Source organism: Vibrio sp. B172a, from assembly GCF_030248355.1.
GTDB lineage: Bacteria > Pseudomonadota > Gammaproteobacteria > Enterobacterales > Vibrionaceae > Vibrio > Vibrio owensii.
This window is the reverse complement of record NZ_JAHGAC010000002.1, coordinates 1-57671: the sequence shown is the minus strand read 5'-3', so window position 1 is coordinate 57671 and position 57671 is coordinate 1. Positions and strand designations below refer to the sequence as shown.

Below are 57671 nucleotides of genomic sequence, written 5' to 3'. Positions count from 1 at the left end.
TGAATCGGACCTACTGAACGTTGAAAAAGAAAGGAGCGCCAAAAGCATTGGCAGAAGAAAGAGACAACGTATCGAGTGACCATGCACTCGCAGATCCAGATTGGAGGAAGAACGGATAGTTCGACATCTTATTTTTACCTTATACAAGCAATTGAACGTAGCTGGTCCGGTCCGTGGGGTCATTCACTGCTAGAGAGTTCGTAACTCATCTCGCTCCATGTGACGGCTTGTATGGGTAAGGGTCCTGAACAACGAACCCTAATTCCCGCTTAAACGGGTCGCAAGTATAGCCATCAAAACGAGAGTTTCATCACATTTATTTACGCAAACGTTCAAGCGTTCATAATTTGAGCAAAGATGCCTTTTTATGGTCATACTTGTAGGGAAAATAGGGGTATTAGGAGGGAAAGATAGGATGAAATGGCTAAAAATGAACAATAAATGTTCAGTTGAACACCAAAGACCAAAAATGAGCAATTTTGCTCTCGCCAATCTATGGATTTTGGATATACAATTTGGAACGCTTCATTCCGAAGCCTCTGTGTATTCAGAGCATCATGATGCCGAGATGGTGAAATTGGTAGACACGCTAGCATGAGGTGCTAGTGCCTTTGGTGTGAGGGTTCGAGTCCCTCTCTCGGCACCATTCCTTTCTTTACAAAGAAATTTAGAGTGTAATGCAAAGTTCTAAGCAGGCAAAACAATCCGCGGACGCTAATCAATTACTTAGCGAACTTGCGGTGCACGCTTTATTACACCTGCACTTCAAAATCCATGCGTCATCGCGAATTATCCCCTTAAAAGAACGTAACGACTTGCTCCAGAAGTGGTTAAAACCGAAACTAAAAAGCAATCGCTACAAACTGATTAAAAAGCCATTAAAGTCTCTGACTCAACAGGCAAAAGGGGAAAATGGCAATTTAGAAGCCTTACTCGAACGTTGTGTAGGTGCCGATAAACCAGGAAACCCACAGCCTCACCTCGACAGTTACCTACTGTTGATCAATGAAGTTGAGAAAAAACTGGGTACGACTGTACTACTTTCTCGTCCGGAAGATGTGGATCTTTCCCACGACCAACATGGTTGCTTGTTGTGTGTGTTGTCAGAGAACTTAAACCAACACTTCGACGACAATAACGCCTTAATCGCACCAATTTCGATGCTTTTCCGCGGGCCAATGAGCCAACGTTCGTTGTTCCTAGGTAGTATTTATGCGAATAACACCTTCAATTACGAAGTGTTGTATCAAGACGAGCAATTTGTGCGAATCACGCTAGAGCTAGCGTAATCGCAAACGGCAAAGATGAAAAAGGCTGCGAACACCGCAGCCTTTTGCTTTTCTAGAAACCCATCTTATTCAATATTATGAAAACGTGCAGTGAAGTGACGAAGCACTGGCGGCTCGTAATCAAAGGTTAACCCCTTCAACTCATGCGCTCGGTCCTTCAACTCAATGATTGCATCGGCGATGTAGTCCATATGGTCGTTGGTGTACACACGACGCGGAATGGTCAAACGCATCAACTCTAGCTCAGAAGCTTTCTGTTCACCTGTTTCCGGATCTCGACCAAGTAACAGCGAACCAATCTCTACCGCTCGAATTCCCGCCTCTAAGTACAAAGCATTACACAACACTTGTGCAGGGAATTGCTCTGGTGGGATATGAGGCAAAATCTTAGCCGCATCAACAAAGACGGCATGACCACCCGTTGGGTATTGGATTGGAATGCCTCCTTCGCGCAGACGCTCACCCAAGTACTGAACTTGGCTAATGCGGTAGTGAAGGTAATCTTCATCAGCGCCTTCATACAGACCACGAGCCAAAGCTTCCATATCACGGCCAGCCATACCACCGTAAGTGACAAAACCTTCCATCGGAACGCATCGTGTTTGTACCGCTTGGAACAACTCTTGGTGATCGCGAATACAGCACATACCACCAATGTTCACCATTGGGTCTTTCTTTGCAGACATGGTGAGCATATCGCCGTACTGGTACATCTCACGGATGATTTCCAGAATCGACTTGTTCTCGTAACCCGCTTCACGCTGCTTGATAAAGTAAGCGTTTTCGCAGTAGCGAGCTGAATCGATCACCACAGGGATGTCGTACTTGGTTGCGATTTCGTACACGCTGCGCATGTTTTCCATCGACACAGGCTGACCACCAGAACTGTTACACGTGACCGTGGTGATGATCGCACAGATGTTATGAGAACCATGTTCTTCAATCGTTGCCACCAGCTTATTGAGGTCAAAGTTCCCCTTCCAGTCGTATGGCGTGGTGGTGTCAAACGCTTCTTCCGTCACTACGTTTATCGCTTTACCGCCATTGAGTTCAATGTGGCCCGCTGTAGTATCGAAATGGTAGTTAGAGATGAACACTGGAGTCTCACCTCCACGAACCTGACGCATACGCTCAATCAAGGCTGGGAACAAGATTTGCTCGGCACCACGGCCTTGGTGCGCTGGCACAGTAAGCTTGTAGCCAAAGAAATGCTCTACTGCATCACACAAGTTGTAGTAGTTGCGACTCCCCGCGTAGGACTCATCACCCATCATGATGCCTGCCCACTGATTGTCACTCATAGCACCAGTGCCAGAGTCGGTCAGCAAGTCGATGTAAACATCATCACTGCGAAGAAGAAATGGGTTAAAACCTGCTTGTTTAAGGGCAATCTCTCTGTCAGCCAATGTTGTCATTTTGATTGGCTCAACCATTTTAATGCGGAACGGTTCTGGGATACGTTTCATTATTAATTTCCTTATACGCATTGCTTTGCGCGAATAAGCGCAATCTGCTTCAATTTCTTGATTTTTATTAGAAAAATAGAAAGGTTCAATGCGGGCGCATTGAGGAAATTAACGAAGAGAGATTTTACTGAGAAGGGACAAACCGTAATCGAGGTTATACCAGAACGACAGCACTAAACGGCTATCAAGAATATCCTTAATTCTCGTCATTCTCGTCCTCCTGATCTAAATAAAGTAAAGGTCAGTGACACTGCGCCGCTGACCTTTTCACTATAGAGCAAGATTTAAACAATTTTCAGTGAACCCGCCCTCACTTTTCATACCAATAAACTATAAAATTCCAAGTTTTTAAGGACTTATTAGCAACCCGTTGCAGGTAGAAACCTCAATATAATTAGGGCTACTTATTGCAAATCACCCTGCGGCACGGCGCTTGACTCTACGTTTGATATTCTGCTCTTTCACCATGTAATCAAACAACGGCGCAAACAAGTTAGCGAACAAAATGGCAAGCATAATGCCCTCAGGGTAAGCAGGGTTGAGCACTCGGATAAATATCGTCATCACACCAATTAAAATCCCGTAAGCCCACTTGCCACCATTGGTGAAGGCAGCCGATACGGGGTCTGTCGCCATAAAGAAAGTACCAAACGCGACACCACCAATCACAAAGTGCCAATAGAAAGGCATAGAGAACATAGGATTCGTATTCGAACCGATAGCATTAAGCAATAACGACGTCACGGCTAAGCCAACAAAGACACCCGCAACAATCCGCCACGACGCGATCTTCATAAAGATCAGCACTAGGCCTGTAAGCGCGATCAGCAGGGTCGAGACTTCTCCCATTGAACCCGGCAAATTACCGACGAAAGCGTCCATCCAAGAGATAGGCTGGCCTGTCATGTTGTTGGTCAAAGCGCTCTGACCCCCTTCGTACCATTGGCTCAGCGGTGTAGCGCCAGAGTAACCATCTGCCGCAACCCAAACAGCGCCGCCAGACATGTTTGCGGGATAAGCAAAGTACAAGAACGCGCGACCAGCCAATGCGGGGTTTAAGAAGTTACGCCCCGTACCACCGAAGATCTCTTTCGCTACCACGATACCGAAAGTAATACCTAACGCGGCTTGCCACAACGGAATGGTGGGCGGGAGAATTAACGCAAACAGAATGGAGCTAACAAAGAAACCTTCATTCACCTCATGCTTGCGGACGATAGCAAACAGCACTTCCCAAAAGCCGCCAACTACAAACACAGTCGCGTAGACAGGCAAAAAGTAGGTTGCACCGACCAGCATTTTACTCGCCCAACTCGCTTGGCTCGCCGCCTCTACTGAACCCCAAACCCAACTCAGCCCCCAAGAGGCATCAATGGCTTGTTGTGCGGCAGCTTGCTCAAGGCCGTACAGCAAAGCATCACTGGATTGCTGACCGATGTTATACATACCCCAAAACATCGCAGGGAATACGGCCAACCACACCATAATCATGATGCGCTTCAAATCGATGCTGTCTCGAACATGGGTAACGCCGTGGTTCACTTTACCCGGCGTATAAAAAAGGGTTTCAACAGCTTCGAAGAGTGGGTAGAACTTGTGGTATTGGCCTCCCGGTTCAAACTTTGGTGAGACCTTTTCAAAATAATGCTTCAGACTCATAACGTCTCCTCCTCTAAAGAGTGTTACGAGCCGCTATCAAAAGCGATCGTTTTTAGCCTGTTTAACTCCCCCATTACGTATTTATCTGTTGGCACAGAAGACCTTACTATTATGTAAACCGTGAAAGGCGTGCTTATACTCAATCAATAACAAAACAATGGAGTGGATTATGAAGTTAAGGATGATGTGGACCGCGATGATGTCGTTGGCCGCTTTTTCATTTGCAGGTAACGCATTGGCCGTAGACAAGCAAATGTCTCCTGGTTTGAAGAAGAAAATGCAAGCGATCTGCGGTTCGAAAGGCGGTGTCCCTGGAGGCTGGCAAGTGGCGAAAGTGACACCGGATGCCGAACGCTCGCTCAGCATGATTCTGCATCAAATGAATGCGACAGATAAGCTAAAGCAAATCAATGATGTCAGAACTCAAATCGTCGGCGGTACACACTATGCGATGGAGTTCGAGCTTAAAGATGGAGAAGTCTGGAACGCGATTGTCCTGCACAGTGCTCGCGGCGATTACATGATAGAAAGGCATGCCAAGAAAGGCGAGCTCTGCCCTAAAGATGGCAGCTCCTAATTCCCAGATTCAAATACAATAAAGGCGACAATGATGTCGCCTTTGTTTTATACCGTTTTCGCCTCTATCTTCTCATTCACTTTATCGCAAATGTATTCCCCAATCGGCATTGCAGATGTCGCTGCGGGTGAGGGTGCGTTGCAAACGTGTAGGCTTCTTGCGCTCTCGGCAAACAAAAAGTCATGAACCAAGGTGCCATCGGATAACACTGCTTGCGCACGAATACCCGCAGGATATGGTTTGAGATCGTCGACCTTGATGCTAGGGCAATATTTGTTGACCAACTTGAGGTAGCCCGGCTTCCACCACGAGTTCTTAAACTCATCCAGTCCGGTTTTTAGATGCTTTTGTGTCACCTTCCAGAAACCGGAGAAGCTCAGCATTTGCATGGTATCTTGCAGGCTAAAGTTAACCTTGTCGTACCCTTCTCGCTTCCAGCCTTGCACCGCGTTTGGACCGACGGTCACACTGCCGTCAATCATGCGAGTCAGGTGGACACCCAAGAAAGGCAAGTCAGGGTCTGGAATTGGATAAATAAGATGATTCACCACCTGGTCGTGTTTGCTATCTAAGCGGTAGTATTCACCACGATAAGGAATGATTTGGAAATCGGTCGGAATAGACATCATCTTAGTCATGCGATCCGCCATCAAGCCGCTGCAAGTGACCAAGAATTTGGCATTGAGCTGCATCGTTTGACCGTCTGAAATGCAGGTCAGTTGGACTTCTTCATCCTTCTCTTCGGCAGCCACAACTTTGGTCCTAAGGCTGATTTGCCCTCCGAGCTTTTTGAACTCTTCCGCCATCTGCTCAGTGACCAAACGATAATCGACAATACTGGTGGTTTTGACATAAATCGCGCCCAAGCCCGTGATGTTTGGCTCAGCGAGTTTAAGCTGAACTTCATCGAGTAGCTTTACGTCAATGCCGTTGACATGGCAGCGCTCATAGAGGGCATTCATGCGTTCGACTTCTTGCTCATTGGTCGCAACCAATAACTTGCCACAGTTCTCCACCGGAATACCGTGCTCAGCACAGAACGAAATAGTTCGCTCTACCCCGCGCTTACAAAAATCGGCTTTTAAGCTGCCCGGAGCATAGTACACCCCGGCATGAATCACGCCGCTATTGTGTCCGGTTTGGTGCTTGGCAAAACCGGACTCTTTCTCAACCAATAAAATGGATTTGTTTGGGTGACGTTGCTGCAGTTGCCATGCCGTCGACACACCAACGATACCGCCACCGACAATGATGTAGTCATAGACTGATTTCATACGACCTCTTATAAAACCGATAGTTGAGATTGTTGCAATTTGAACTTGCGACCACTGTAAATGAATACCGCGACAAATACCGCGCAGCTTGCCACACGAAGCAACATTGGGATGTCGTGCCAAACCAGCAATGTACCCACCACTACCAACAAGAGACGCGTCAGAATGTTTAGAGGACCTTCCAAGTAACCTTCAATCGCACCAATCAATGCATAGGTTCCGATGATGGCGAAGAAGCCCACGGTAATTACCGACGTTACATCCCAACTTACTAAGCCTGTGTAAGCAATCAGCAGCGGTACAAGATACAAACCTTTAGCGATTTTCCATGCCATCAAACCGGTACGCATTGGCGGTGTTTTCGCGATGGTTGCCGCAGCAAAGGCGGTCAAACACACTGGAGGCGTAACGTTGCTGTCTTGCGATAACCAGAAGATGATGAGGTGAGCAGCCAGCAATGCCAAGCCTACCGCTTCCATACCCAAACTTTGCTCTAATAGAGTTTCCATAAAGTCCGCAGGCACTAGCGCCACCATTTCTTTTGCGGTTTCCAACGCCATTGGTGCGTTAAGCAGTTCCAGCTTTTCTGGCGCCGCCAACATAAAAATGGCTTTTGCTTGTTCAGGCAGTTGACCCGACACCATCAATTCAAGCAATTGGTTTTCCGCAATTAACTTGTAAAGCGCAGGGGCAGACAGAGTACCCAATACAATATACGCCGCTGTCACAGGTAAACCCATACCTAAAACAAGAGAAGCGAGCGCAATCAGAACGATCATGATGAACAAGTCGCCATTCGCCCAACCGTCGATCATCAGTGAGAACGTGTTGCCGATACCCGTTGTGCTGATCACATTGATCACCAGACCAATACCCACCAGCAATACGGCAGTTGTCGCCATGTTTTTCGCGCCTTGCGAAAGTGCTTCGATGATCGCTTTTGGTCCCATCTTGTGATCTTTCGAGAACCAAGACGCCACCACCACTGAGATGATCGACAAGCCCGCGGCGTAAGTCGGTGTAAAACCTTGAACCAACAAAGTAACCAATACCGCCAGCGGGATAAGGTTGTGCCAACCGCTGATCAGCACTTTCAGTAGAGATTCATCGCTGGTCGTGATTTTTTGAACGCCGCTGCGTTTAGCTTCAATACGCACAAAGAACGCCACAGACAAGAAATAGATAAGAGCAGGAATGAAAGAAACTGCGATGATATCGACATAAGGAATTTGCGTGTAAGACGCCATGATGAAAGCACCCGCCCCCATCACTGGTGGCATCAACTGACCACCTGTCGACGCTGCAGCTTCAACCCCCGCCGCAAAGCGCGAAGGAAAACCTGCTTTTTGCATTAAAGGAATACTGATAACACCGGTGGAAACCGTATTTGCCACACTAGAGCCCGATACTGAGCCCATCAAACCGGAGCCAATCACCGCAATAAAACCCGGACCGCCGATGATTTTTCCAGCCGCAGCACGAGCCACATTGATGATGTAATCACCAACACCAGAGCGCACAAGAAACGCACCAAACAGAATGAACATGAATACGAAAGTCCAGCTGATGCGCGAGATAGAACCAAACATGCCCTCGGAAGAATAGAAGCTACGGTAGAGCAAGGTTTCCATGCTCAAACCCGGGAAGTGGAAAATACCTGTCGCCCACTTACCCCAAAGCACAACGTAGCTTAAACACACCACAATCAGCACTGGAATAAACCAACCCATGGTGCGTCGAATCAGCTCAATAACAATCAGGATTGCCATGATGGCGAAGACCCAATCGCTGGTCACAAACTTCACACCGCGTTCATATAGCGCATCTTCGGCATAGGGAATGTAGAGCAAACACGCGACCGCGCCCATGGCAATCAACACATCGATGCCGAGTGCAATCTTACTCTGCTTGAGAGAGATATGAGCCGGATACCAAAGCGCACAAATCACCGCAAAGCCAGCAAAGTGGGTCGCGGAAATCCATAACTCTGGTAACGTCGATAAGGTATTAAACCAAATGTGCAAAGCAGACAACACCACGCCAAACACTGTAATTGTGGTGGTTACCCACGGAAAATCAGTGCGTGTGGGCAGCTCAAACTTCTGCAATTCCTTTTCTATTGAGTCGCTCATCTCATACTCCAAGCTCTGGCGGCTTTTTCCATCTTAGAAATCGGTAGGGATAAAATGCCCCGAGCCGAAACTCGGGGCGAAGTAGGCGTTATTTCGCCATTAGGTCTGATGGGATTTCGATGCCCATTTCTTTGTAGTAACGCGCCGCGCCTGGGTGAAGAGGCACTGGCAAGCCAGCAATCGCTTTCTCAATCGCCATTGCTTTTGTTGCTTTGTGGATGCCTTGTAGGAAAGGCAGGTTCTCATAGATCGCTTTGGTTAGCTGGTAAACGTCTTCTTCCGAGATATCTTCACGAACTGCCAAGAAGTTTGGCTGTGCAATGGTAGTGATCGGCTTATCTAGACCTGGATACGTGTTCGCAGGAATTTCGTACTTCGTCCATAGGTTGTAGTTACCGTTCGCCTCTTTGATTTGCTCGTCAGTAAACGAAAGAATCGAAATGTCTTTACCCAACGCAGCAAAAGCTTGAGTAACCGCACCAACAGGTACACCTGCAGGCGTGTTCATGCCGTCAATGGTACCGTTTTGAAGTGCGCTCGCGCTGCCGCCGTAGCCCATGTAAGCAAGATTGAATTTATCAGGGTCTACCTTCAGACCTTTCATGATTTGGCGACCCGAGTTCTCAGTACCAGAGTTCTTCTTACCGATAGAGAACTTCTTGCCATCTAGGTTGTTCAGGTCAGTCACTGTGCCAGTTTTTGCTAAGTCAGAGCGAACAATAAAGTGCTCAACGTTTTGCCACAGCATAGAGACTGAACGTAGTTGTTCTTGACGACCGCTCTTCTCATAAGGACCTTCACCAGACCAAGCCCACGCACCATAAAGACCTTGTAGAATCGCGAACTGTGCTTCGTTTTCGTTCAGCAGTTTGACGTTTTCACCAGAGCCCGCAGAGCTGATAGCAGAAAGGGAGAAGTGGTGCTTTGGTGCCAATTTCACTTTGCTTAACGTCGCCAGTGCTACGCCCACAGGGTAGTAAGTACCACCTGTCGATGCCGTTGCAAGAATGTAGCTACGATCTTCTGCCGCAGCATTAGCAGCAATACCAAAAGAAGTCACAGCGACAGCCAAAGCTTTTACCAGCTTGTTCATTTTCATTATTACTCTCCGTGTAGTCGTTTCACGATTGGGGATTTACATCATGGTAAATCTTTATTAACAACAAATTCCCAAGAGCAATTGAAATGCCAACTTTTAAGTCATTGTATTTATTGACCTAAGCACAGAAAGACATCAAAAATGAGCAAAATTATGCTGATTTGGTAGCAAAGCGATGAGCAAGATCTTGCTTATTCAAGAGGAGAAGGTTGCACGCCTAGATCGCAAAAGGTTAATGAAATGTGACCAACACGAAACAAATGCCTAATTCGCTAATAAGCAATATTTTGCCGATGCAATTTTGGATTGAACTGCAACTAATAAGCGTCTTAACAATAAGAAGAAAAAGCGCATCATTCTAAACTGCTCACTTTATCAGCGGAGGTGTATAGCCTAAACGACTACAAATAGCACAAAAATACAGCAAAACAAGCCATGTTACAGAAATGAAAAGTCATTTATTCTGATTTTGAGTTTAAAAACCAGTTCGATCCACCAGTTCAGAAACAAACATTGACCGTATCAACTTATTTTCTACTTCGGGGTTGTGCCAATAGCCTCATGTTCGTTAGGGTAACTACACACCAAGGCAAACGTATTCCTTGGTGCTTTTTTGTCACTAAGGATCACTCATGTCAGCAACTGCGCAATCACAATTCGCTTTAAAACGCCCATCTGGCGTTGCTGCTGCGATCCTCCTGCTCTCTCTGGAACTGATTCAGAGCTGACAGGCTATATCTAAACTTTCTGTCAGCTTGAGAAGAAGCTGACGGGAACACCACATACTCCTCCCATTCCTTTCAGTTTCTTCCAAGCGAAACATAAGAGGAATAACAATGTTAAGCGCACGCAATATCGCCGCTTTGGGCTTCATGACTTTCGCCATGTACTTAGGCGCGGGTAACCTGATCTTCCCTCCATTTTTGGGTTACCAAGCAGGTGAAAACTTTCTGAGCGGGATGTCTGGCTTCCTCTTAACGGGCGTAGGTCTGCCTGCAATGGCACTGGTGATGGTCGCTATCGTAAACGGTTCAGACAAATTAACCGCCGCCCTACCTAAACCTTTGGCGACCAGTTTTTGGGTAATGGTATTTATCGTGATTGGTCCTGCGTTCGTGATCCCACGTGCGATTACCGTCGCTTACCAATTTAGCTTTGCACCAATGTTTGGTGATGCCGCTTTGGTACCTTTCACAATTGCTTTCTGTGTTATCACCATTTTGTTTGCGCTATACCCGGGCAAGTTAGTCGACAACCTAGGCAAGATCTTAACCCCGGCATTGATGGCTATTTTAATGATCATGTCTGTAACCGCTCTGGTTTATCCAGCCGGCGAGCTTACTACTGCAACGGGACCATATGTATCTGGCGCATTTGCTGAAGGCTTAACCCAAGGCTACATGACCATGGACGCGCTAGGTTCTATCGGTTTTGGTTGGATCATCTTCCGAGCGATTCGCAGCATGGGTGTGGATTGTCCGAAAGCCACCACAAAATACACGCTAATCGCAGCTTTGATGTACGCAGTTGCCATGGCATTTGTCTACATCTCATTGGCTTACATTGGTTCGACAAGCTCATACTTGGGTTCTGAGTTCAGTAATGGCGGCGACATTTTAACGGCATTCACCTTCAGCCACTTCGGCGCATTTGGCTCACTATTACTAGGTGCCGTGATGGTATTAGCGTGTTTGACTACTGCTATCGGCGTAACCACAGCAGGCAGTGAGTTTTACGACAACACTTTCAGCAAAGTGAACTACAAAGGCTGCGTTATCACGACCATGGTATTGGCAGGTTTGATCGCTAACGTAGGTCTAGAGCAGCTATTGGCTATCACATTACCTGCGGTTGTAGCGCTTCACCCAGTAGCGATTGCGTTGATGATCATGGCACCAGTGCGCAACAAGATGTCGCAAATCATGGTGGTCGCGACGGCGTTCACTGCTCTAACGTTTGGTTGTGTTGATGCGCTGCACATCCTAGGTTACATGCCAGAAGCCGCAAACCAATGGTTAGACAGCAACATGCCGCTGTACCACTACTTTGCAAGCTGGATTGTTCCAACCATTGCGATGGTGATTGTGGGTGTAGTCTTTACCCGCAAGGCAAACCAACAACAAGCCGAGTTGGTAAACCAAGCCTAGATTGGCAAGTACCTTAACAAATAAGTACCTCAACAAAAAACGGCTTCCTCAGAAGCCGTTTTTTCTATGTGTAATCAGAGCGATTCAAACCAAACTTCTGCATCTTTTGGTTGAGGGTTCGGCGCGGTAAATCTAACTCGACCATCACATCCGTGATTCGCCCTTGGTGTCGAAATAAGGAATCATGCAACACCTTACGTTCAAAGTTGTGGAGCTGAATCGCCAACGGAACGCCTGCTTGTGTCTCTTCGGTTGTAGAAGAGGGTCGACTGGAGAGAACTTCCATTACGGAGACGGTCTCATCCAGAGCAAAACGCATCGCGACATTCCTTAGCTCACGCACGTTCCCGGGCCAAGCGTAAGCAAGAATGGCTTTTCTATCAGCTTCACTCAGTGGGCGGCTTTCAGGGTTACTTTTCAAAGCAAAGTGTTCGAACAAGATCAACGCATCTTCTTCTCGTTCGCGTAGCGGTGGCAAATAGATCTGCGCAACATTGAGGCGATAGTACAAATCCTGACGAAACTCATCATGATCATTGAGATCTTCTTTCGCGGCGGCGATCACTCTCAAATCAACTGAGATCTGTTGATTGCCTCCAACGCGCTCAACTGTATGTTCCTGTAATGAACGTAACACTTTCACCTGCATGGACAGCGGCATACTCTCGATTTCATCAAAGAATAAAGTGCCTTTATCCGCGTATTCCAACTTACCAATGCGCTTTTTACCCGCTCCGGTAAATGCCCCTGCTTCATGCCCAAACAGCTCACTTTCAAAGAGGTTCTCAGGAATAGCTCCACAGTTGATTGGCACAAAATGATGGGTTCTACGTTGGCTTTCATTGTGCAAACTGGTCGCTACCAGCTCTTTACCACAACCAGTTTCGCCGTAAATGATCACGTTAGTATCAATGCGCGCTAACTTGGCTACTTGTTCTCTAAGCTGTTGCATCACTCGGCTTCGCCCAATCAACACCTCTTCTAAGCCGCTAACACTAGATAGGTACTCTTGGCGATCTTGAGTAGACGTTTGTGCGCGATAGCTTTCTACCGCTTCGGTCACTCGTTGGGATAAGCGCTCCGGTTGGAAAGGTTTCTCGATAAAATCGAACGCACCGTTTTGTAATGCGCCTACCGCCATATCAACGTCACCATGCCCGGTGATCAAGATAACTGGTGTTGGAATATGATTGGCAATCAGGCTTTCTAGTATCGACAAACCATCGGTGTCTGGCAGGCGAACATCACTGACAATCGCATCAAATTCTTGGCTAAGAATGGCCGCTCTGCCCTCTTCGCCTAAACTGAATGCGGTCACATCAAACCCAGCCAGTTGCAGCCATTGGCTGGTAGCCTGACGAACAATGTCATCGTCTTCGATAAGTGCAATTTTAGGGATGTCGTCAAAAGCCATGAGTTACTGCCTGCTTTATGGGGGGGAAAGAAATCGCTCTTTATTAACGGTAGCAAAAACCACTGAGGAGAAAAGGAGCTAGATCTCACTTCTTGCTTACAAGTCTTTAACATCCAACCAGTTAGGCGCACTCTTTAATGACTGTTGGTGAGAACGCACTAGCTGAATGGAGTCGGTATGCAGCGCAAAAGGAATGGCAAAACATGGCTTGTGGTCGCAATTGCGGCAGTGCTGATGTTGTCTTGCTATAGCGCCAGCAGAGAGGTGGCTCGTCAGTGGTTGAGCGTACAAACTCAAACCGAAGCTCAACAAAAACTGCTCGACTATATTGGTGAAGTTCGCCGTGCACTCAAACGCTTCTATCACCTGCCTTACCTCGTCACCAATAACCCAGAAACCATCGCTTTTGTGAAAGGGAATCTGACTTATTACGAACCGTTGCAAACCCAACTGACTCAGCTAGATAAAGCCGCCAATACGGAAGGTTGGCTAATCCTGTCAAACTCTGGCGAAGTATTGGTCTCAAGTTTGCTCGAAGAGCGCTTTAGCCTGTCTGACCGAAAAGCCATTGTGGAACAAATTCACAATCAAGGCGGCGGGGTTTCCTTGGTGAACAAAACCAAAGGTTCGAGTCCGTTGTATTACCTTGCAGCCCCTATCTACGACGGTCTGGATATCGCAGGCATTGTGGTGGTGCAGATCAACTTGAGTTTATTGACCGAACAGACCATTACTAGCCAAGACATCATTACGTTGCAGAATCGTCAACAACGCTTTTTCCTATCAAGCAGCTCGCTTTATAACGCAGACTGGTTTAACGAACCGAGCAACACCGTTCAGTTAGAAACGCAGCGCTTATACGACAACACCAATATCAGTGTGTGGACGCTCAACCAGCAACGCTATTTTGCGCACACCGTTAAATTGGATGATTTGAATTGGTACGTCAGCTACCTCACCCCTTCTAAGCCAATTCAACAAACCATCAACGTGATTGGTTGGAGCGTAGCAGCGCTGCTCTTATTGGTTGTATTGCTCGTCATCATTGGCTTACAACGACGACAAAAGCACATCAATCAACAGCGAATTCAAGCCCTGTTGGAAGAGTCCCAACGCCGCTTGAAACAGATGATCAATAAGACCCACGTTGGTTTGCTATTGATTGATGAACAAGGCCAACTATTCGATCTCAACCCAATGGCGAAGCGTTTGTTCTGTTTGCCAGAAAGCGTCAATCGACACGCTTTTGCTTGGGAGCTATTCGACGCAGGCAATCCCAATTCCACCACACTCAAGTTGCTTAAGGATTTACCTAAACATAAAGAGCTCGCAGAGATCAGCACGGTCGAAACCATTGCCAGACGCAGCGATGGAAGCGTCTTTCCTGTCCTCTTCTCGCTGACCAGTTTCCCTTGGCATGGTGAGCAGTATTTCCTTGCAACAATCATCGACATCAGCAAGCGGAAAAAAGCCGAGCAGTCACTGCAACAGGTCAACCAAGAACTGGCGCAGCGAGTAGAAGAGCGCACTCAAGCGCTAAAAGAAGCGCAAAGCCAGTTAATTGAATCGAGCAAAATGGCCGCCTTGGGTCGCATGTCGAGCGCGATCACTCATGAGCTCAATCAGCCACTGACAGGCTTGCGTACCCTGCTTACAACAAACGAACTGTTAGCAGAACGTGGCGAAACCGAAATGATGAAAGCCAACAATGTTTTGGTGCAGAAGCTGATTGATCGCATGGCAAGCATGACTAGCCAGTTAAAGACGTTCGCCTACAACAAGCCAGAAAGCCTACAAGCGATTTCTCTTACCTCCGCACTCGAAGAGACCTTACGCGTTTATCAATCCCAATTAGACAAGGTGGACGTGCGTGTTCGGGTTCCTCATGATTTACCCGACATCATGGGTGAAGAACAACGACTGCTTCAGGTGCTCGGTAATCTTGTCTCGAATGCGCTAGACGCGATGCACCATACCACCAACCCGCAGCTCAGCTTGATCGTCAACCCAACCGGTAATCAGGTCGAACTGATCGTCAGTGACAATGGCTGCGGCGTGTCGGATGAGATACTTGAATCCATGTTCGAACCCTTCCAAACCTCAAAGAAAATTGGTGAAGGCTTAGGGCTGGGTTTAGCGATTACGGCTAACAATATGCGTGATATGAACGGACAAATTAGCGTGCATAAGAATGAACAACATGGGCTGACTTTCACTCTATTGTTCAAATCAGCCTAAGTTGATATTGATTACAAAATCATCATTAGAACTAGGCATCCCCGCTGTTTGAGAAAAACACGATCTCGATACAAGAATCCCTCCTTGACCTACACTATTCTCAAGCAAATAAAACGAATAACTTCCGAACGATAAAGAGTGAGAAACATGATTAAGTTTCCTGAACATTTTCTTTGGGGCGGTGCTATTGCTGCAAACCAAGTAGAAGGGTCGTACAACCTTGGGGGTAAAGGGTTATCGACATCAGACATGCTGCCAAACGGTATTTTGAGTCCGCATCAAACTCGTGAAGAGCGTACGCCGGGTATCAAAGACGTAGCGATCGACTTCTACAATCGCTACCCAGAAGACATTGCGCTATTTAAAGAGATGGGCTTTAACTGTCTGCGCCTATCTTTGGCTTGGAGCCGCATCTTCCCGAACGGTGACGAGCTAGAACCGAACGAAGAAGGTTTGGCGTTCTACGATAAAATCTTTGACGAACTTGCCGAGCATAACATCCAACCTTTCGTGACCTTATCTCACTACGAAATGCCTTACGCACTGGTCGAGAACTACGGTGGTTGGGGCGATCGTCGCGTCATCGAATTCTTCGAACGTTATGCTCGAACTGTGCTGGAGCGCTACAAAGACAAAGTAAAACTGTGGCTAACCTTCAACGAAATCAACATGTCTCTGCACGCACCATTTACTGGTGTCGGCTTGCAGGAAGACGCCAATGAACAAGAGATTTACCAAGCGATTCACCACCAACTAGTCGCAAACGCAAAAGCGGTAAAACTTTGTCAGCAAATCGTACCAAACGGCAAGATTGGTAACATGTTGCTTGGCGCAATCAACTATCCATACACCTGTAATCCTGATGACGTGCTGGCTGCAATGCATGAAAACAACAAGTGGTTGTTCTTCGGTGATGTACAAACACGTGGTCAGTACCCAGGCTACATGAAGCGTTACTTCCGTGAAAATGGCATTGAAATTCAGATGGAAGCAGGCGACTTAGAAGAAATTGCGTCTGCGAGTGTCGATTTCATCTCATTCAGCTACTACGCAAGTGGCTGTGCAAGTGCGGATCCGAAACAGAAAGAAGTAGGTAACATCGTCGATAGCGTACCAAACCCATACCTTGAAAAGAGCCAATGGGGCTGGCTGATCGATCCAAAAGGTCTTCGCGTTCTGCTGAACTTCCTTCACGATCGCTACCAAAAGCCACTGTTCGTAGTAGAAAATGGCTTAGGCGCGCGTGATGAAATCGACGAAAACGGTGAGATTCAAGATGATTACCGCATCGCTTACTTGAACGACCATCTTGTACAAGCACATGAAGCAATTTTGGATGGCGTTGAGCTGATGGGCTTCACCAGTTGGGGACCAATCGATTTGGTCGCGAACTCAACCGCTGAAATGAGCAAACGTTACGGTTACATCTACGTTGATCGCCACAACGATGGTCAAGGTACGTTAGAACGTAAACGTAAGAAGAGCTTCTTCTGGTATCAAGATGTGATTCGCACTGCGGGCGGCTCGCTGAAAAACTAAGCTTATTATCTAGATACAAGCCTAGACACAAAGTGCATGTGTATTTAGATAGAAAAAACAAAGCCCTGCAAACGCAGGGCTTTTCTTATTCCCGATATTCAGTCGTATGACCTATTGGTTAAACACCAATTTCACCACCGTCTTCACGGCGAATAACCACCGTCGCGGCACGTGGACGCAGTGTCATCCCCGCAGGTGTTTCTTCTGCTGCATTGTCGCTGTAAGGCCAGTTGCCTGGGTGCTGAATGTTCACGAACAGAGACTTGTAATCTGGGCTAATGGTAAAGCCCGTCACTTCACAGCCGTTAGGGCCAACAAAGAAACGTTTCAACTCAGCTTGGTTTTCTGCACCGATCACTTCTTGTGTGCCGTTTTCATCCGTCAGCTTAGAAGGTACAACCGCAAGCATTTGGTCATTGGTGTAAGACGTCACTTCATCTGCACCGTTGTCCGTTTGAATCCACAGAATGCCGCGAGGGTCAAACGCTAAGCCGTCTGGGCTCGCAAACTGGTTAAGCTCGGTCAAGCTCGAACGGTTAGTGTCCGCATCACCGTTTGCTGGAGAACCAAACACAAAGATATCCCACGTGAAGTCCGTTGCTGCTTCGCCTTCATCCCAACGGATTACGTGACCAAACTTGTTGTTCAAACGTGGGTTTGCAGGGTTAGTTTCCTCTGTACGCTTAGTGTTATTCGTTAGCGTCAGGTAAACCGAGCCTGTGAATGGGTCAACGGTACACCACTCAGGGCGATCCATTGGCGTCGCACCAACAAGGTCAGCTGCACCCGCCGTATTCAAGATGATTTCTGCTAGAGAATTGAAGCTGTCGGCAAGTGTGCCACCAGAAACTGTCGTGCTGTCTAGCGTCAATGGTAACCAAGTACCAGAGCTGTCCTCGTTGAAGCGCGCCACATACAGTGTGCCTTCATCCATGTACTTGTCACCCATCGCCAAGCGATTATCAGGGTTAGCATCCGCAGGATCCCACGCTGCCGCAGATTCAAATTTGTATAGGTACTCAAAGCGAGAGTCGTGACCAGAGTAGAATACCACTGGTTTGCCTTCTTCAAGCTTGCCGAATGTACAGCCTTCATGGCGGAAACGACCTAGTGCAGTACGCTTCTTCGCACGTGAGTTTTGCGTGTAAGGGTCGATTTCAACAATGTAACCATGGCCGTTCGCCTCGTTACGGTAATCATCCAATGCGCTTGCGCCTGTTGGTTCTACATTAAATCGCGTGAATTCGTCCAAACGCTCTTCCGCATTACCCGCCAACGTTTCCCATAGGTAACGAGTGCTCGTGTCATCAACACCAATACGATCTTGTTCTTCAGTACGAACGCCAGCGTTAACAAAGTAACCCGGCCAGTTCTCTTCACAAGTTAGGTAAGTACCCCAAGGCGTAAAACCATTACCACAGTTGTTCAGTGTACCGCGCGCTTGGCTGCCATCTTGTGAGAAGCGAGTTACGGTCAATTCTGTATTCGCGACAGGCCCAGAAAGGTCCATGACTGTCGCGCCAGTGTAACGGCGGTTTAGTGGATCGGTATCGACTAACTTCCACATGTTGTCTTCAAGTTGAACGCGAACCACAGACACACCATGTGCGTTAATTTCTTTACGAACTTCGTCGACGATAGTACGCACACCGCCCACAGCTGTCGGACCGCTTGGGTGCAGAGCTGCGGTATCAATGTACTCGTGGTTGATACACAACAAGCCGTCAGTGTCGCTGTCGTTTAGCGAGAAAAAGTGCATGCCGTCGTGGTGCATACCCAATGCATTAAGCTGGTCGGTACTTGTGTTGCTGCCGTCGTCTTTCCAAGCGTTACCTTGTGCGTTTAAAGGCGTACCCCATGGCACCAATACTTGTGCTACGTAACCTTGCGGAATCGATACTGCGTCCGTCAGTGAGCCCGGAATCGAATCAAAGTTGAGGACTGCGCTTGAAACGCCAGAGCCGCCACCAGCAGAAGTGCCTGAACTAGAAGAGTTGCACCCAGATAGACCAAATGCGCCAAAAGCGGTCATTGCACTGATACCTAGGCCACCTTTCAGGATACTGCGTCGAGATAGGCTCGCTTCCAGTACTTCTTCAAAAGGCTTGTTATTACTCTGGTTGTAACGCGTCGCGTCGAAGGTTTCCTTACTCATGGTGTTGCTTTCCCAGTGTTAGGTTGAATTATAGGTTTGTAAATCATTGAGCGAGGGGAAGTTTGGAAGAGAAAAGTGACAGAACTAGTCTATCTTTATGAACTTTGTGTTTAGAAAATGTTATAAAGCACCCATCTATTCTATGTACTCCCGATTTTACTTGGGCTAAGCCAGATTTGGGGGTATAAGGTGTACTCAAATCATCCACGAGAGATAATCATGAAACTAGATAAAATCGATAACAAAAATCGTCGTCTGCGTAAGAAGCTATTCCTAGGTGAATTCGCGATCCTAGGCTTTGAAATCAGCTGTGAAACAGACATCAACGACTTCGACCGTTACGATGCATTCGTTGATGAGTTTATCGACTACATTGATGGCCTAAACCTATGCTTTGGTGGCGGCGGTCTAGAGCTGTTTGAAGGCTTCCTATGTTCAACAGAGCGTTACGAAAGCGCAACTGAAGAACAAAAAGCACAGGTTCTAGCTTGGCTACAAGCTCGCCCAGAAGTAAGCAGCGCAAAAGCTGGCGAATTGGTTGACGCAAACTACCTGTAATTACGGAGTCACTCTGTAATAAACAGAGTTGAGCAAGTAATGAGAAAGCTGGTCTTCGGACTGGCTTTTTTGCATTTACGGCTATGGTTTTGTGCTGAAATGTTGAATCTAGAAAGAGCGGAACGTTTGGCTGTTTTTGGAAGCTTTGTTTAGGAAAGCAGGAAGCTTAGAGTCTTGGAAAGTATGGATGTGCTAGATAATTTTAGAGCTGGCATTTTATGGAAGGTTATCCGTCCATTGCCAGCTCAGTGCCATTGAGTATGGTTTACTATGCTTTTTTAGCAGTCTCAGTCTTTGTGTCTTTCCAGTATTGGATACGAACACGATGTAGCTGAGCTCTTCTCATCTTTTTCATAGCAATCTCCCTCATCTATATAGGTAACGCTCATCTTGAGCTTATTGTCTAAGGTTGTATTCCCCTTCAATCTATCGAGGAACGAATCAATTAACCGTGACTAATTTCACAACATAATGATAAAAGTAGAAGCGTTGCAGTCATTTTTTGACCAGTAAAACTGCTTTTATCTTGTTGATACGGTCAACTTACTCATCACTTATGACAGAAATATGGCAATCAAGTTCCCTATTTAACCTGTCATCGAATCTTAATAACGATTCTTAGATAACCTAGCAAATAATATACCAGTTGCACATAAATTCCAGTTTAGTACACAACAAAAGTACGCACATTCTCAAACTAAGGTTGGATTCGCTGCTGGTAATGCTGTCGGTAATCTCTCGGGGTCAGTCCCTTGTAGGTTTTAAAGTGGCGATTAAACAAAGCTTGATTGCGATAACCTACGCGTTCAAACACAATTCCTATTGGTAACTCCGTCGATTGCAACAAATCCGCGGCATGGTTGATTCTTAGCTTCATCAGACGTTGGCTAAACGGCTCTTTAAAGTGTTTTTGAAACAATCGTGTGACCGCACTTTCACTCAACGATAAGTATTTGGCTAAATCGGCTAATGTCACCTTGTTGGCAAAATGCTGCTCAAGATACGCGTTCACACTTGCGACGCGCTCTCTTTCTTGTTGCTCGTGTTCACTCATCGAAAGGTATGAATGGGTCATCAAAGTTTTCGCCGCTTCATCATGGGCAACCAAAGATAAGATATGAATGAATCTCGACAATTGCTCCATCGCGGGCACTTTCATCAACTCTTGCAGAAGATCCACGACTTGCTGTGCCGTTCGCTCAGAGAACACCACTCCTTTATTTGCGGCTTTCAACAGCGGGTCCAGTTTGCGTAACTCGGTACAATAGAACATTAGGTTCGCGATCCACTCACGCTTAAACCAAATCACATGAGTCTCACAGTTGCTTTCTACCGACGTGGAGTGAATAGAGTGAGGCACACCCGGCGCAATTAACAGCATCTGGTTGTGAGTCACCTCTAGCTCGTGATGCCCAATGTGCAAAGTCCCCGTAAAGTGACGGTGGATGACCAACTCAAAAACGTCATCGTGAAAATGGAAATCGTATTCTTTCGCTGGTTCATCAATACGACGGTAGCGCCAAGAAAAACCAGGCCTTTGCGGTACTTTTTCGATGTGCGCCATTTGATACCCCACAAGATAGTATTGTTTCACGCGCAAATAATATCAGTATTACCGACATATTCTTCATCACGCCTCAATAGTATTGATATTGAGCGGCATACTACCAACTAAGCCTCATCACGCTCCTTATTCTTCTCTTGTAAAGACAAGCTAACTAAGGAGCTTTTATGAGTAACTTTAAAACCAAGCTGCGCCAGATCATGCAAAAAACTCGTAATGAGTGGGCTGCGTTTGCGATAAAGGAAATGGGAATTTCATCCAATACCATCGCCAAATCTTATGGCTACAAGTCGAGTTGTGATCTTGAGCAAACTCTTAAACAAGACGAAAAAGACGCCGATTCGTACATTCGCTCGTCACCTTGTGCGAGATCTCTCACAAGCGATGTAAGCAAAACGACCATTTTTGACTAAGAACAAATCGAACAACAAACCTAACTAACTGAAAATTAATAATTATCCTTTTTTTAGCAATATTCGCTGCCAAAGTTTTTTTACCTAGCTGATTGAGAGTAATCAGCAAAACAACAATACTAAGTGTGTCGACAGGATGTTGGCGGGAACAGGAAAAAAGCCTAAAGGATTGGGTATCTTCAGGATGAAGATTTGATAGCTTAGGATGAGTTGTCAGCAAGGATGTAGTTAAGCTCTAGGATAGAGTTCGCCCGTCAGGATGATAGGCAAGAATGGACACCGCTAGGAAGGCGATGAACAAGGAACTCGGTTAAAGGACTTAGCCACAATCAAGGATAGATGCAGGGAGCACCTATTAGTAGCCGGATTGCTGCGAAAAAGAATAAGCCCCGTCTGGGAAACCAGGCGGGGTTTTATTTTGCCTGTCATTTACCATCCTCCTCTGCGTTATTCCACGCATCATGCTATTATTTCTACACTTTCTCTCGAAACGCTTTCTTTAATAAACGCTGAGCAAACAACGTCCTATGCTTAATCCAGTTTGGTTACACACATTCAAAACTCTTGTCGAAGTCGGCCACTTTACTCAGACAGCAGAAAAGCTCTATATGACCCAGCCTGGTGTCAGTCAGCACATCAAAAAGCTAGAGCAAGCTTGTCAGCACCCATTGATTAAGCGCGAGAACAAAAGCTTTGAGCTGACAGAGCAAGGCCGAATGGTGTATGCCTACGCGTTAGAGTTGGAAGAGAAAGAGAAAAACTTACTGGAAGATCTGAGCTTCGATGATCCCTTTGCAGGTCATTGCAAGCTGGCTTGTTCCGGAGCACTTGCCTTGATGCTGTTTGATCCACTGCTTGAAAAACAAACCCAGCATCGCGGCTTGTCGATTCATTTGGAAGCGGCACCGAATCAATCGATTCTCAACGGGGTTGCTGATGGCCGTATTGATATGGGCATCGTGACTTACTCTCCCAACAAGAGTGTTTTCCAAAGTGAACAAATTGGCAGAGAGGCGCTGTGTCTGATCTTACCAAAGTCCTATCATGGAAAAACGTTAACACCTGAACTACTTCGAAGTTGCGGCGTGATTGGTCACCCAGATGCTGAACATTATATGACGTTGTTTTTCGACCAATGTGCAGAACCTTTACTCAAAGAGATCAAGGTCAGTGACATGCCATTATCGGGCTACGTTAACCAACTCAGTCAGATTCTATTGCCAGTCAGCAAAGGACTGGGGTTTACCGTTTTGCCCTACAGTGCAGTGGAAAGCTTTCCACTAAGAGAAGAGTTGTATGTGGCTGAGTTAAAACAACCGGTATACGAAGATTTGTTTTTGGTGAGAAAACGCAGCCGCACACTGCCGCTGCGATACCAGACCATCAAAGAAGTATTATTGGATGTGATTGGTGGGGCTCATCAATGATGTTAGCCACTCTTCGCTGGTGATGCGTTTATCTTGGCAATCCACCCAATAGGGTTTGCCAGATAACCAGCTCTTTGATGCGACCTCTTTTATAAACACATTCACAGAATCAACGTCATCTTTGGCGTAATCCCATTTATTGCGCATGTGTTCTGCCGCTTCTTGATTGGTGTACGCCTTGCCGTTGCGGATAAAGGTGCAAGAGGATTGCTCAACTCGCTTTATCAACGTCGAGATATCTTGCTCTACCCCTGCTAGTGCAAAGGTAGGCAGAATGCTTAATACAAGTAACAGCGTCCACTTTGCTTTCATCGCATCTTTATCCCTGACCACGTAACTAATACCAAGTAACTACTAATAAGTGACTTAACTATTCTGGTGTTTGGCTGTTTAGTTCAGCCATTATTGCCACCATGCCTTAGCAGGCTGAGGCTCCGCAATAGCCAAGCGTTGACCAATCTCAGGGCTCACTAACGTTACACCGCGCTCTTCACTGATGTCTAACGCGCGTTGCATCGGTTCATTCCAATCATGCATCGACAGATCAAACGTACTGTTGTGAATTGGCATCATCACTTTGCCCTGCACATCGATGTGTGCTTGAACACTTTGCTCTGGGAACATGTGAATGTCTGACCAAAGTTCATTGTATGCGCCGGTTTCGATCATAGTGAAATCAAACGGACCGTACTTTTCACCAATCTCTTTAAAGCCATTGAAGTAACCAGAGTCACCACTGAAGAACACTTTGTGTTGCTGTGCATTAATAACCCAACTGCCCCACAGTGTCGTATCGCGGTCTGTCAAACCTCGACCAGAGAAATGCTGAGTCGGAGTCAGTGTATATTCAATGCTGTCGACAGAATGTGACTCCCACCAATCTAGCTCGATCACTTTCTCCTTAGGTACGCCCCAGTTGACTAACAACTGACCGACTTTTAACGGCACCAAGAAAGTGCCCACTTTGTCGCCTAGCACTTTAATAGAAGCTTTATCTAGGTGATCGTAATGGTCATGGCTGATCACCACCACATCGATACTTGGTAAATCTTCTAGCGTGATTGGTGTCTGGTGAAAACGTTTTGGCCCTGCCCATTGCACAGGAGATGCGCGATCACTGAATACAGGATCAGTCATCACCAGTTTGCCATCGAGCTTCATTAATACACTTGAATGACCTAAACGGTAGATAACATCATCTTGCTCTTCTAACAGTTGATTTGCAGTCATTGCATGAACCGGAATTTCAATCGTTGGCGTTGGATTGAGGCGCTCAGTCGTAAAGTAGGCTTTCATGATGCCGAACATGTCACCCAAGCTGCTTTTGTATTCCAACTCTGTGTTTGCAAATTTGTCCGGGTATGTTGGCGCTTTTTCAGTATCAACATTAGAACAAGAAATCATTGATGTACCCATCGCGAACGCTCCTACTGTGGCTAGCAAAGTTTTTTTCATAAAAAGTTAACCCGAACAAAAGTAAACTACACGGTGCAGTTTACATTCTAATTATCAAAAGTAAACTACTTAGTGTAAAATAGATCCAGAAATGATCTTCTTAACTCGGCAAGTTTATGAATGTAAAAAGAAAAGGTCGCAGTGAGACCAAAAGAGAAGCCATCCTGTGCGCAGCAAAGCAAGCGTTCCAAGAGTTTGGGGTGCAAAACACCAGCATGGATAAGCTCTCTGCTATCGCGCAAGTCTCTAAGCGCACGGTCTACAACCACTTCCCTTCTAAAGAAGCGATCGTGACAGAGTTACTAACGGAACTATGGCGTTCTTCAATGATGGATAGCGACATTGAACGTTTACCAACACTCCCTCTCAAAGATCAACTGGTCGAATTGTTGTACAGCGAAATTATCGTGGTAACCGCCCCTGACTATATTGAACTAGCGAAAGTGGCTTTCGGACATTTCTTGTTTAAGCCGGAAGATCTCAAAGAACAAGCGGAACACATGTCGAAGCAAGAAACGGCTTTGTACCGTTGGCTCACTCAGCAATCAGAAAAAAACACATTGAAGGTTGATGATGTGGACGTGGCAAGCATTCAATTGCACAACTTAATTAAAGGCAGCGCATTCTGGCCACAATTGATGGGGATGCGAGCTTCGCTAACCTTGGAGGAATCTAGGGTTTTAGCCACCCAAACGGCTGAACTCTTCCTAAGTCATTACTTAGTTCAATAACAAAAAGCGGCTGAATGGCCGCTTTTTTGTGATTTATACCATAGTAAATTGATGAAATTTTGACTCATTTTTCTTTTTCATTCCCTTGACAGTCGCATGCAGCAAGGCGTGAGAGTTCGATAAATTATTTTTGTCGTATCGACGATATTTTTTCGTTTTCATCTACTGAGAAAACGCCCTAAGGTTCGCACCTCTGACGACGTGGTTGTCCAACCACAATTCTAAGTCGCTGAAGAGAGTGGATTCTGTCACATCAATTACACCCACTCACTATACTCTATACTTACATTTTTAATTTGGTACTGACTTACTAAGGAATTGCCATGCGTATTGCTATTCTTTCTCGTAATGAGAATCTATATTCAACCATGCGCCTAAAGCAGGCGGGTGAAGAGCGCGGACATCAAGTTGATGTTATCGATACTCTGCACTGTTATATGGATATTACGAGTAACAACCCTAAGATCCGTTACATGGGTGAAGAATTGCCAAAGTACGACGCGGTTATTCCACGCATCGGTGCATCTATCACTTTCTACGGTACAGCGGTTGTACGTCAGTTTGAAATGATGGGCACATTCTGTGTGAACGAGTCAGTAGCAATCAGCCGTTCTCGTGACAAGCTACGCTCTATGCAGCTGCTATCACGCAAAGGCATTGGTCTACCTCGCACAGGTTTCGCTCACCACCCTGACAACATTCAGGACGTGATCAAAAACGTTGGCGGCGCACCATTGGTTATCAAGCTACTTGAAGGTACTCAAGGTATCGGTGTTGTTCTTGCTGAGACAACGAAAGCAGCAGAAAGCGTAATCGAAGCATTCATGGGCCTAAAAGCAAACATCATGGTGCAAGAGTTCATTGAAGAAGCAAACGGCGCAGACATCCGTTGTTTCGTAGTGGGTAACAAAGTTATCGCAGCAATGAAACGCCAAGCAAAAGAAGGCGAGTTCCGCTCTAACCTTCACCGTGGTGGTTCTGCTCAGCTTGTTAAACTAAGCAAAGAAGAGCGTGCAACAGCAATCAACGCAGCGAAAGTGATGGGTCTAAACCTATGTGGTGTTGATATTCTTCAATCGAAGAACGGCCCAGTGGTAATGGAAGTGAACTCTTCTCCAGGCCTTGAAGGTATCGAATCAGCAACTGAGAAAGACGTTGCAGGCATGATCTTCGACTTCATCGAGAAGAACGCAAAACCAAACGCTAACCGTACTCGCGGTAAAGGCTGATAATTGTTTGAGTGAGAGCCTGATAAAGGGCTCTCTTTTGACTCATCGCTAGGATGACACTATGAATCAGAAAATGATCATTGGGAACGCCGAAGCAATTTGCTTACCTGAGTTAGGGATTACTCACCTTGAAGCGCGTATTGATACAGGCGCACAGACTTCTTCTCTGCACGTAGATAACCTAGAGTGCACTGAACAAGACGGTCAGTCATACGTAGAGTTCGATCTACACCCAGATGTTTACCACTTAGAGCAAGTCGTTCGCTGTAAAGCTCCACTGAAGGCGAACCGCAAAGTGAAATCATCAAACGGTACTTTCGAACACCGCTGCGTGATCACAACGATGCTACGCATGGGCGACCAAGAGTGGCCAATCGACATCACGCTAACTAACCGTGAAAAGATGACTTACATGATGTTGTTAGGTCGTCAGGGTATGGCAGACAAAGTTCTGGTAGACCCGAGCCAATCTCATTTATTGGCTCCATAATCCCCGTAGCTTCAGATGAGCGAACTCCGTGGTCGCTCATCTGACTCTTCTCTGATTTTCTAGCTGCCCTTCTCCTGTCTATCGTTCTTCCTTTTCAGAACAGAACGCATTAATCCTTTCAGCTTTATCTTCGTTACTCGCCAATGCGTAATGGGTCTAACCGGTGCGGTATTGATGATGTGTTGATACGCGTCTTCATCAAACTCAACCTCTCCCCCATGTGCCGCCAATAAACAGCTTGGTTTCATCTCAAAAACGCGTTTTAACGAACTGCGATATTGGTTGGGATGAAAGATAGGAAATGGCGCGATCAAATGGCTTTTCACCTGCACCATTAAATCCGCTACGTACAACACACTCTGTTCGGTGTGATAAACCGATAAATCCCTGTCGGTATGCCCCGGTGTTTCCAATATCTTCCAATCAGCAAAACCGGGAATCACCTCTCCATCCACCAGCTCAATATCTGGCTTTAGTTTTCGCGAATACCATAAGTTGCGCTTGGGTTTGCGCATTCGGTTCGCCATCCAACGTGCCAAAATCAAATCCGTAAGATGCATTAGCCAACCATCAAAACCGCCATACCAATGTGTATCTCGTTTGGCTGCCAATAGTTTGCAGCCCGTCAAATCTCTTAGTTTGTGCGCCGCACCAGCATGGTCTGGGTGCATGTGAGTAACGACAACCAGTTTTAGGTCTGTGAATGGGCGATTGAGCTGGTGCTCGATAAAATCTTTGAGGTGAGGAATATCCGCTCGACTTGCGCCATCAAGCAGCATCAATTTGTCTGAATACTCGGCGAGATACATGGTTTGGATGTACCCCTGAATTCTGTGCAACTGCAAAACATGTCCTTGTTTTGTTGAGTCTTTGTTCTTATTTTTTGTCGACCAATTCCTTACTGGTCAGACCAACTATAACAGCAGAATGGACAGTCTGTTAAATAAATGTTTACACCAACCATCAACAACAGTTGTTAATCGAAAGCACAAATTTTAATCATTAGACTCTGGTTGGGTTTTATCCGTTAATGCGCGCACACGGAGTTCGTGTCAGGGTATGAGGTTAGCGCCTCATGATTTGCTTTTTTGTATTTTCTCCTCTATTTCCAATGAGGGCTTAAATACATTTTTGTGAGAATCGAGTTGGAAAAAGCAACTAAATTAGACCGCATCCGCGCGGACTACAACGTTCACTACTGGAGCCAAGGCTTCTACGGAATTGATGACCAAGGCGAGGTATACGTATCTCCTCGTAGTGACCGTGCACACCAAATCCCTTTCAGTGCGATTGTAAATGAACTAGAAGCTAAGCAGTTGAATCTGCCTGTGTTAGTGCGCTTCCCACAAATCGTACACCAACGCGTGCATGGCATTTGCCAAGCTTTCAACCAAGCAATTGAAGAATACCAATATCCAAACAAATACCTGCTGGTGTACCCAATTAAAGTAAACCAACAGCGTGAAGTGGTTGATGAGATCTTAGCAAGCCAAGCACAGCTAGAAAATAAACAGCTGGGTCTTGAAGCAGGCAGTAAGCCAGAGCTATTGGCAGTACTTGCACTGGCTCAACAAGGCAGCTCCGTGATCGTGTGTAATGGCTACAAAGACCGTGAATACGTGCGTCTTGCACTGATCGGTGAAAAGCTAGGTCACAAAGTATTTATCGTACTAGAGAAGCTATCTGAGCTTGATCTAGTACTTGAAGAAGCAAAAAGCTTGGGCGTAACACCACGTCTTGGCTTGCGTATCCGCCTTGCATCTCAAGGTGCGGGTAAATGGCAAGCAAGCGGCGGTGAAAAATCGAAGTTCGGCCTATCTGCGTCTCAAGTATTGAGCGTAATTGAGCGTCTAAAACGCGAAGACAAGCTGGACACCATGCAGTTGGTTCACTTCCACCTTGGCTCACAGATGGCAAACATTCGTGACGTGCGTAATGGTGTAAACGAATCAGCACGTTTCTACTGTGAATTACGTGCCATGGGTGCAAACATTGATTACTTCGATGTTGGCGGCGGTTTAGCAGTAGACTACGACGGCACACGTAGCCAATCTTCGAACTCGATGAACTATGGCCTTGCAGAATATGCGCGCAACATCGTGAATACTGTCGGTGATGTGTGTCAGCAGTACGAACAACCGATGCCAGTGATCATCTCTGAATCGGGTCGCTCATTGACTGCGCATCACGCTGTACTTATCTCTAACGTTATTGGAACTGAAACATACCAACCGGAAGAAGTGTTCGAGCCAGCTGCAGACGCTCCATTCTTGCTACAAAACATGTGGCGAAACTGGGAGAACCTGCAAGATGGTACGGATGCGCGTGCATTAATTGAAATTTACAACGATACCCAAAGCGATTTGGCTGAGGTGCACTCACAATTCGCTACAGGCGTACTGAACCTTGAACAACGTGCGTGGGCAGAGCAACTGTCGCTGCGCATTTACTTCGAGCTAAGTCGTCAAATGAGTACCAAGAACCGTTTCCACCGTCCTATTTTGGATGAGTTGAGCGAACGTCTTGCAGACAAGTTCTTCGTGAACTTCTCTCTTTTCCAATCCCTGCCAGATGCATGGGGTATTGATCAGGTATTCCCTGTTCTACCGCTTTCTGGTCTTGGTGATGTGGAAGAGCGTCGTGCGGTGATGTTGGACATCACTTGTGACTCCGATGGCGCGATTGATCACTATGTTGATGGCCAAGGCATTGAGAGCACACTACCAGTACCAGCATGGAGCAACGACAAACCGTACCTAATGGGCTTCTTCCTAGTAGGTGCATACCAAGAGATCCTTGGTGACATGCACAACCTATTTGGTGATACCCACAGTGCAGTAGTCAATGTTGATGAAGAAGGTCAATTTGAGATCAGCTACATCAACGAAGGTGATAGCGTAGAAGACATGATGCGCTACGTTCACATCGACGTAGATGCGATTCGTGACAATTACAAACAATTGGTTTCAGCACGTGTTGAAGCCAGTGAACAAGAACAAATCCTAGCTGAACTAGAACAAGGTTTAGCAGGCTACACCTATTTAGAGGACTTCTGATATGAATGATTTGTTTACTAAAACCGATTATTCGCTTTACTCCAACTCTATGTCGTTTCTACGTCGACCGTACATCAAAAATCCAGTATCGGCAGACGCAGACGTTGTAGTGCTAGGGGTTCCTCTGGACATGGCGACTTCTGGTCGTCCTGGTGCACGTATGGGTCCAGATGCGATCCGTCGTGCGTCAGTAAACCTTGCTTGGGAAGGCAAGAAGTTCCCTTGGGACTTCAACGTATTTGATAAATTGAAAGTGATCGACGCAGGTGACCTTGTGTTCGATTGTGGTGATGCTGAAGATTTCACTTACCGCCTAGAAGCGGCAACAAGTGAGATTCTAAAGAGCGGAAAGACAATGCTAGGCTTGGGTGGTGACCACTTCATCACGCTACCGATCCTACGTGCTTACGCAAAACACCATGGTCAAATGGCATTGATTCACTTCGATGCGCACACTGACACATACGCGAACGGCAGTTCTTACGACCACGGTACTATGTTCTACCATGCGCCAAAAGAAGGTCTTATTTCTGCGAAGAACTCAGTTCAAATTGGTATTCGTACTGAATATGACCAACAAGATCACGGCTTCAATGTGATCAACGCGATGCAAGCAAACGACATGTCGGTAGAAGAGATTCTGGCAGAGATTCGTCGCACGGTTGCGGATAAGCCTGTGTATGTCACTTTTGATATCGACTGTTTGGATCCGGCGTTTGCTCCAGGTACAGGTACGCCAGTTTGTGGTGGCCTGAACTCAGATAAAATTCTGAAGATCATTCGCGGTTTTGCTGGCATGAACATCGTAGGTATGGACGTGGTGGAAGTCTCTCCTCCTTACGACCACAGCGATGTAACGGCCTTGGCTGGCGCGACTATCGCACTTGAGTTGCTTTACGCCTACGCTTCAGGTCGTGAATAACGAAAGTTGTTCTCAATGAGCACAGAATTTCAAGGGGAGCTTCGGCTCCCTTTTTCGTTTTCAACACTCAATAAAAATAGATTAGATTTTCTAATCCAAATCATAGATTTTTATCTTGCTCAACTTCACACTTTTTGATTGCTAAGTCAGCACTCAAGCTCTAATATCTCGCGCCTAGATTCCCTAATTACTTTGTTTATTTGGCTCTCCTATATGGAGCGCTAAGGCTTTTTACGTCTTAAATTTCTGGAGAGATACGCAAATGTCCGCCTCGTTTCCATTAGCGAAACTTACCTTTTTAATCGCAATTCTGACTGCCGTAGGTCAAATGACTCAAACGATGTACGTGCCTTCTATCGGTCATATGGCGGGTGAGTTCTTGGTATCAGCGTCTTCACTTCAAGCTGTGATGGCATGTTACCTGATCCCTTATGGTCTATCGCAGTTCGTGTACGGTACGCTTTCTGATCGTCTTGGTCGTAAGCCGATCATCATTGCGGGTTTGATCATCTACATTCTTGGTACTTTGGTGGCGCTATTTGCTCATGAGTACGAATGGTTCCTAGCAGGTAGCTTTATTCAAGGTTTGGGTATCGGTTGTGGCGGTGCGATGTCTCGTACACTGACTCGTGACTGCTTTGAAGGTGCAGAGCTGCACCGCGCAAACAGCTTGATCAGCATGTGTGTGATTTTCTCACCATTGATCGCGCCAGTATTGGGCGGCTACCTAACAGAAGCTTTCGGTTGGCGTTCAAGTTACCTGTTCCTAGCACTATTTGGTATCGCGGTGGTCATCACCATGATGACAAGCATGATGGAAACCTTGCCGAAAGAGCGTCGCAAACATGAATCTGTGGCAAAGAGCTACAAGTTCGTACTTTCAGACAAACGCTTCCAAGGCTTCTTATTGGTGTTGGTTGCTACGTTCGCAGGCGTAGCAGTATTTGAAGCAGCAGCCGGTGTACTACTAGGTGGCGTACTTGGTTTACCAGCAACCACAGTAAGCTTGCTGTTTGTCTTGCCGATTCCGGGTTACTTAGTCGGTGCAGGTTTATCTAGCTACATCGCACAACGTCGCTCTGAGCGCCGTGCTCTAAACGTTGGTCTAGTCGCTATCTTAGTTGGCTCAGCAGTCGTATTGATTCCGGGTCTGTTTGGTCTAACAACGGCGTTGACTCTGATTGGCGGTGCAACCATTTACTTCTTGGGTGCGGGCATTTTGTTCCCAGCGGCAACAACAGGTGCACTTTCACCGTTCCCATACCACGCGGGCACTGGCGGTGCGATTTTGGGTGGCATGCAAAACCTAGGTGCGGGTATCGCGACGCTGTTGGCTTCGTTCTTCCCGGCACAAGACCAAATGCCGCTTGGTTGTTTGATGATGGCAATGTCGATCATAGCTATGTTTGGTTTGCGTTGGGTTAATCGCAAGCACGATCACTCAAACGAAATGCCATTGGCGATCTAGAATCTGACTCTCATCACCCAAAAGGGACATGCTGAAAAGTGTGTCCCTTTTTTTGTTGCACACATCTTCCCCTTTAGCTCTCATCCACCAGTAATTGCATTTAACATCCCATCCAATCTTTGCTACAAAGAACAGTTGCTTATACAGAAATTATTCGTTTGCCATTCGATATAAAGATATTCACTGGAAGAACACAAACGTACTTTTACTCGCAAGATAAATGAATGGCGAAAAAACACGAGAAAAGTACACAATAAGGATACACAGATGCGTTTCACTTTAACCACGTTGGCCGTATCGGTCGCGCTAGTCGCCGGATGCAGCAATCAAGGATTACCAACCATGAACCATTACTCCCAATCGCAACTCGTTGCTCAACAAACCCAAGCACCTGTTGCTAAAAAAGTCCCTCATGCAATGAATATTCATGGTGATACACGAATCGATAATTACTACTGGATGCGTGATGATGAGCGCCAAGATCCAGAAATCTTGCAACACCTTGAGCAAGAGAATCAGTACGCAGAAACCGTTTTAAAACACACCGAAGCACTGCAAGAACAGCTTTTTGAAGAGATCAAAGGGCGTATTGCAAAAGATGACAATTCAGTACCCGTTCGAAAAGGCAGTTACTACTACTCAAATGAAGTGACAGGCGACAACGAATACGAAGTACATCTGCGTGCAAAAGACTTTGCAGGTAAAGATAAGCAAGTCATCTTAGATGTTAACGAGCTGGCAAAAGAACATGAGTTTTTCAGTATTGGCGGCTTAACGATTAGCCCAAATGAAAACTTGTTGGCTTATGGCGAAGATACCCTGAGTCGCCGTATTTACACCATCAAGATCAAAGACCTCACGACGGGGGAATATCTAAAAGATGAAATTGAAGGTGCTTCAAGTGCGATTGCGTGGCAAAACGACAACCAAGCTTTCTACTACATCAAGAAAGACCCGCAAACACTTTTAGGTTATCAGGTTTACCGCCATGTATTGGGCACGCCTCAAACAAGCGATGAGCTAATATACGAAGAAACCGACAGCGCTTACTACACCTTCTTGAGTAAGAGTAAAGACGGTGAGCAAGTTTACATTTGGCACTCAAGCACAGAGACAAGCGGCGTGTCTGTGATTGATGCTAACAACCCGAACGCCAAAGCCGAAGCTTTCTACCCTAGAGAGACTGGTATTGAGTACAGCATCGCTAAATTAGGTGATTGGTACTACATCTACACCAACTATCAAGCCGTAAACTTCCGTTTGATGAAAGTGAAAGCTGAAGAGATGCATGACCGCTCTAAATGGGTCGATGTCATTCCTGCTAACGACAATTCTCAGCTAGTTGATTTCGACTTGTTTGGCGATCACCTTGTTTATGAGCAGCGTACGAACGGCTTGTCGACCGTGAAGGTTCGTCAATTATCAACAGGAAAAGAGTTTCCACTCGAGTTTAATGATACGGCTTTTGCTGCTTACCTCACGGGCAACCTTGAACTAGACAATTCAAAAGTTCGCATCTACTACAGCAGCCTGACGACACCGGGGACTTACTACGATTTCGACCTAAATACAGGTGAATCTGAAATCATGAAGCAAACTCCAGTACTCGGTGATTTTGATGCCGATAACTACCAGTCAGAGCGAATTATGGTGACTGCTCGTGATGGCAAGCAAGTACCAGTTTCATTGGTTTACCGTAAAGACCTCTTCAAGAAAGACGGCACTAACCCAATCTATCAGTACGGCTACGGCTCATACGGCTCCACTATCGAACCAACATTCCGTTCAACTCGCTTGAGCTTACTTGATCGTGGATTCGTGTACGCAATCGCGCATATTCGTGGTTCAGAAATGCTTGGTCGTCCTTGGTATGAAGATGGCAAAAAGCTGACTAAACAAAACACCTTCAATGACTTCATCGACGTAACCAAAGGGCTGGTTGAAGAAGGTTATGGCGCAAAAGATAAAGTATTTGCTGTTGGTGGCTCTGCGGGCGGCCTATTGATGGGCGCTATTATCAACCAAGCACCAGAGCTCTACCGTGGTATTGGCGCGCACGTTCCGTTTGTTGATGTCGTAACGACCATGTTGGATGAGTCGATTCCTCTCACGACCAATGAATACGATGAGTGGGGTAATCCAAACGACAAAACCTACTACGACTACATGCTGAGTTACTCACCGTACGACAACGTGAAAGCTCAGAATTACCCGAACATGCTAGTGACTACGGGTTTGCACGATTCACAAGTTCAATACTTTGAGCCAATGAAGTGGGTAGCCAAACTTCGTGAAATGAAGACTGATGATAATGTCTTGCTGTTCAAAACCGATATGGAAGCAGGTCATGGCGGCGCTTCTGGTCGATTCAAACGATTAAAAGAAGACGCGCTTGAGTACGCTTTCTTCCTAGATCTGTTGGAGACAAAATAAGCTTTAGCCGTCATTCATTATGAGTCACCGAAAACAATGCCCGCTTTTACGCGGGCATTTTTCAATCTAGATACTCGGTGACATGACTCAGATGAGCCAACAGAAAGAAAAACGCCTACTCACAGCGAGTAGGCGTTAACACAATAAATGTGTTTAGGCAGTAGAAACTGTCCTATTTATTAGAAGTAGTAACGAGCACCTAGAGTCCAGTAGTCGTTTTCTTCGTTGTTGTAGTCGTTACCTAGGTCAAACTGGTAAGCAGCAAACGTGTAGAAAGATGGCGTCACTGCGTACTCAGCTTGTAGAGCCGTTTCACTAGTGATTGTTTTGCTGTCTTTATCGTTTTCTACACCTTCGTAGTTAATACTGAATGTCCAATCGTTAACGCCGTAAGCCAATAGACCTTCAAGCTGAGTTGTTTCTTCTAACATATCGTAGAAGTAATCGTTCATACCGTAAACAACTGCTGCGTAGATGCCAGAGCCGTATTTACCGTAGTTAGCAGAGAACACGTGTGATTCAGCAGACTTTGTACCAAGAGTCGCATTCTTAACGTCACCACCGCTGTATACGTAGCCTAGACCAAACCCAGCTAGCTCTGTGCTAAGCGCGATTTGACCACGTTGCTCATAAGTTGTTGCATTAGAAGTTTGCTCACCTTGCCAGCCCAAGCCAACATTCAGACCAAAACCTTCACCAAACTCGAAACCTTTGCGGTAGCTAAGCATTTTATCTGCACGTGCAGTACCTAGGTTACCTTGGTTGTCATATAAGAAGTCGTTGGCAAACGCGATTGGTAAATCCGCAACGCCTGCTACGTCATAGTATGGAGCCCACTGTGTACCAGCAACAACACGGCCGTACTGTTCGTGAGTAGCACCAATGTAACCTAGACGTGTTTTGAATGAAGTATCGCCACCATTAAGGTAGTTCAGTGCCCATTCACCTTTAGCATCGATAGTTACGCCGTTACCGATGTCTTTTTTACCACCGATGTTAATACGAGGAGATACTTGGTGAACCTTTACTTCGTCTTCAAAATACTCACCCACGCCCACAGAAACGTGGCCGCCGATAGAAAGAGATGTGCCATCGCTGTTGTAAACTTCAGCTGCGAAAGCTTGAGAACCACATGCTAGTGCCGCCACTGCAACGGCTAGAGTTTTCATTTTCATTGTTAACATCCATATAGTTGTTTGTACTGGTTCGCCCCGACAGCAAAATAAAATGCATCAATCGCAACGAACAGATAACAAAGTAGTAATGAAACATAAATGAAACAAATACTTTCTTATGCAACTGGTGTTATTTGTGGTTAATTTTTGATCTTGATCCCATAAAAAAAGGGAACTTTTCAGTTCCCTTCATAATTTGTGTGGTGTTTTGCGTGTTACAACTGCCAGCGTGCGAGTGGCTTCTCAGTTTTGATACCTTTACTGCCCCATCGGTCAATAACATCAATTTGCAGTATGCGATCCCGTGAAACTAATGAAGTTAACGTTTTTGACGGGCGTTTATCAGTGATCAGCCACAGAGTTTCATCTTCCTCAAATTGAGCTTTTAAAGATAGTTTCTCTGCCTCTGACCATTCCAATTCTGGTTTGAATTGGCGATCGACCACAAACAGTTGGTTTCCCGATGCAAAATCTTCTAACGATTCGCCCAACAATACCACCGAATCGATCTCTTTTTCGAAAATTACTTCTTGTTGTTGATTGATCAGTTCCCGCACGTCCAGCATCAAGGCTTGCTGGTTCTTTTCAATCTGAGCTTGATGTTGAGGGTACACCTTTTGTAGGTCCTCACCAACAATCGCTGCCATTCGAATCAAGTTACTCGGATTCATCCATGCGTATTTCGACGTCTCACCATTATCCAACGTCAATGCCGCAACCCCTTGTGCTCTCGGTGAAATCGCTTGAGAGGCATCAATCTCTATCAAGCGCACATTTCCCTGACGCGCATACACAAAAGTAGGGTCTTGATGCCAAACAGCACCTAGCGTGATCGCTACCGTTGCATTCTTGCCTGCTGTGGTAACTTGTTCAGTTCCTTTACTTGCAAACCAATTCACCAAACGCTCAATCCCATAACGTTTAGGCGGCAAGTAAGTCGTCTCGATGTCCGTACCTTGCATCAACTGCTGAGCCAACATGTAGGTCACAGGAGTGCTCGTAACGATGTCTTTGGCAAAAGCAAACGGCGCTGCTGTACTCGCTATTGCCAAGCTCAATCCCATAATTATTTTTTTCGTGTTCATATTCGAATATCCAGATTTAAGCTTTGCGCACAATGCGATACATGGTTGCAGTTAAGAAGAAGGTTGCCGAAACAATGATGATCGACGCGCCAGATGGCACAGGGAGTTCCAACTCCATCGGCAAGACGGTGCCAACCAAGCACGCGATGGTCGCCAGCAGTGATGAGAGCAACACAAAGCTGCCCATTCTCTTAGTAAGAAGGCGGGCTGTTGCACCAGGAATCAGCAGCAATGCCCCAACTAATACGGCGCCAATGATCTTCACCGCAGCAATGGTCACAACCGTGATCATCATGACAAACAAGTAATCGTAGAAGCTGGTATTGAATCCACGCACACGTGCGATATCTGGACTGATACAAGTCAGTAATATGCGGTTAAATGTCGGGATCAAAAGCAATAAAATGATCAAGCAACTCACGGCCAGAATGGTAATGTCTCTGTCTGTTACCGTCAGAATTGAACCAAATAGAACATTCTCTAGCATGTGGATGTTGATCTTGCGTGCCACGTACATCAGCAAGGCTGCACCGACCGCCAGTGCCAGTGCTAGAAATACGCCGACTAATGTATCGTAAGGAACATTGGTTCGATTTCGCACGAAATGCAGCAGCAGTGCGAAGATCATGCAGAAGCTAAATAATCCAATGAATGGGTTTTCTGGTGGCTCACCAAGCAGTACACCAATCGCAATACCTGTTAGCGCAGCATGACCGACGGCCTCTGAAAAGAACGCTAAACGCTTCGCAATGACTAGCGTGCCTAAACCACCCAGCAAGGGACCAAGAATGAGCGCAGCCACTATCGCGTTGACCATAAACGCGTAAGCAAAACTGTCGCTAAGCCAACCCGCTTCCACACCATGCAGAGCAAGCTCTCTTAACCAATCCATTATGCCGCCTCCACTTTTGCTGTGTAGTGCTTAAATAGCGACTCGATACGTTCTGGACTCAATACTTCTGAGTGGTGCCCTGACGCCACGATTTGACGATTCACGACATGGACCTGAGCATCCAAACGACGTACAGCCGTCACATCATGATGCACAGCAAGCACGGTTTTACCTTCCCCAACAACTTCATGAATTAAACTTTCAAGGTAACGAACACCTTGCTCATCCATGCCCGTCGTTGGCTCATCCAAAACAAGCAGACTTGGATCGTCTAATAACGCTTGAGCGAATAAAACACGTTGCTGTTCCCCTCCCGATAACTGCCCCATTCGGCGATCACTACGTGAGGCCATACCAACGCGCTCTAGTTGAGCAAGCGCTTGTTGAGTTTGCTTGGTTTTACGTCGCCAAAACAGAGGCACTCTGGTTTGGTTAAGCAAAACGAAATCCATAACCGTGAGCGGCAGACTGGCTTCAAACATGGCTTTTTGTGGTACATAGCCAATTTTCGCTGCATGTTTGCTGTCTGGCCAATGGACAGAAATATCACCAGTAAATGGGGTTAAGCCCAAAACAGAGCGTAAAAGAGAGGTCTTCCCGCCACCGTTAGGCCCCATGATGACGTGACATTGACCAGCTTCAAATTGGGTTTGAATGTCTTGCAGAATCAGGTTGTCGCCATATTGAAGGCTTACCCTGTCGAGAGAGATAGAAGGCCCTAACATCAAGCTTTCTCCTGTTCGTGCTTGCTTGCAACGAACTTCATCGCTTCAATCAGAGTTGCGACGTTCTCACGCATTTCGACTTCCACCTTATTGGCTTCGTATTCGCCATGAGTCATGTGAGAAAAACGGTAAAGCTGAACACCAGTCGCTTCTTCGATCGTGTCAACAAAGCGGTTGGGCATGTTTAACTCGTAAAACAGCACATCAATACCAGATTGACGAATCTTCTCTATGGTTTCTTGTAACTGGCTTGCGCTTGGCTCTACACCATGAGCAGGTTCGATAACGGCTGCGACGTCAACGCCGAATTCCTGCAAGATGTAACCATAAGCATTATGTGTCGTAGCGACCTTCATACCTGCAGTATCAAGTTGCCCTAAAGACAACATGGCATCACGCTTCAAAAGGCGGAATGTTTTTGCGTAAGAGCGAGCATTCTTGCGGTAATACGCAGCATTGTCTGGGTCGAGTTTGCTTAGCTCACTCGCAATCGTGTAAACCTTTTGAATCGTGGTCGATAGGCCAACAAACGTATGCGGGTTCACTGCGCCTTTACCGACTGATTGCCCCATCGCAGGTAACAGTGGGACTTCTTTGTTCGCCTCTATCACCACGAGGTCGTCACGTTGTGAAGCTTGAATCACTTTAAGAGCAAAATCATCGTGGCCGATACCATTGACCACAATCACATCCATTTGCTTCAAACGCTTTAGATCATTAGGTTGAGGTAAATAGTTATGAGGGTTAAAACCTGCATCCACCAGCGGTAGAATTTCTGCTTTGTCACCGACCACCGCTTTTACATAGCTGTAGTAAGGTTGAAGAGTAATACCAATATTGAGCTTATCTGCTGCGAAGCTCGATGAAGCTACTGCCAGCAATGCACTAGCCGTTATAATTCGACGTAGAAAAGATCGTTTCATCATAGTTGTTATCGTTAAAATTGAGCTTAATGGGCGTGAGCATTTGAAGAAGTAGCAGGGACAAGAACAATTTGTTGCCAACCTTGCTTCTGGCGTTCGCTTGTTTTTGCAAGAGACAAATCAGACGCCTTTGTTGTGGATTGAATAAACCAAATGTCAGCGTGTTCATTACGACTATCGAGAAGCATGGAAGCCGCGCCTTTTTCATCTTGCCTTACACCGAGATAAATCCCTGCATCTAAGCGTTGCCATTGATGAGAGCCTTTTCGCTGCCAGCTTTGATCTTGTACAAATGGGGCAACCCAAAATTCTTCCAATTCGCTGATGGCAGGCCACTCGCCAGCATCTAGATGAAGATCTCGAATCTCTTCATGTGCCAACTTTAGCTCGGCAATCATCGCAAGTTCTTCTTGTTCAAGATCAGTGATGGGAACTTGATGAGCCAGCACTTCGGTATGTTCTGTCTCGGCTTGATGGTGAGGCAGAAAAATAGTGGAGACCGCAAGAATACCTGCGATGGTTAGAGCAACCCATTTACCTTCTCGACTGCCGTTATCCGGTCTGATCTTCTGGGTAATCATTTCTCTTTTAACTCAACGATATCCACTTCTACTGGGTTTTCATGCCCCGCATCGAAAACCAAATAAAAGTCGGTTTGAGGATGAGTGAATTCAGCAATGGAGCGTTTATCTGTCGTTACTTTGGCGATCAAGTTGTCGTCGTAATCGTACATTTCAACGTCGTAATCCACGGCGGTAGAACCATCTGAATAGCCCGCCTCGCAAATCACTTTATTTTGCTCTAGATGGCAACTCATCAATGGGAAATGCGCGAACGCTTGAGAAGAGATAAAACCAGCAACCAATACTGAGGTTTTGAGAATAGAAACGTTTTTCATGATGCATCCAAATTGGCTCAGCGAAGGGCTGAGCCAAATTTTGATTAGTTAAGTTGAGTTTCAAACGTTAGGTGAACGTTCATGCTTGCTTTGTCTGCAAGTGGATCGTTTTTCAGCTCACCCTTGTAGTTTGCTTTCATTAGGTAGCGACCCGCTACATCTGGCGTGAAGGTGATTTTTCCATCCTTGTCACTGACCACATCGATTTGCTCTTGGTGGTTACGATACAGAGTACCTTCACGCGTAATTTCCGCCGTAACACCTTGCTGAGGCTCGCCGTTAAAGAAGAATTGGAATGTCACTTCTTCACCTTCAATAATGTCTGAAGGGTGCGTAATCGGCTTCATTTCTAACAGCTTACCTTCAATCTCTAGCGCCTTTTCTGTTGGCATACCAACCGTTACATAGCTTTCTGCACGTGTGTAGCTAAGTTGGGTAACGACATCGCGTGCTTTTTCAGGAATCACACTTGCGCGATCTGCTTTGCTCGCTTTCGCCCACTTAACCGTATCGCGACGGCCAGCTTTGTACTGGGTGTAGTAGCTAGGTTGGTTATTGATAGCCACTTTGTGTGTGCCCTCTTCAACAAAGAAGAAGTCGAACATTGAACGACGCTTGCCGCGTACGACAAAATTCGGGCGCTCAGAACGACCATCTGGCATGATCACGAACGCTTGCTCGCTACCTGCTGGCTTATCGAATACAAACGTACCGTGAGACGCTGTCACATCGAACGTTAACCAATCACCGCCTTCTTTTGATACCGTAAAGTGAGAAGGGAGAACCCAACGAGGGTGCGCTTGTGCTGTTGTCGCGGCCGCTAGCCCCATTGCCATTACACTTGCTAATGCCACCGCTTTCATTTTGGTTTTCATTGTTATTCCTTCTCTATCACTTAACTTGGTAATTGACGGTAATCACGCCCGTCTCTTCCGTTGGTTTTATTTGGTAGCGCACTTCACTGTCCGCTAACTGCATTTTTTGACGTAGGTAATTACGGCCACCGTGTTCACGCACGACTTCTACATGTAGGGTGTAATTTCCCTGTTCGAGTCGTTGACCATCATCATTAGTGCCATCCCAAACGAATCGGTATTGGCCTGCCGGTCGAGTGGCTGAGGTTACGGCATCGACCAATTCGCGATCGTAACGACCCACTTTGCGCCACCAGCTGCGAAGATCTTTTAACCACTCATCTTTACCTACCCAAAGCTGAATGGTTTTGACTGGTTTACGCTTTTCATCTTCGATCCATACTGCGACATAGGGCCTTGCGTACATCGAGGTATCAATCTTTGGTAACTCAAACTCAAAGTCGACTTTGGCATTATCTGGAAAGGGAGCGGCCATAAGCGGCAAAGGAGATAAAGCCGCGATCAATGCGGCTTTACTAAACGGGTAACGGCGAAAAATACGGCCTATGTTTAACATTAGTTTTTTCTCTGAATAGGCTGTTATGGCACAGCGAAAAAATAAATAACGAGTGATAACGCAGTGCCAAAACTCATCCACTGCATTGATGTTCTAAAAGTCTTTTTCTTTGGAAGCAGCAAACACACACCGGTCAGCACAAAAAACACCATTAGCAGGGCTGTTATGTCGATAAACCATTTCCACGTATCGCCACTGTTACGACCTTTATGTAGGTCGTTTAGCAGCGCAACCATGCCGTAGTTAGTGGTTTCAACTTCAGCTTCACCCGTCGTCATATCGACGAAAACGGTGGCGTTGTAGCCTGGGCCTTTGAAATCTAAAGAGAGTTCACCAATCATCAATTCACCATCCTCAACCTCGGTATACACATCGAGTGCTGATGGTGTGCCTCGTAGGTCTGTTTCTTGTGTTAAGAAACTCAACAGGGCAGAACGATTGGGTTGGAAGCGTCCTTCATTCGCAAATAGTTGCTCGGAAGGAACGGTGAGTGTGTGTTGCTGAATGATGGGTTCACTGCGCTCAAACAGTTCTGGGCGGTTCAACGTAATACCAGTTAACGCAAAAAACAGCGTCACCAATAAAAGAGCCATAGAAATATAAATGTGCAGACGGCGTGCCCAAGTCTGGACGCCTTTGCTTTTGAGCAACATAGAAAACAATCATCACCAGTAAATGAGGGAGTAATTTAGGTGATAATCATTCGTATTGGCATTTAATTTACATTGTTTACGTTTGGTCAAAAAACATTGCTCCCGTCGATACTGACGGGAGTAAATTAAGAGGGGGCATTATCGAGCGAGAATGGGATAAGTAAAGAAAACCAAGTGACAGAAATTAAACACGAAGTGAGCAAGCACCGCACACCATAAACGGCCAGTAAAATGGAACACTAAACCGTACCCAACCCCTGCAAGCGAGGCAAATACCATTAATAGTGGGCCACCAGCAAAATGAGCCAAACCAAACAAAAGACTCGCTACTACCAAGCCGACTCGCCAGTCAAAACGACGGAATAGCGACTGCTGTATAAATCCACGAAATAGCGCTTCTTCTGCCACACAAGTCAGGACTAAGTTGTTTAAAGCAAATAACCACCACCAAGATGGCAAACTCAATTCAGGCTTTAAAGCTCCAAGCACTGACGCAATGGGCAGCAATAAGAGCAAAGGAATCATCACTAGCAATGCTGGTTTGAATCTTACCTTTGACTCACCACCTAGCAAAATCGGATAAGCGAGTAAGAGTGCAATGAAGGCAAGCGGTTTGTCTAAGTTAAGGTACATAGAGAATGGAGCACTTAACGGCCCCGCAGATACCTTGTCGAGCACTTGCAGATTATTGAATCCTGGGATCAGATGGACAAACAACAAGACACACCAAGCAATCACGATTCCCCACCCCAAATAGAAAATGGGTTTCGTTTTTGGCTGCGCTTTTAGCCTTGAAGCGAGACTTGGAAGTCGGTACGACACGCCAAGCACAAACAAAGAGCTGATCAAGGCGATAAGCTCAATACGGCCAAGAATAAAGCCACCAAACAAGGTGATTCCAAGCAATACGAGTGCGACTCCAGTATGGCGGAGAAAAGCCGCTGCTATCGCCAAAATTAACGGGCACCATAGCCAGATGTCAGAATCGAGAATCATTGTATTATCCTTATAAACAAAAGCTGACGTTCCAGTCTTATCGCTGGATAGCGGTAATATAACGTTATGATATTTAAAAAGAGATCGAACCAGACTCAATATTTACAAACAAAAAGACCCGAGATATAACCCGGGTCTTTCGATCGTTGATGCATGTTCTATTGTCACATGGACTTAGCTATTCTGGCTCGCTTTTGCTTTACGCAACTGAGATAGGTATTTCACCCAACTCTCAGCTTGAGTTGAGGGCTCAATCTCATTTGCGCGTTTTGCGTTGGCAAGAGCGTCTTCAATGCGTTTCAGCTTGTAATAGGCACGAGTCTTAACCAATGCCACATCCGCTTTGCGACCCGAGACTTTATCCAAGGCGATCAGAGCATCTTTGTAGTGCCCTTCTTGGACAAGCAACTGCGACAAGTTCCAATAGTATTGGCGATCCAGCTTCGCGGCTACGCGCCAACTCGCTATCGACTTATCCCATTCTTTCGCCATTTGCCAGTACGTAGCTTGCTGCGCTTTAAGCTTGCTGTCTGAGTTAACTTCATTTAACTCACCCAACACTTTTGCTGCACGCTCTGGAATACCGCGCTTACCATACAGCTGAGCAAGAAGTTTGAGGTCATCTTGGTTCAACTCTACGCCTTTCAGCTTCGCAAGAGCCAAAGCATCAAGAGCACGCTTATCATCATCCACACGTAGATACAGAGCAACAAGCTGACGCCACCATTCCACACGCTCTGGCTCAATCGCAATCAAACGTTTGATCGTGCCAATCGCAGGCTGCCACTTTTTCAGCTCTAGCTCGGCAGATAGCTTGATGGACAGTGGTGCCATTTCGTCTGGCTGACCATATTTCTCATAACGAGCCATTGCAGAGAGAACTTTATTCCACTGACTTAACTGGTAATGAGACTGTGCAATACGCAGCCAAATTTCATACGCCTTTTGGCTCTCAGGAACCGATTTACTCAAGTCGTAATAATGTGGCAAAGCTTTAGAGAACTGTTGTTCATTGAGCAACATATCAGCCAACATTTTGCGCGTTTGCCAAGCTTGTTCATCTTCCAGAAGACCACTGTTTACCGCAATCTCAAGCTGTTTAATTGCAGGCTTAACTTGCTCATTCTGCCAGTAGAAAATACCCAGCATTCGCGCCACAAACGCTTGATCGTAACCACGAGATAAATCGAGGCCTTCAAGAGTTGAAATGGCTTCTTGCAGCTTTTCTTCTTGCGCTAGGTTATGAGCGCGTTGAACACGAGTCGCCGTGTATTGACTCAGTTCATTCGCGACGGTGGTAAAAGCGCTTAGGCTTAATACCGCACCGATTAAGAATTGCTTCATCATTTGGCTAACTTGAACTCCACTTTAGCGGTTTGTCCGAACTGCTCAATTGAGACACCATCTTCAACTTTCGGTTGATATTTCCATTTCTTCAGCGCTCGAATCGCTTCTTTTTCGAAGATACGTTTTGGCTTAGCGTCAATCACTTCAATGTCTTTAGGGCGGCCTGTCGCGTCAATGGTAAAGCGCATCACTACGTAACCTTCCATTTTACGTTTCAGTGCTTTGCTTGGATAACGAGGATCAACGCGGTACAGAGGCAATGCTTGCTGGTTGCCCATGGTGCCTTTTAAGTTAGGTGCACTGATCGCAATGCCATCCAGAGCCGTGTTCAAACCCAATGCGCTGATTGGCGTCACTTGGCTCATCGGCTCTACTTGGGTTTCCGCTTGAGACAAATCCATCGGTTCTGGTGCTTTTGGTGGTTCTGGCTGTTCAGGAACAGAACGTTGACGACGTTGAACATCAGCATCATTCTCGACCATCACCATGTCAAAGCGCACCGCCTCTGACGGTTGAGGTGCGCGTTGATTGCCTTTGTCGACCATCCACGCCATAAAGCTAAACAAGCTCACCGCAATCAGAATTGACGCTGGTAGCGCGAGTAGTAGCCTGCCCATTAAGGTTTCTCCGCTGCCAATGCGATGTTCTTCACACCAGCACCTTTCGCCGCATCCATCACTTTCACAACCGTCCCGTTGTATGCGTGCTCATCGGCTTGAATGACAAGTGATGCTTCTGGTTGCTCAAGTAACAAGTGCTCAATGGTCGCTTCAACACGTTCGATATCCACCAAACGTTTATCGATGTACACATCGTTCGCCGCTGTTACCGCAATAAAAATGCCTGCGTCTTTTTGGCTAACCACGTTCGATGCTTGTGGGCGGTTAACTTCTACACCTGACTCACGTACAAATGAACTGGTCACAATGAAGAAGATCAGCATGATGAACACGATATCCAACATCGATGTTAGATCGATTTGCGCTTCATCTTGTTGATTATTTCTACGTCCGAGTCTCACTTCTGACTCCTTAAAGATTGTTCTAACTGGAGGGCTTTACGCTCACACACTTTGCTCAAACGTGCATGTACAAACATGCCAGCAAGTGCCGCAACCATACCTGCCATGGTTGGCAGTGTTGCAAGTGAAATGCCTGAAGCCATCAATTTTGGATTGCTGCTGCCTTGTGTGGCCATCACATCAAAAACCGTGATCATGCCAGTCACCGTACCTAGCAAACCTAACATCGGGCAAATTGCCACGAGTACTTTGATGGTTGATAGGTTTTGGCGCAGTTCAATGTGTGCTTTTGCAATCCATCCTTCGCGGATTTGATGCGCGTACCAAGAGTGGTGGTCAGGTCTTGCTAGCCACTGCTCACAAAGCTGTTTCTTCACCTTCGGAAACTCCATTGTCAGGTAAAATACACGCTCCATAACCAGTAACCAACACACGGCTACAACGGCTGCTAGCCACCATAGGATTTGGCCACCTTGCTGCATAAAGCTCATCAAGGTTGAGGCCCAATCCTCACTGATCAAACCCAATGTGTTGAGTAGGATCTGCTCCATTACGCTGCGTTCTCCGCTGTCGTGTTAGGGTTGTTTTTGCCTTTTGGCATATCGCGCTCGGCTTGTTCCGCAACAAGACCAATACCTTGCTTTTCAAGAATATTGCGAATGTTCTCTGCTTGAGAGCTCAAGACGTTATGAGCAAGAAGCAATGGCATTGCCGCAACGAGGCCAAGAACAGTTGTAACTAGCGCCATAGAGATACCACCAGCCATGACTTTTGGATCGCCATTACCAAACTGAGTGATCACTTGGAACGTTTCGATCATGCCTGTTACCGTACCCAATAGACCAAGCATCGGTGCTAGAGCAGCAAGCAGTTTCAGCATCGACAACCCCTTCTCAAGGTGAGTTTGCTCGTCAACTACCGCTTCTAATAAGCGAAGCTCTAATGCTTCAACGCTACGATGTTTGTCTTTTTGGTATACCGCAAGGATACGACCAAGCGGGTTGTCTTCTGGTTGAGTTGGGTTCTTTAACTGTTTGGCGATTTTTTGGCGAGCAATCATCAATGACACACCACGAACCAACGCGATGATCAAACCAACCGCTAATAATCCAAGAATGATTTGACCAACGACACCACCTGCATTCAGGCGATCCGTCATTGTCGGTGAATTTGCCAATTGCTCAAGCAAGATGCCGCGTGATGGGTCAATCACTAAAGAATCGATTTCACCCGAGTTCAGCGAGCTTGCTGTTGGTCCATTTTCTGGTTGGCGGAGGTAGCTCACTGCATCGCCGCGTTGACCGTTCCACTTAACGTAACCAGCGTCATCCAATAGCGCCATTGAGCCAAGGCGAACACCATTGACCGTTTGTTCACGACCTTCACCATCAAGCAGAGTGAATGACACTTTCGCCATCTCACCACTGGCTTTAACTTGTTCTTCCATACTGCGCCACATCGCTTGAAGCTGAGGCAGAGTAGGCAGTGATTTCGCCGCTACGATATCATCGATGTTTTGTTGGAAAGTGTTCGCGTCTACACCAGTGACCGAGTGCTTAAGCTCTGATTCTAGCTCTTTTGCGTTTTGACGAACAACACCAAATAGCTCACCCAAGCTACCTGTTTCTAAACGTAGTTTTTCTTCTAGTTGAGCCAGTTCAGCTTCGTTTTCACTAAAAGTGACACCAAGCGTGTCAGCTTCTGCTTGTAGCGCCGCACGTTCTGCTACAAGCTTATTCTTCATTGCCTGTAGCTCTTGTTGAGTCTTGTTAAAACCAGATTCACGAGCCACGTTATGAGATTGCTGTTGGCGATTTTCTTGTTGTGCTTTTTGCAGCAGAGTGTCACTTGCAAACGTCGTATGCGGTAAAAGCGCAGCAGTAGAAATCAATGCAACCGATAGCCATTTCTTCATCATTTATTTGCCCTCCGCTACGTTTAGAGACACTGGCAGAGTTAGCATGCTTGGTGCGATCTGTTTATTTGCCATGGCAAACGCTTTATCGAGTTCAGATTTTTGTTCTGAACCAACGGACTGCCATGCGTTCTGTTGTTGTGACCAGCTCCAGAAATGTTCACCAGATAGGCTACGTGCAACTAGTGACACGCGACCTAAGTAAAGAATATCAGCCTCAACTTGGTCGTTACCTTCCAAAGCAATCTTGCCTTGGTAGATACCAATCTTAGTGCCGTAGTCCATTTCGATTTGGTACGCTTCTAGAATACGACGGAACTTCTCAGCATCCGCGACATCTGCTCGAGTCATCATGGCATCAAGCTTAGCAATACGCTCCTCACGTTGCGCTTTGCGGATCGGCTTATCATTCGCGACGATAGTCTTTAGACCATCCAACATGTGATACATAAGCGGTACCACACCTTGACGAGTTTGAGCGATCTGCTCAATTTGCTCATTCAAGCTTGCCACTTCCTCGTTTTGACTATCAACAAGGTTTGAAAGGTGGTCGCGATAAATCTTCAAGTTGCTGACTTCTTCATTCAACTGTTCAATTTCAGCTTCTAGTGACAAAGACTTCTCAGCACTTGCATCGATACGCTTCTGGCTTACTGCAGACGCTTGGTTAGTTTTACTCTGCACTGCTTGAGCATCGTTAAGATTTTCCGCTTGAACGGGAATCAAAACCGATGAGATCAACAGAGCGATACTTGATTTCATTAGATTCATACGAGTTATATTTTCTGTTTTCCAAAAACGACTAAAGGGGAAGACTACTCTTCCCCTTTAAAAATCAGTTTGTTATCAGTACTTGAACTGAATTGTCGCCATGTAGTTTCGGCCCTCGCCTATCACTACACCGCTAGCTCCTTCTTGTTTACTGTTGGTGCTACCACCACCTGCTAGGTAGTCAGTATCAAACACGTTTTCAACATTGAAACGAGCCACAATATCTAAGTTCTCATCATACTTGTGTGTGTACGCAACGCCCATATCAATACGTGCATACCCATCTTTCTTAAATGTGTTCGCTGCGTCTCCGTAGCGCTCACCTTCATAAATCAGACCTAGGTTAACATCAGTGTTGCTCTGCACTTTGTAACGAGACCAAACACTTGCTGAAAACTCTGGAACGTCCGCTGGACGGTTACCTTTGTAATCGGCACTCTCAGTGATTTCTGCATCTAGGTACATTGCAGAAGCCGTTAGCGAAAGTTCCTCAGTCACAAAACCTTGCGCTAGGATTTCCGCACCGCGGTGCACTTGCTCACCATCTTGAGTCTTCTTGTACATCACATCACCGCCAGCATTAACGCCGTCTTCAACATCTAATGCGATGTTTTCTAGAGTGATATCAAACACAGCACCAGAAAGAAGCAGACGTTCATCGAACAGTTCCCACTTAGTACCCACTTCATAAGAGATACCGCGTTCTGCGTCTAGCTCTTCACCATCGTTGGTGTAATCAGTACTGTTTACCGTGCCTTGAGGCATAAAGCTCTCAGAGTACTGAACGTAAATAGAACCGTTGCTTGCAGGGTGGAAAATCACACCTAGTTTTGGTGATACTTGGCTTTCCGTTAGATCATCGCTGCGCTTTTCATCGTAACGAACACCTGCAAGCACCTGCCAGTAATCGTTAATCGTCATCATGTTTTGCGCGTAGATACCCCAAGTATCATATTCGCTAGTAGGCCATTTCTTAGAACTCGTTGGCTCTGGCTTCACTACCGTCTCACCTGCTGGAACATACTCGCCGTCATGGAAAGCCATAAAGCGGTCATAGCTGTAATCCAAGTAGTTTGCACCGACTAAGAAAGTGTTATCTGTACCAAACAGAGAAAAGTCAGTCGTCACATCTACATAAGCAGTATCAAAGACCCAGTGGTCAGAACGCTCGTTACCCTTGTGCTTGATCGTACCGTTTTCTTCGTACATATCGAACTTAGGGTAAGACTCTACGTCGAAACGTTTGAAGTCTTGACGGTTATAGCCCGCTTTCACGTTAACGCTGTCCGTCACCTGTGCATTAATGTCGATGCCGTAGTTTTCTACGTCATTGTCGATCTCTGACCATTGTGCATCCCAGATGTACTTATCACCGCGAACGGCTTTGCCATCGACAATGTAAGCACCTGAATCAACGCTACCGTCATCTTTCGTACGATCATAGTGCGCTGACACCATGATGTTTTCAGTGATATCGTATTCCACAACCAAACCACCCACTACACGGTCAGTTTGTGGTTCCGTACCATCACCGTATTTACGCCATGAGCCGTAGCTTTCTTTTGCAAGAATGGCACGAGCACGCAACGTTTGTTCTTCATTCAACGAACCACTGACATCAAGTACAGTTCGTGAATGGTCATCTGAACCGATATCTTGGCTCAGGCTCGCGTGAGTTTCTGTTGTTGGCTTCTTCGAAACCATGTTCACTAGACCACCTGGTTCTGACTTACCGTAAAGTAGACCTGATGGACCTTTAAGAACTTCAACACGCTCTAAAAGCTCAATTGGTTGACGGTAGTGTGACCAATGCTGACGACCATCACGTAGGAACCCGTCTGAACTGCTCAGTTCAAAACCACGTAGTGAGAAACGCTCACGGTTACGGCTTGTACCGCCCGCACTAACACTCGCGTCATTTTGTAGAACTTCACCTAACGTGCTTGCACGCTGCTCATCGATTACCGCTTCATCAATCACAGCAACTTGTCCTGGAGTTTCCAGTTGCGTCATTTCCATGCGCATTGCTGTTGTATTCGTATCCGCTTTGTAACCGAATTCACGACCTTCTACGACTAGGTGCTCATCCGTATTTTGAACTTCTGCCACTGCAGGTGCTGCTAACACCGCACCGATCACTAATGCCAATTGGCTCTTAGAAAACATACCCATTCACTCCGATTATTGGGTAGCACATAACTGCTATGTGGTTCCCTCTTAGTTATTTCGCGAGTGAATATAAGTGATAACTATTACTATTTGCATTAAATTTACATTCTTTGCATTCGTAAAGTTTTGTAAAGCGGTAAAGGGTCATACTCGCCGACAATCGAGATCTAGATCACACTAAATCAGCACTTTTGACATGGATTTTACTGTCTAAAAAGTAATGTTACTGCAAGCCCGCCCTCTGAACGATTGCTTGCAACGGCTTTCCCACCCATCATTCGCATGGATTCTTTTACAATGGCCAACCCCAGACCGTAACCACCCAACTTTTTGTCTCGAGAAGCGTCCAGTCTTGTGAACGGATCAAAAATATCTGTCAGTTTATCTTGTGGGATACCAGGGCCATTGTCGGCTATCGTCACAGCTAAGTAGCTGTGCTTGCCCGTTGTTTTGTTTGCTAGAGAAACATCTATCTGGGCTGACTGACCAGCATACTTAATGGCATTGCCAATCAAATTGTTCAAACAACGCACCACTAACGTATCGTCACATTGCGCTTTTGTTCTTGTCGCCTCAGAAACAAATGTAAGGTTTTGCTGTATCTGCAAATCAATTTTGCAGCGCTCGACTTGAGGCGCCAGTAGCACTTCTATATCGCTGCGTTTTAATTCCGTATCGTAGCGAGCATTCTCTAAACGGCTGAATTCCAAGATTTCACCAATAAGATGGTTCAGCTCATTGGCCTCTTCTTCCATACGCGTTACTAGGGTTTGTTCATTTTCCCCTACTCGCTTACGCAATAGGTGTAACACTAAGTTTTGGCGCGCTAATGGTGTACGTAACTCATGGGAAACATCACGAATCAAGCGACGCTGCTTTTCAGCAAGAGAATGAATCTCTTTTGTCATGTGGTCGAAGTCTTGCGCCAGCTCGTTAAACTCTCGAGTGTTCGACTTAAGCTCATCCACCACACTGACGTTGAAGTCACCATTCGAAAGTCTTTTACTTGCTTCTCTTAAGCGGTCCAATGGTTGCTGTAAGTTCCGTGCCATCAACAAAGAGAACAGCGCCAAAATGACCGCCGCAATCACGACCTTTAATACAGAGAAATAAAGGATGAAATCATGAGCGGGGTGCAAGCGATGGGGCAACTGAATCACTAGGCTGTTGTTTCCGACAAGAGGAATATTGAATATCGGACGACTTACTCGGCCTTCCAGTTGTTCGTCCAAACGTCGCTTAAATTTCAACTTGAATTCAAAGTGCGGATGCATCAAACGGTGGGTAAGAGGGCGCTGATTTTCGTCAAGTACAAACAAGTAAAAGTGCTGTGCATTCGCCCAATCGGCCAGCTCGTCCATGTCACCTTCTTCGATCAACACGTTAGCTTGATGCGCTAAGTCCAACATTTCAGTCTTTACACTATTAGGTACCTTTAGCATGGCTTTGACTAGGGCTTGTTCAGCAACCGCTTGAACGGCCAAGATGCTAATGACGATAGCCGTCATGTAGCTAAAAAGCTGAAATGCGAGGCTGTCTCTTCGTTTCACAAAGTAGGATGGACACACAAATCTCATTAGCCAGTCACAGCCTCTAAGTAGCTATAACCCTTACCACGAAACGTTTTGATGTGCTGTTTGGATAAACCCGCTTCTACCAATTTACGTCGAATATTACTGATGTGCATATCCAGATTTCGATCAAACGGACTCAGTTCCTTTTTAAGGACTTTTGTTTGTAATTCCGCTTTAGAGATCACGACACCTTGGTTTTTTACGAGGTAACTCAACAGCTCTGCTTCCGTTCCAGTTAAAGGTATACTGTCTAACTGATCACTAATGCTCTGTACCGTAGAACATATCGCCTGTCTCTGGCGCTCCAAACCAACTCGGCGAAGAATGGCTTTGATTCTCATCAGGAGTTCCGAGACGTTAAATGGCTTACCAATGTACTGATCCGCACCGGCTTGATAACCATCTAACATCGAGTTCTCATCATTTAAAGCTGTAAGCATCAAAATAGGGGTAGCAAAACGTTGGCAAATGCGACGAGCGACTTGCATACCGTTCAGGTTCGGTAGCATCACATCGAGAAGTACAAGGTCAACGGGTGTTTTTTCCATATACTGCAACGCGCTTTCTCCGCAATGAACAGAGGAGACAATATAGCCTTCTTCTTGCAATACAGTTTCCAGCAATTCACACAAAGGAACGTCGTCATCTACGATCAAAACTCGAGACATTGCACACCACCACTTAAATAAAAATGGTTCGCATTCTATTACTCATTTGCAGATTAAACAACCATAGTTTTTAAGGTTTTTGCCCAAAAAACAGGCATAAAAAAAGCCCACTTTTCAGCAGGCTCTCTCTTGCAATATTCAGTATATTTTACTCTTTTAAATCAGCACTTTAATCCGGTTACTTTTGCAACATCTTCGACTATTCCCCTCAGGTTGCTACTGATGGACTGAAGCGTTTTTAGTTCTTCTTCAGAAAATGGATGAGTAAGCACTGACTCCGCGCCTTTTTTGCCAACGATTGTAGGTAAACTGATCACGACGCCTTCGACGCCATATTGCCCCGACATCATGGTACCGACAGGGAGAACTGAGCGCTCATTAATTTTAATAGCCTGAATGATGCGGAACACACTTGCTGCGATACCATGAACCGTATTTTGCTTACGACGGAAAATCTCATACCCTGCCTGTTTCACCGCTTCAAGCAGTTCGTCAGCGTCAATACGCTCTATATTATTGGCATCACAGTAGAAATCCGCTGGTTGACCCGCGATAGAAATCAAACTCTTAGGCGTGAAACAGTTACTGCCGTGCTCTCCGAGAACATAACCAAAGATGTTCTTAGGATCTAAATCGACACGACTTGCCACAATACTCATCAAGCGAGCAGTATCAATCACACAACCACTACTGATCACTTTGTTGTTCTCAAAGCCAGTATTGGTAGCGATAAAGTGGGCCACAATGTCACACGGGTTAGAGACAACGATAAGCGTGGCATTTGGGGCAACTCGCTCAACTTTACGAGCGATCTCAACACCAATTTTGGCATTGATTTCAGCAATATCGATACGAGTCTGGCCTTGCTTGATCTGGGCACCAGCAGTAATGACGACAATATCCGCTCCTAAAAGATCAAGGTAATCGTCAGTAGGAATGATATGAGTGTTCTTTGAGAAGGTTAGTGCTGCGGTATGTCGAAAATCGAATACCTCACCTTCGGCACGTTCTAAGTTTTGATCTAGTAGAACCAATTCACTCACGCTGCCCATAGTCAGCAGGTAATTACAGACCCCGACACCGACGGCTCCAGCACCAATAACACCGATTTTCATTCTTCTCTCCCTGGTAATAAAACGAAGCTCTCACTTTGTCTCCACCTTAAAAATAGGGGGGCATGAGAGCACAAAAGTCCTGTTGCGTAATTTGACTCAGAACACCGGTCCAAACCAGTATTTCTCTGCTTGATGACGTTTGAATGATGAAAAATTCGTCTTTATATATGCATCAATAGGCGCTGTTTTAGATTCCCTCGTACATTTGCGCTCTATTCTCAGAAAGAAAAAAGAGTACAATTCTGTGCAGTTTCTTATTGAGAATAGACGTATATGACAACGCTATTGATTGGCCACCGAGGTGTGGCAGGTAAGTTCCCTGAAAACACGAAAGTCAGCGTTCAAGCTGCGATCGATTTAGGGTTAAATTGGGTTGAAGTCGACGTACAACCGACCAAAGACAATGTACTGGTAGTTTGCCATGATCATACCGTGAACCGCTGTAGCAACGGTAAAGGTCGAGTTGACCAAATGACATTATCTGAGCTCAAAGCGTTAGATTTTGGTCGTTGGTTCAGCGATGAATTCGCCAATGAGTCCATCATGACATTATCTGAACTCCTAGAGCTTGCTGCAGAAAATGACCTAAACCTTAACATCGAGGTTAAAGTAGATCATCACTCTGCCAATGACGTTGCTCAAATGGCAGCTCAAACTCTACTAGACGGTCCTTTACCTAAAGAGCGCGTCCTTTTATCAAGCTTTAGTCATGACGTCATTAGAGCACTACACAAGCATTGTGAGGGTTATCGACTAGGTGTGCTGAGTGAATTCTTTACTCGAAAAGACCGATTGTTGCTCGAAGAAGTTGATGCCTACAGCTGTAACCTCAATATTAACTGGGTTCGCTCACGCCAAATCAATAAGCTACAACAAGCAGGCTATAAGGTGATGTGTTACACAGTGAACAATCCCAACAAACTAAAACATCTGCCAATCTTGGATGGCATCTTTAGTGACCATCCAAGTCGTTTTATGTAGTAGCTTAGATGTCGATATTGGGAGCTCCATTACCATTCAATAGTAATTGGGGTTCCCATTTTGACTAGCTTGATAAATTCGTCCATTTCTTCGTTAGTAATGGCAATGCAACCGTTGGTCCAATCGAAGCTTTGAATAAATTGAGGTGACTGAGTCTCACCATTTTTAAGACCATGAATTTTGATCTCGCCGCCAGGTGACACACCTCTTCGATGCGCTTCCAAACGGTCAATCGCGTCAGGGTAACTAATATGCACAGAGCGATAGAAAGCAGAATCGTTGATCACGTAATCTAACGTGTAATCACCTTCTGGAGTTCTATTGTCACCCTCTTCTTGCTTGTGCCCTTTTGGATTAGCACCCAATGCGATGCGATACTCTTTAACGACCTCGCCATTCTCCATCAGATACATCCTACGCTTTGACTTATCAACTTTCACCAAGTCGACCGCTGCGTGAGCACCAGACACAAACGTACAACACAAGATCAAAGACAACCATTTTACTGACATCGCCAGAACGCCTAACTCATCCACTTAAGGGGAACACAAAAAAGAGCAACCATGCTAGTCAGATGGTCACACTAAAGCAAACTTAATGTGTGCAAATTTAACTACTCATTACACTAAAATTGGCTTACTTTATAAGGAGATTACTTTACAAATTCAGCACAAATAGAGAGGGTATTATGCTCAACATTGCTTTTTTCAGTGCAAAATCCTATGACGAAGCCTCTTTCAATAAAATCAAAAACAACCGAGACTTCGAATTTCACTATCATGATTTTAGATTAACGTCTAAAACTGCAAAAATGGCACAGGGTTGTGAGGTTGTCTGCGCCTTTGTAAACGATGACTTGTCTGCCCCGGTTCTAAAACAACTTTCCATTGGCGGCACGAAACTGATCGCGATGCGTTGTGCAGGGTTCGACAAGGTCGATTTGGAAGCAGCGAAAGAGCTTGGTTTACAAGTTGTCCGCGTTCCTGCTTATTCACCAGAAGCTGTGGCGGAGCACACTGTCGGTATGATGATGTGTCTGAATCGACGCTTGCATAAAGCTTACCAGCGCACCCGTGACGCAAACTTCAACCTAGAAGGTCTAGTCGGCTTTAACTTTTATGGCAAGACTGTTGGTGTCGTAGGGACTGGTAAGATAGGTATCGCCACCATGCGCATCTTTAAAGGGCTGGGGATGGAAGTTCTTTGTTACGACCCATATGAAAACCCTCTTGCGTTGGAAATGGGCGCGCGTTACTGCTCTCTTGAAGAGATCTATGCTAACGCAGATGTCATCTCACTACATTGTCCAATGAGTGAAGAGAACTACCACCTGTTGAATGAGAATGCATTCTCGCAAATGAAAGACGGTGTAATGATCATCAACACTAGCCGTGGCGAACTGCTTGATTCTGTTGCAGCGATTGAGGCGCTAAAACAAGGCAAAATCGGAGCTTTGGGCTTGGATGTGTACGACAATGAAAAAGACCTCTTCTTCCAAGACAAATCCAATGATGTGATTGTCGATGACGTGTTCCGTCGCTTGTCTGCATGTCACAACGTACTATTCACTGGACACCAAGCGTTCTTGACTCATGAAGCCCTCAACAACATCGCGTCTGTGACCCTAAGTAACGTAGAGGCCTTCTTTACGGGCACTCCTTCAGGTAATGAGCTGATCAACTAAATCGGTAGATCGAGCAGTATAGTAGAGCGTAGAATTTCAGCTATGCTATACTCCTCGACCATTAAAAATTTGAGCCCAATTACCATGAGCATAAAAACTGATATTCAAAAGCTGCACAACCGTTTAGATAATTGCCAACGCAAATTGGATGCGGCGCGATCTCGTGGTGATCACGAAATGATTACTAAGTTCACGAATGAAGTTGATGACTTAACGAAGAAGCTAAATCAACTTAAGCACAAGCAAACATACGAGCTAAACAAAGAGCGTAAGAGCCTGCTTGATATGCCATTCTCTCGTGAAATCACTAAGGCAGAACAAGCAGATATCGGCAAGCTTAAGAAGCGTGTACGCGGCTTAGTTATCGTTCACCCATTAACAAAAGTGGGTAAAGAATTACGCCTAGACGTAATGACAGGTTTTGCTCCAAAAGAGTTCTAATAACTCTATTAAGCAACGGATATTGAAAAGCCCAAGCAGCTAGCTTGGGCTTTTTTGTGCCTAAAATTCATAAAGTTAAGCTTAGGGAAATCACCATTATAGATAATGAGTGACAGTGCAACCTGCTCAGTTTTCAAACTAATAGAAGATATAACATTAGACCACTTTCTATGTAGTGGCCTAGTTCGGAAATGCCTAGCCTAGGGTTGTGACTAACTGGAACTTAATGCAAATCCCGTCTAATTCACAAACGTCAGAAATGAAAAAAGCCTCGCTATTTCTAGCGAGGCTTCTTAATAGTGGCGGAGAGATAGGGATTTGAACCCTAGATACGCTATTAACGTATGCCGGTTTTCAAGACCGGTGCTTTCAACCACTCAGCCATCTCTCCACAAATTGTCATCAACAGATTAGTACACTGATGATGTTGCTACTTGTCTATGCAGGTAGCGATATTTAAAGCCTGGCGATG

General features: G+C 45.9%; 52 protein-coding genes and 2 tRNA genes (1 of these 54 running past the window's edge). 19 read left to right on the top strand and 35 right to left on the bottom strand.

What is annotated here, in order from left to right:
- Position 1: a 1-nt sliver of a NupC/NupG family nucleoside CNT transporter gene (locus KIT90_RS02520; RefSeq protein ID WP_005438212.1), read on the bottom strand. The gene continues 1208 nt to the left of window position 1, outside the view; just 1 of its 1209 coding nucleotides falls inside the window; its start codon straddles the left edge of the window (only 1 of its three bases is visible, at position 1); its stop codon lies off the left edge, out of view.
- A 561-nt stretch (positions 2–562) separates the two neighbouring features.
- On the opposite strand from KIT90_RS02520, the gene KIT90_RS02515 reads away from it, so the two are divergent.
- Together KIT90_RS02515 and KIT90_RS02510 are read left to right on the top strand one after the other, a co-directional pair.
- Positions 563–646 (top strand) — tRNA-Leu (locus KIT90_RS02515).
- Positions 647–677: 31 nt separating this feature from the next.
- Positions 678–1289 (top strand): DUF2913 family protein, encoded by a 612-nt coding sequence (locus KIT90_RS02510; protein WP_005438213.1) that lies wholly within the window; start codon positions 678–680, stop codon positions 1287–1289.
- A gap of 65 nt (positions 1290–1354) precedes the next feature.
- Here KIT90_RS02510 and KIT90_RS02505 read toward each other — a convergent pair whose 3' ends face one another.
- Positions 1355–2755 (bottom strand): tryptophanase, encoded by a 1401-nt coding sequence (locus tag KIT90_RS02505; RefSeq protein ID WP_009705100.1) that lies wholly within the window; start codon positions 2753–2755, stop codon positions 1355–1357.
- 414 nt (positions 2756–3169) lie between these two features.
- A complete protein-coding gene (locus KIT90_RS02500) occupies positions 3170–4414 on the bottom strand; it encodes an NADH:ubiquinone reductase (Na(+)-transporting) subunit B (protein WP_285375011.1) in 1245 nt (414 codons plus the stop codon).
- A gap of 169 nt (positions 4415–4583) precedes the next feature.
- Here KIT90_RS02500 and KIT90_RS02495 point away from each other — a divergent pair, with 169 nt between their 5' ends.
- Positions 4584–4991, top strand: a complete 408-nt coding sequence (locus KIT90_RS02495; RefSeq protein ID WP_020195177.1) for a cystatin domain protein — start codon at positions 4584–4586, stop codon at positions 4989–4991.
- Between the two features lie 47 nt (positions 4992–5038).
- On the opposite strand, the gene lhgO is transcribed toward KIT90_RS02495, so the two are convergent.
- From lhgO to KIT90_RS02480, 3 genes are all read right to left on the bottom strand, one after another.
- Positions 5039–6265 (bottom strand): L-2-hydroxyglutarate oxidase, encoded by a 1227-nt coding sequence (gene lhgO, locus KIT90_RS02490; protein WP_285375007.1) that lies wholly within the window; start codon positions 6263–6265, stop codon positions 5039–5041.
- 8 nt (positions 6266–6273) lie between these two features.
- Positions 6274–8397: a TRAP transporter permease gene (locus tag KIT90_RS02485; protein WP_285375005.1), complete on the bottom strand. Its 2124-nt coding sequence runs from the start codon at positions 8395–8397 to the stop codon at positions 6274–6276.
- Positions 8398–8485: 88 nt separating this feature from the next.
- The gene (locus KIT90_RS02480; RefSeq protein WP_005374185.1) at positions 8486–9496 is read right to left on the bottom strand and encodes a TAXI family TRAP transporter solute-binding subunit; all 1011 of its coding nucleotides are present in this window, start codon (positions 9494–9496) and stop codon (positions 8486–8488) included.
- Between the two features lie 836 nt (positions 9497–10332).
- Here KIT90_RS02480 and brnQ point away from each other — a divergent pair.
- Positions 10333–11643 carry a branched-chain amino acid transport system II carrier protein gene (gene brnQ, locus KIT90_RS02475; protein ID WP_285375003.1) on the top strand — a complete coding sequence of 437 codons (1311 nt, stop codon included), beginning with the start codon at positions 10333–10335 and terminating at the stop codon, positions 11641–11643.
- Between the two features lie 64 nt (positions 11644–11707).
- On the opposite strand, the gene KIT90_RS02470 is transcribed toward brnQ, so the two are convergent.
- Entirely contained in the window at positions 11708–13057 is a 1350-nt protein-coding gene (locus KIT90_RS02470; RefSeq protein WP_285375000.1) for a sigma-54 dependent transcriptional regulator, read from the bottom strand.
- A 177-nt stretch (positions 13058–13234) separates the two neighbouring features.
- Here KIT90_RS02470 and KIT90_RS02465 point away from each other — a divergent pair, with 177 nt between their 5' ends.
- Positions 13235–15295, top strand: coding sequence for a sensor histidine kinase (locus tag KIT90_RS02465; protein WP_285374997.1), 2061 nt, complete (start codon positions 13235–13237; stop codon positions 15293–15295).
- Between the two features lie 147 nt (positions 15296–15442).
- On the top strand, positions 15443–16834 hold the full coding sequence (locus tag KIT90_RS02460) for a glycoside hydrolase family 1 protein (protein WP_285374994.1): 1392 nt from the start codon (positions 15443–15445) through the stop codon (positions 16832–16834).
- Between the two features lie 118 nt (positions 16835–16952).
- Here KIT90_RS02460 and KIT90_RS02455 read toward each other — a convergent pair whose 3' ends face one another.
- Positions 16953–18989 (bottom strand): PhoX family phosphatase, encoded by a 2037-nt coding sequence (locus KIT90_RS02455; protein WP_009705113.1) that lies wholly within the window; start codon positions 18987–18989, stop codon positions 16953–16955.
- Positions 18990–19208: 219 nt separating this feature from the next.
- On the opposite strand from KIT90_RS02455, the gene KIT90_RS02450 reads away from it, so the two are divergent.
- A complete protein-coding gene (locus KIT90_RS02450) occupies positions 19209–19547 on the top strand; it encodes a YggL family protein (RefSeq protein WP_005438242.1) in 339 nt (112 codons plus the stop codon).
- Between the two features lie 697 nt (positions 19548–20244).
- Here the strand turns inward: KIT90_RS02450 and KIT90_RS02445 are convergent.
- Positions 20245–21111, bottom strand: a complete 867-nt coding sequence (locus KIT90_RS02445) for an AraC family transcriptional regulator (RefSeq protein ID WP_285374988.1) — start codon at positions 21109–21111, stop codon at positions 20245–20247.
- Between the two features lie 167 nt (positions 21112–21278).
- Here KIT90_RS02445 and KIT90_RS02440 point away from each other — a divergent pair, with 167 nt between their 5' ends.
- Together KIT90_RS02440 and KIT90_RS02435 are read left to right on the top strand one after the other, a co-directional pair.
- Positions 21279–21524 carry a hypothetical protein gene (locus KIT90_RS02440; protein WP_285336116.1) on the top strand — a complete coding sequence of 82 codons (246 nt, stop codon included), beginning with the start codon at positions 21279–21281 and terminating at the stop codon, positions 21522–21524.
- A 527-nt stretch (positions 21525–22051) separates the two neighbouring features.
- Positions 22052–22951, top strand: coding sequence for a LysR family transcriptional regulator (locus KIT90_RS02435; RefSeq protein ID WP_038896566.1), 900 nt, complete (start codon positions 22052–22054; stop codon positions 22949–22951).
- Here the strand turns inward: KIT90_RS02435 and KIT90_RS02430 are convergent.
- Together KIT90_RS02430 and KIT90_RS02425 are read right to left on the bottom strand one after the other, a co-directional pair.
- Positions 22919–23263, bottom strand: coding sequence for a DUF5329 family protein (locus KIT90_RS02430; RefSeq protein ID WP_285374984.1), 345 nt, complete (start codon positions 23261–23263; stop codon positions 22919–22921). The two genes, KIT90_RS02435 and KIT90_RS02430, sit on opposite strands and share 33 nt — an antisense overlap.
- A gap of 90 nt (positions 23264–23353) precedes the next feature.
- Positions 23354–24367: an MBL fold metallo-hydrolase gene (locus tag KIT90_RS02425; RefSeq protein WP_285374981.1), complete on the bottom strand. Its 1014-nt coding sequence runs from the start codon at positions 24365–24367 to the stop codon at positions 23354–23356.
- 155 nt (positions 24368–24522) lie between these two features.
- On the opposite strand from KIT90_RS02425, the gene KIT90_RS02420 reads away from it, so the two are divergent.
- The 3 genes from KIT90_RS02420 to KIT90_RS02410 all read left to right on the top strand — a co-directional run bounded on the left by KIT90_RS02420 (position 24523) and on the right by KIT90_RS02410 (position 26856).
- Positions 24523–25137 carry a TetR/AcrR family transcriptional regulator gene (locus KIT90_RS02420; RefSeq protein WP_005438259.1) on the top strand — a complete coding sequence of 205 codons (615 nt, stop codon included), beginning with the start codon at positions 24523–24525 and terminating at the stop codon, positions 25135–25137.
- A gap of 323 nt (positions 25138–25460) precedes the next feature.
- The gene (rimK, locus tag KIT90_RS02415; RefSeq protein WP_005438260.1) at positions 25461–26366 is read left to right on the top strand and encodes a 30S ribosomal protein S6--L-glutamate ligase; all 906 of its coding nucleotides are present in this window, start codon (positions 25461–25463) and stop codon (positions 26364–26366) included.
- A gap of 61 nt (positions 26367–26427) precedes the next feature.
- Positions 26428–26856, top strand: coding sequence for a RimK/LysX family protein (locus KIT90_RS02410; protein WP_005432588.1), 429 nt, complete (start codon positions 26428–26430; stop codon positions 26854–26856).
- 59 nt (positions 26857–26915) lie between these two features.
- Here KIT90_RS02410 and KIT90_RS02405 read toward each other — a convergent pair whose 3' ends face one another.
- On the bottom strand, positions 26916–27665 hold the full coding sequence (locus tag KIT90_RS02405; RefSeq protein ID WP_285375328.1) for an MBL fold metallo-hydrolase: 750 nt from the start codon (positions 27663–27665) through the stop codon (positions 26916–26918).
- A 336-nt stretch (positions 27666–28001) separates the two neighbouring features.
- Here KIT90_RS02405 and speA point away from each other — a divergent pair, with 336 nt between their 5' ends.
- The 4 genes from speA (at position 28002) to KIT90_RS02385 (ending at position 34735) form a co-directional block, all read left to right on the top strand.
- Positions 28002–29912, top strand: a complete 1911-nt coding sequence (speA, locus tag KIT90_RS02400) for an arginine decarboxylase (RefSeq protein WP_033005785.1) — start codon at positions 28002–28004, stop codon at positions 29910–29912.
- Position 29913: 1 nt separating this feature from the next.
- Entirely contained in the window at positions 29914–30834 is a 921-nt protein-coding gene (gene speB, locus KIT90_RS02395; protein ID WP_005432598.1) for an agmatinase, read from the top strand.
- Positions 30835–31096: 262 nt separating this feature from the next.
- Positions 31097–32302 carry a multidrug efflux MFS transporter EmrD gene (gene emrD / locus KIT90_RS02390; RefSeq protein ID WP_005438266.1) on the top strand — a complete coding sequence of 402 codons (1206 nt, stop codon included), beginning with the start codon at positions 31097–31099 and terminating at the stop codon, positions 32300–32302.
- Between the two features lie 267 nt (positions 32303–32569).
- Positions 32570–34735 carry a S9 family peptidase gene (locus KIT90_RS02385; RefSeq protein ID WP_285374973.1) on the top strand — a complete coding sequence of 722 codons (2166 nt, stop codon included), beginning with the start codon at positions 32570–32572 and terminating at the stop codon, positions 34733–34735.
- A 179-nt stretch (positions 34736–34914) separates the two neighbouring features.
- On the opposite strand, the gene KIT90_RS02380 is transcribed toward KIT90_RS02385, so the two are convergent.
- The 21 genes from KIT90_RS02380 to KIT90_RS02280 all read right to left on the bottom strand — a co-directional run bounded on the left by KIT90_RS02380 (position 34915) and on the right by KIT90_RS02280 (position 54093).
- Positions 34915–35910 (bottom strand): porin, encoded by a 996-nt coding sequence (locus KIT90_RS02380; RefSeq protein ID WP_009705124.1) that lies wholly within the window; start codon positions 35908–35910, stop codon positions 34915–34917.
- A 215-nt stretch (positions 35911–36125) separates the two neighbouring features.
- Entirely contained in the window at positions 36126–36995 is an 870-nt protein-coding gene (locus KIT90_RS02375; protein ID WP_285374969.1) for a metal ABC transporter solute-binding protein, Zn/Mn family, read from the bottom strand.
- A gap of 16 nt (positions 36996–37011) precedes the next feature.
- Entirely contained in the window at positions 37012–37887 is an 876-nt protein-coding gene (locus KIT90_RS02370) for a metal ABC transporter permease (protein WP_285374966.1), read from the bottom strand.
- Positions 37887–38612 (bottom strand): metal ABC transporter ATP-binding protein, encoded by a 726-nt coding sequence (locus tag KIT90_RS02365; RefSeq protein ID WP_005438275.1) that lies wholly within the window; start codon positions 38610–38612, stop codon positions 37887–37889. The genes KIT90_RS02370 and KIT90_RS02365 overlap by 1 nt, the downstream gene beginning before the upstream one ends.
- The gene (locus KIT90_RS02360; protein WP_045479996.1) at positions 38612–39538 is read right to left on the bottom strand and encodes a metal ABC transporter solute-binding protein, Zn/Mn family; all 927 of its coding nucleotides are present in this window, start codon (positions 39536–39538) and stop codon (positions 38612–38614) included. Before KIT90_RS02360 ends, KIT90_RS02365 begins: the two co-directional genes overlap by 1 nt.
- Positions 39539–39561: 23 nt before the next feature.
- Positions 39562–40116 carry a DUF6162 family protein gene (locus tag KIT90_RS02355; RefSeq protein ID WP_285374962.1) on the bottom strand — a complete coding sequence of 185 codons (555 nt, stop codon included), beginning with the start codon at positions 40114–40116 and terminating at the stop codon, positions 39562–39564.
- Complete coding sequence (locus KIT90_RS02350) at positions 40113–40433, bottom strand: hypothetical protein (RefSeq protein WP_285374959.1); 321 nt, start codon at positions 40431–40433, stop codon at positions 40113–40115. The genes KIT90_RS02355 and KIT90_RS02350 overlap by 4 nt, the downstream gene beginning before the upstream one ends.
- A 44-nt stretch (positions 40434–40477) precedes the next feature.
- Positions 40478–41308 (bottom strand): DUF4198 domain-containing protein, encoded by an 831-nt coding sequence (locus tag KIT90_RS02345; protein WP_045413509.1) that lies wholly within the window; start codon positions 41306–41308, stop codon positions 40478–40480.
- Positions 41309–41324: 16 nt separating this feature from the next.
- On the bottom strand, positions 41325–41864 hold the full coding sequence (locus KIT90_RS02340; protein WP_285374955.1) for a DUF2271 domain-containing protein: 540 nt from the start codon (positions 41862–41864) through the stop codon (positions 41325–41327).
- 23 nt (positions 41865–41887) lie between these two features.
- Positions 41888–42517 carry a PepSY-associated TM helix domain-containing protein gene (locus KIT90_RS02335; RefSeq protein ID WP_199460931.1) on the bottom strand — a complete coding sequence of 210 codons (630 nt, stop codon included), beginning with the start codon at positions 42515–42517 and terminating at the stop codon, positions 41888–41890.
- 138 nt (positions 42518–42655) lie between these two features.
- Entirely contained in the window at positions 42656–43513 is an 858-nt protein-coding gene (locus KIT90_RS02330; RefSeq protein WP_285374950.1) for a CPBP family intramembrane glutamic endopeptidase, read from the bottom strand.
- A gap of 174 nt (positions 43514–43687) precedes the next feature.
- Complete coding sequence (locus KIT90_RS02325) at positions 43688–44860, bottom strand: lipopolysaccharide assembly protein LapB (RefSeq protein ID WP_285374948.1); 1173 nt, start codon at positions 44858–44860, stop codon at positions 43688–43690.
- Positions 44857–45477, bottom strand: a complete 621-nt coding sequence (locus KIT90_RS02320) for an energy transducer TonB (RefSeq protein WP_005438297.1) — start codon at positions 45475–45477, stop codon at positions 44857–44859. Before KIT90_RS02320 ends, KIT90_RS02325 begins: the two co-directional genes overlap by 4 nt.
- Positions 45477–45881 carry a biopolymer transporter ExbD gene (locus KIT90_RS02315; RefSeq protein ID WP_005438299.1) on the bottom strand — a complete coding sequence of 135 codons (405 nt, stop codon included), beginning with the start codon at positions 45879–45881 and terminating at the stop codon, positions 45477–45479. The genes KIT90_RS02320 and KIT90_RS02315 overlap by 1 nt, the downstream gene beginning before the upstream one ends.
- Positions 45878–46432: a MotA/TolQ/ExbB proton channel family protein gene (locus KIT90_RS02310; RefSeq protein ID WP_285374946.1), complete on the bottom strand. Its 555-nt coding sequence runs from the start codon at positions 46430–46432 to the stop codon at positions 45878–45880. Before KIT90_RS02310 ends, KIT90_RS02315 begins: the two co-directional genes overlap by 4 nt.
- A complete protein-coding gene (locus KIT90_RS02305) occupies positions 46432–47799 on the bottom strand; it encodes a MotA/TolQ/ExbB proton channel family protein (protein WP_285374944.1) in 1368 nt (455 codons plus the stop codon). The genes KIT90_RS02310 and KIT90_RS02305 overlap by 1 nt, the downstream gene beginning before the upstream one ends.
- Positions 47800–48567: a DUF3450 domain-containing protein gene (locus KIT90_RS02300; protein ID WP_285374942.1), complete on the bottom strand. Its 768-nt coding sequence runs from the start codon at positions 48565–48567 to the stop codon at positions 47800–47802.
- A gap of 75 nt (positions 48568–48642) precedes the next feature.
- Positions 48643–50733: a TonB-dependent siderophore receptor gene (locus KIT90_RS02295; RefSeq protein WP_105068077.1), complete on the bottom strand. Its 2091-nt coding sequence runs from the start codon at positions 50731–50733 to the stop codon at positions 48643–48645.
- A 206-nt stretch (positions 50734–50939) separates the two neighbouring features.
- Positions 50940–52313, bottom strand: coding sequence for a sensor histidine kinase (locus KIT90_RS02290; RefSeq protein ID WP_285374940.1), 1374 nt, complete (start codon positions 52311–52313; stop codon positions 50940–50942).
- Positions 52313–52978 (bottom strand): response regulator transcription factor, encoded by a 666-nt coding sequence (locus tag KIT90_RS02285; RefSeq protein WP_285374938.1) that lies wholly within the window; start codon positions 52976–52978, stop codon positions 52313–52315. The genes KIT90_RS02290 and KIT90_RS02285 overlap by 1 nt, the downstream gene beginning before the upstream one ends.
- A gap of 161 nt (positions 52979–53139) precedes the next feature.
- Positions 53140–54093, bottom strand: coding sequence for an L-lactate dehydrogenase (locus tag KIT90_RS02280; RefSeq protein WP_285374936.1), 954 nt, complete (start codon positions 54091–54093; stop codon positions 53140–53142).
- Between the two features lie 273 nt (positions 54094–54366).
- On the opposite strand from KIT90_RS02280, the gene KIT90_RS02275 reads away from it, so the two are divergent.
- Positions 54367–55074 (top strand): glycerophosphodiester phosphodiesterase family protein, encoded by a 708-nt coding sequence (locus KIT90_RS02275; protein WP_270052103.1) that lies wholly within the window; start codon positions 54367–54369, stop codon positions 55072–55074.
- A 29-nt stretch (positions 55075–55103) separates the two neighbouring features.
- Here the strand turns inward: KIT90_RS02275 and KIT90_RS02270 are convergent, their stop codons facing one another.
- Positions 55104–55586 carry a murein L,D-transpeptidase family protein gene (locus KIT90_RS02270; protein WP_020196825.1) on the bottom strand — a complete coding sequence of 161 codons (483 nt, stop codon included), beginning with the start codon at positions 55584–55586 and terminating at the stop codon, positions 55104–55106.
- A 176-nt stretch (positions 55587–55762) separates the two neighbouring features.
- Here KIT90_RS02270 and KIT90_RS02265 point away from each other — a divergent pair, with 176 nt between their 5' ends.
- Positions 55763–56758, top strand: a complete 996-nt coding sequence (locus tag KIT90_RS02265) for a 2-hydroxyacid dehydrogenase (protein WP_038896590.1) — start codon at positions 55763–55765, stop codon at positions 56756–56758.
- A gap of 84 nt (positions 56759–56842) precedes the next feature.
- Positions 56843–57199: a YibL family ribosome-associated protein gene (locus KIT90_RS02260; protein ID WP_005438317.1), complete on the top strand. Its 357-nt coding sequence runs from the start codon at positions 56843–56845 to the stop codon at positions 57197–57199.
- Positions 57200–57499: 300 nt separating this feature from the next.
- On the opposite strand, the gene KIT90_RS02255 is transcribed toward KIT90_RS02260, so the two are convergent.
- A tRNA-Ser gene (locus KIT90_RS02255) sits at positions 57500–57590 on the bottom strand.
- Positions 57591–57671 lie beyond the last annotated feature (81 nt).

Bases quoted from the DNA above. Each gene is read 5' to 3' on its own strand.
- KIT90_RS02505 (WP_009705100.1), bottom strand. From the start codon at position 2,755: ATGAAACGTATCCCAGAACCGTTCCGCATTAAAATGGTTGAGCCAATC.
- KIT90_RS02360 (WP_045479996.1), bottom strand. From the start codon at position 39,538: ATGATGAAACGATCTTTTCTACGTCGAATTATAACGGCTAGTGCATTG.
- KIT90_RS02510 (WP_005438213.1), top strand. From the start codon at position 678: ATGCAAAGTTCTAAGCAGGCAAAACAATCCGCGGACGCTAATCAATTA.
- KIT90_RS02410 (WP_005432588.1), top strand. From the start codon at position 26,428: ATGAATCAGAAAATGATCATTGGGAACGCCGAAGCAATTTGCTTACCT.
- KIT90_RS02350 (WP_285374959.1), bottom strand. From the start codon at position 40,433: ATGAAAAACGTTTCTATTCTCAAAACCTCAGTATTGGTTGCTGGTTTT.
- KIT90_RS02470 (WP_285375000.1), bottom strand. From the start codon at position 13,057: ATGGCTTTTGACGACATCCCTAAAATTGCACTTATCGAAGACGATGAC.
- KIT90_RS02320 (WP_005438297.1), bottom strand. From the start codon at position 45,477: ATGGGCAGGCTACTACTCGCGCTACCAGCGTCAATTCTGATTGCGGTG.
- KIT90_RS02285 (WP_285374938.1), bottom strand. From the start codon at position 52,978: ATGTCTCGAGTTTTGATCGTAGATGACGACGTTCCTTTGTGTGAATTG.
- KIT90_RS02355 (WP_285374962.1), bottom strand. From the start codon at position 40,116: ATGATTACCCAGAAGATCAGACCGGATAACGGCAGTCGAGAAGGTAAA.
- KIT90_RS02260 (WP_005438317.1), top strand. From the start codon at position 56,843: ATGAGCATAAAAACTGATATTCAAAAGCTGCACAACCGTTTAGATAAT.
- KIT90_RS02430 (WP_285374984.1), bottom strand. From the start codon at position 23,263: ATGAAAGCAAAGTGGACGCTGTTACTTGTATTAAGCATTCTGCCTACC.
- KIT90_RS02270 (WP_020196825.1), bottom strand. From the start codon at position 55,586: ATGTCAGTAAAATGGTTGTCTTTGATCTTGTGTTGTACGTTTGTGTCT.
- KIT90_RS02435 (WP_038896566.1), top strand. From the start codon at position 22,052: ATGCTTAATCCAGTTTGGTTACACACATTCAAAACTCTTGTCGAAGTC.
- KIT90_RS02305 (WP_285374944.1), bottom strand. From the start codon at position 47,799: ATGATGAAGAAATGGCTATCGGTTGCATTGATTTCTACTGCTGCGCTT.
- KIT90_RS02365 (WP_005438275.1), bottom strand. From the start codon at position 38,612: ATGTTAGGGCCTTCTATCTCTCTCGACAGGGTAAGCCTTCAATATGGC.
- brnQ (WP_285375003.1), top strand. From the start codon at position 10,333: ATGTTAAGCGCACGCAATATCGCCGCTTTGGGCTTCATGACTTTCGCC.
- KIT90_RS02290 (WP_285374940.1), bottom strand. From the start codon at position 52,313: ATGAGATTTGTGTGTCCATCCTACTTTGTGAAACGAAGAGACAGCCTC.
- KIT90_RS02310 (WP_285374946.1), bottom strand. From the start codon at position 46,432: ATGGAGCAGATCCTACTCAACACATTGGGTTTGATCAGTGAGGATTGG.
- KIT90_RS02340 (WP_285374955.1), bottom strand. From the start codon at position 41,864: ATGTTAAACATAGGCCGTATTTTTCGCCGTTACCCGTTTAGTAAAGCC.
- KIT90_RS02325 (WP_285374948.1), bottom strand. From the start codon at position 44,860: ATGATGAAGCAATTCTTAATCGGTGCGGTATTAAGCCTAAGCGCTTTT.
- KIT90_RS02300 (WP_285374942.1), bottom strand. From the start codon at position 48,567: ATGAATCTAATGAAATCAAGTATCGCTCTGTTGATCTCATCGGTTTTG.
- KIT90_RS02330 (WP_285374950.1), bottom strand. From the start codon at position 43,513: ATGATTCTCGATTCTGACATCTGGCTATGGTGCCCGTTAATTTTGGCG.
- KIT90_RS02405 (WP_285375328.1), bottom strand. From the start codon at position 27,665: ATGTATCTCGCCGAGTATTCAGACAAATTGATGCTGCTTGATGGCGCA.
- KIT90_RS02495 (WP_020195177.1), top strand. From the start codon at position 4,584: ATGAAGTTAAGGATGATGTGGACCGCGATGATGTCGTTGGCCGCTTTT.
- KIT90_RS02370 (WP_285374966.1), bottom strand. From the start codon at position 37,887: ATGGATTGGTTAAGAGAGCTTGCTCTGCATGGTGTGGAAGCGGGTTGG.
- KIT90_RS02455 (WP_009705113.1), bottom strand. From the start codon at position 18,989: ATGAGTAAGGAAACCTTCGACGCGACGCGTTACAACCAGAGTAATAAC.
- KIT90_RS02265 (WP_038896590.1), top strand. From the start codon at position 55,763: ATGCTCAACATTGCTTTTTTCAGTGCAAAATCCTATGACGAAGCCTCT.
- KIT90_RS02480 (WP_005374185.1), bottom strand. From the start codon at position 9,496: ATGAAAATGAACAAGCTGGTAAAAGCTTTGGCTGTCGCTGTGACTTCT.
- rimK (WP_005438260.1), top strand. From the start codon at position 25,461: ATGCGTATTGCTATTCTTTCTCGTAATGAGAATCTATATTCAACCATG.
- KIT90_RS02345 (WP_045413509.1), bottom strand. From the start codon at position 41,308: ATGAAAACCAAAATGAAAGCGGTGGCATTAGCAAGTGTAATGGCAATG.
- KIT90_RS02440 (WP_285336116.1), top strand. From the start codon at position 21,279: ATGAGTAACTTTAAAACCAAGCTGCGCCAGATCATGCAAAAAACTCGT.
- KIT90_RS02425 (WP_285374981.1), bottom strand. From the start codon at position 24,367: ATGGGTACATCAATGATTTCTTGTTCTAATGTTGATACTGAAAAAGCG.
- KIT90_RS02385 (WP_285374973.1), top strand. From the start codon at position 32,570: ATGCGTTTCACTTTAACCACGTTGGCCGTATCGGTCGCGCTAGTCGCC.
- KIT90_RS02465 (WP_285374997.1), top strand. From the start codon at position 13,235: ATGCAGCGCAAAAGGAATGGCAAAACATGGCTTGTGGTCGCAATTGCG.
- KIT90_RS02335 (WP_199460931.1), bottom strand. From the start codon at position 42,517: ATGTTGCTCAAAAGCAAAGGCGTCCAGACTTGGGCACGCCGTCTGCAC.
- KIT90_RS02450 (WP_005438242.1), top strand. From the start codon at position 19,209: ATGAAACTAGATAAAATCGATAACAAAAATCGTCGTCTGCGTAAGAAG.
- emrD (WP_005438266.1), top strand. From the start codon at position 31,097: ATGTCCGCCTCGTTTCCATTAGCGAAACTTACCTTTTTAATCGCAATT.
- KIT90_RS02380 (WP_009705124.1), bottom strand. From the start codon at position 35,910: ATGAAAATGAAAACTCTAGCCGTTGCAGTGGCGGCACTAGCATGTGGT.
- KIT90_RS02295 (WP_105068077.1), bottom strand. From the start codon at position 50,733: ATGTTTTCTAAGAGCCAATTGGCATTAGTGATCGGTGCGGTGTTAGCA.
- speB (WP_005432598.1), top strand. From the start codon at position 29,914: ATGAATGATTTGTTTACTAAAACCGATTATTCGCTTTACTCCAACTCT.
- KIT90_RS02445 (WP_285374988.1), bottom strand. From the start codon at position 21,111: ATGGCGCACATCGAAAAAGTACCGCAAAGGCCTGGTTTTTCTTGGCGC.
- KIT90_RS02420 (WP_005438259.1), top strand. From the start codon at position 24,523: ATGAATGTAAAAAGAAAAGGTCGCAGTGAGACCAAAAGAGAAGCCATC.
- KIT90_RS02375 (WP_285374969.1), bottom strand. From the start codon at position 36,995: ATGAACACGAAAAAAATAATTATGGGATTGAGCTTGGCAATAGCGAGT.
- KIT90_RS02500 (WP_285375011.1), bottom strand. From the start codon at position 4,414: ATGAGTCTGAAGCATTATTTTGAAAAGGTCTCACCAAAGTTTGAACCG.
- KIT90_RS02275 (WP_270052103.1), top strand. From the start codon at position 54,367: ATGACAACGCTATTGATTGGCCACCGAGGTGTGGCAGGTAAGTTCCCT.
- lhgO (WP_285375007.1), bottom strand. From the start codon at position 6,265: ATGAAATCAGTCTATGACTACATCATTGTCGGTGGCGGTATCGTTGGT.
- KIT90_RS02485 (WP_285375005.1), bottom strand. From the start codon at position 8,397: ATGAGCGACTCAATAGAAAAGGAATTGCAGAAGTTTGAGCTGCCCACA.
- KIT90_RS02280 (WP_285374936.1), bottom strand. From the start codon at position 54,093: ATGAAAATCGGTGTTATTGGTGCTGGAGCCGTCGGTGTCGGGGTCTGT.
- KIT90_RS02460 (WP_285374994.1), top strand. From the start codon at position 15,443: ATGATTAAGTTTCCTGAACATTTTCTTTGGGGCGGTGCTATTGCTGCA.